The sequence below is a fragment of the Candidatus Bathyarchaeia archaeon genome (assembly GCA_038883335.1).
Taxonomy (GTDB): domain Archaea; phylum Thermoproteota; class Bathyarchaeia; order Hecatellales; family Hecatellaceae; genus JAVZMI01.
The window spans coordinates 57672-114445 of sequence record JAVZMI010000003.1 but is presented as its reverse complement, the minus strand read 5'-3'; the positions used below and the strand labels follow the sequence as shown (position 1 = coordinate 114445).

Annotated in this window: 63 protein-coding genes, 2 tRNA genes and 1 other RNA gene; 35 read left to right on the top strand and 31 right to left on the bottom strand. The window is 48.9% G+C overall.

The features are described from left to right. Position 1 precedes the first annotated feature (1 nt). Positions 2–523 (top strand): hypothetical protein, encoded by a 522-nt coding sequence (locus QXJ75_02710; protein ID MEM3736990.1) that lies wholly within the window; start codon positions 2–4, stop codon positions 521–523. Positions 524–551: 28 nt separating this feature from the next. Here QXJ75_02710 and QXJ75_02705 read toward each other — a convergent pair whose 3' ends face one another. Then, entirely contained in the window at positions 552–1415 is an 864-nt protein-coding gene (locus QXJ75_02705; GenBank protein ID MEM3736989.1) for a hypothetical protein, read from the bottom strand. Positions 1416–1585: 170 nt separating this feature from the next. Between QXJ75_02705 and aspS the strand changes: the two genes are divergently transcribed. From aspS to gatB, 4 genes are read left to right on the top strand one after another with little or no spacing between them, the layout of a single operon-like run. After that, positions 1586–2902: an aspartate--tRNA(Asn) ligase gene (gene aspS, locus QXJ75_02700; protein ID MEM3736988.1), complete on the top strand. Its 1317-nt coding sequence runs from the start codon at positions 1586–1588 to the stop codon at positions 2900–2902. 59 nt (positions 2903–2961) lie between these two features. Continuing rightward, positions 2962–3252: an Asp-tRNA(Asn)/Glu-tRNA(Gln) amidotransferase subunit GatC gene (gene gatC / locus QXJ75_02695; protein ID MEM3736987.1), complete on the top strand. Its 291-nt coding sequence runs from the start codon at positions 2962–2964 to the stop codon at positions 3250–3252. 10 nt (positions 3253–3262) lie between these two features. After that, entirely contained in the window at positions 3263–4717 is a 1455-nt protein-coding gene (gene gatA, locus QXJ75_02690; GenBank protein ID MEM3736986.1) for an Asp-tRNA(Asn)/Glu-tRNA(Gln) amidotransferase subunit GatA, read from the top strand. A 13-nt stretch (positions 4718–4730) separates the two neighbouring features. After that, a complete protein-coding gene (gatB, locus tag QXJ75_02685; GenBank protein MEM3736985.1) occupies positions 4731–6185 on the top strand; it encodes an Asp-tRNA(Asn)/Glu-tRNA(Gln) amidotransferase subunit GatB in 1455 nt (484 codons plus the stop codon). On the opposite strand, the gene pth2 is transcribed toward gatB, so the two are convergent. Continuing rightward, positions 6177–6548: a peptidyl-tRNA hydrolase Pth2 gene (pth2, locus tag QXJ75_02680; GenBank protein ID MEM3736984.1), complete on the bottom strand. Its 372-nt coding sequence runs from the start codon at positions 6546–6548 to the stop codon at positions 6177–6179. The two genes, gatB and pth2, sit on opposite strands and share 9 nt — an antisense overlap. A gap of 259 nt (positions 6549–6807) precedes the next feature. On the opposite strand from pth2, the gene QXJ75_02675 reads away from it, so the two are divergent. The 5 genes from QXJ75_02675 (at position 6808) to QXJ75_02655 (ending at position 11153) form a co-directional block, all read left to right on the top strand. After that, positions 6808–6993: a zinc finger domain-containing protein gene (locus QXJ75_02675; GenBank protein MEM3736983.1), complete on the top strand. Its 186-nt coding sequence runs from the start codon at positions 6808–6810 to the stop codon at positions 6991–6993. Between the two features lie 9 nt (positions 6994–7002). Beyond that, the gene (locus tag QXJ75_02670; GenBank protein ID MEM3736982.1) at positions 7003–7284 is read left to right on the top strand and encodes an elongation factor 1-beta; all 282 of its coding nucleotides are present in this window, start codon (positions 7003–7005) and stop codon (positions 7282–7284) included. Positions 7285–7425: 141 nt separating this feature from the next. Further along, entirely contained in the window at positions 7426–9603 is a 2178-nt protein-coding gene (locus tag QXJ75_02665; protein MEM3736981.1) for a CDC48 family AAA ATPase, read from the top strand. Between the two features lie 43 nt (positions 9604–9646). Beyond that, entirely contained in the window at positions 9647–9871 is a 225-nt protein-coding gene (locus QXJ75_02660) for an ArsR family transcriptional regulator (GenBank protein ID MEM3736980.1), read from the top strand. A 382-nt stretch (positions 9872–10253) separates the two neighbouring features. Continuing rightward, entirely contained in the window at positions 10254–11153 is a 900-nt protein-coding gene (locus QXJ75_02655; GenBank protein MEM3736979.1) for a tetrahydromethanopterin S-methyltransferase subunit H, read from the top strand. 105 nt (positions 11154–11258) lie between these two features. On the opposite strand, the gene QXJ75_02650 is transcribed toward QXJ75_02655, so the two are convergent. Further along, positions 11259–11894, bottom strand: a complete 636-nt coding sequence (locus QXJ75_02650) for a histidine phosphatase family protein (protein MEM3736978.1) — start codon at positions 11892–11894, stop codon at positions 11259–11261. Positions 11895–12009: 115 nt separating this feature from the next. Then, a tRNA-Lys gene (locus QXJ75_02645) sits at positions 12010–12179 on the bottom strand. A 74-nt stretch (positions 12180–12253) separates the two neighbouring features. Between QXJ75_02645 and QXJ75_02640 the strand changes: the two genes are divergently transcribed. Next, complete coding sequence (locus tag QXJ75_02640) at positions 12254–13312, top strand: class I SAM-dependent methyltransferase family protein (protein MEM3736977.1); 1059 nt, start codon at positions 12254–12256, stop codon at positions 13310–13312. Here the strand turns inward: QXJ75_02640 and QXJ75_02635 are convergent. Next, positions 13309–13740: a DUF371 domain-containing protein gene (locus QXJ75_02635; protein MEM3736976.1), complete on the bottom strand. Its 432-nt coding sequence runs from the start codon at positions 13738–13740 to the stop codon at positions 13309–13311. The genes QXJ75_02640 and QXJ75_02635 overlap by 4 nt on opposite strands. Before the next feature lie 51 nt (positions 13741–13791). Between QXJ75_02635 and QXJ75_02630 the strand changes: the two genes are divergently transcribed. Further along, complete coding sequence (locus tag QXJ75_02630; GenBank protein ID MEM3736975.1) at positions 13792–14481, top strand: protein-L-isoaspartate(D-aspartate) O-methyltransferase; 690 nt, start codon at positions 13792–13794, stop codon at positions 14479–14481. A 7-nt stretch (positions 14482–14488) separates the two neighbouring features. Here QXJ75_02630 and fen read toward each other — a convergent pair whose 3' ends face one another. Further along, the gene (gene fen, locus QXJ75_02625; protein ID MEM3736974.1) at positions 14489–15526 is read right to left on the bottom strand and encodes a flap endonuclease-1; all 1038 of its coding nucleotides are present in this window, start codon (positions 15524–15526) and stop codon (positions 14489–14491) included. Between the two features lie 295 nt (positions 15527–15821). On the opposite strand from fen, the gene albA reads away from it, so the two are divergent. The 3 genes from albA to QXJ75_02610 all read left to right on the top strand — a co-directional run bounded on the left by albA (position 15822) and on the right by QXJ75_02610 (position 18290). Next, positions 15822–16100: a DNA-binding protein Alba gene (gene albA, locus QXJ75_02620; protein ID MEM3736973.1), complete on the top strand. Its 279-nt coding sequence runs from the start codon at positions 15822–15824 to the stop codon at positions 16098–16100. Positions 16101–16494: 394 nt separating this feature from the next. After that, on the top strand, positions 16495–17139 hold the full coding sequence (locus QXJ75_02615; GenBank protein MEM3736972.1) for a Snf7 family protein: 645 nt from the start codon (positions 16495–16497) through the stop codon (positions 17137–17139). A gap of 110 nt (positions 17140–17249) precedes the next feature. Then, a complete protein-coding gene (locus QXJ75_02610; GenBank protein MEM3736971.1) occupies positions 17250–18290 on the top strand; it encodes a hypothetical protein in 1041 nt (346 codons plus the stop codon). A 6-nt stretch (positions 18291–18296) separates the two neighbouring features. Here QXJ75_02610 and ndk read toward each other — a convergent pair whose 3' ends face one another. The 5 genes from ndk to QXJ75_02585 form a co-directional block, all read right to left on the bottom strand. Continuing rightward, the gene (gene ndk / locus QXJ75_02605; protein ID MEM3736970.1) at positions 18297–18719 is read right to left on the bottom strand and encodes a nucleoside-diphosphate kinase; all 423 of its coding nucleotides are present in this window, start codon (positions 18717–18719) and stop codon (positions 18297–18299) included. Positions 18720–18807: 88 nt separating this feature from the next. Beyond that, entirely contained in the window at positions 18808–19005 is a 198-nt protein-coding gene (locus tag QXJ75_02600; GenBank protein ID MEM3736969.1) for a 50S ribosomal protein L24e, read from the bottom strand. Between the two features lie 11 nt (positions 19006–19016). Further along, positions 19017–19226: a 30S ribosomal protein S28e gene (locus QXJ75_02595; GenBank protein MEM3736968.1), complete on the bottom strand. Its 210-nt coding sequence runs from the start codon at positions 19224–19226 to the stop codon at positions 19017–19019. A 25-nt stretch (positions 19227–19251) separates the two neighbouring features. Further along, positions 19252–19626, bottom strand: coding sequence for a 50S ribosomal protein L7Ae (gene rpl7ae, locus QXJ75_02590; GenBank protein MEM3736967.1), 375 nt, complete (start codon positions 19624–19626; stop codon positions 19252–19254). 100 nt (positions 19627–19726) lie between these two features. After that, complete coding sequence (locus QXJ75_02585) at positions 19727–21493, bottom strand: glutamate--tRNA ligase (protein MEM3736966.1); 1767 nt, start codon at positions 21491–21493, stop codon at positions 19727–19729. A gap of 157 nt (positions 21494–21650) precedes the next feature. On the opposite strand from QXJ75_02585, the gene fni reads away from it, so the two are divergent. Beyond that, positions 21651–22757, top strand: coding sequence for a type 2 isopentenyl-diphosphate Delta-isomerase (fni, locus tag QXJ75_02580; GenBank protein MEM3736965.1), 1107 nt, complete (start codon positions 21651–21653; stop codon positions 22755–22757). A 2-nt stretch (positions 22758–22759) separates the two neighbouring features. Here the strand turns inward: fni and amrB are convergent, their stop codons facing one another. The 8 genes from amrB to QXJ75_02540 all read right to left on the bottom strand — a co-directional run bounded on the left by amrB (position 22760) and on the right by QXJ75_02540 (position 28106). After that, positions 22760–23623 (bottom strand): AmmeMemoRadiSam system protein B, encoded by an 864-nt coding sequence (gene amrB / locus QXJ75_02575; protein ID MEM3736964.1) that lies wholly within the window; start codon positions 23621–23623, stop codon positions 22760–22762. 40 nt (positions 23624–23663) lie between these two features. Next, complete coding sequence (rpsB, locus tag QXJ75_02570; protein MEM3736963.1) at positions 23664–24302, bottom strand: 30S ribosomal protein S2; 639 nt, start codon at positions 24300–24302, stop codon at positions 23664–23666. A gap of 64 nt (positions 24303–24366) precedes the next feature. Continuing rightward, positions 24367–25641: an enolase C-terminal domain-like protein gene (locus tag QXJ75_02565; protein ID MEM3736962.1), complete on the bottom strand. Its 1275-nt coding sequence runs from the start codon at positions 25639–25641 to the stop codon at positions 24367–24369. Between the two features lie 92 nt (positions 25642–25733). Next, positions 25734–25946 (bottom strand): DNA-directed RNA polymerase subunit N, encoded by a 213-nt coding sequence (locus tag QXJ75_02560; protein MEM3736961.1) that lies wholly within the window; start codon positions 25944–25946, stop codon positions 25734–25736. 106 nt (positions 25947–26052) lie between these two features. Next, on the bottom strand, positions 26053–26463 hold the full coding sequence (locus QXJ75_02555) for a 30S ribosomal protein S9 (protein MEM3736960.1): 411 nt from the start codon (positions 26461–26463) through the stop codon (positions 26053–26055). Next, positions 26454–26930, bottom strand: a complete 477-nt coding sequence (locus tag QXJ75_02550) for a 50S ribosomal protein L13 (protein MEM3736959.1) — start codon at positions 26928–26930, stop codon at positions 26454–26456. Before QXJ75_02550 ends, QXJ75_02555 begins: the two co-directional genes overlap by 10 nt. Next, positions 26927–27286, bottom strand: coding sequence for a 50S ribosomal protein L18e (locus QXJ75_02545; GenBank protein ID MEM3736958.1), 360 nt, complete (start codon positions 27284–27286; stop codon positions 26927–26929). Before QXJ75_02545 ends, QXJ75_02550 begins: the two co-directional genes overlap by 4 nt. Position 27287: 1 nt before the next feature. Continuing rightward, positions 27288–28106 carry a DNA-directed RNA polymerase subunit D gene (locus tag QXJ75_02540; GenBank protein ID MEM3736957.1) on the bottom strand — a complete coding sequence of 273 codons (819 nt, stop codon included), beginning with the start codon at positions 28104–28106 and terminating at the stop codon, positions 27288–27290. 180 nt (positions 28107–28286) lie between these two features. On the opposite strand from QXJ75_02540, the gene QXJ75_02535 reads away from it, so the two are divergent. Then, a tRNA-Pro gene (locus QXJ75_02535) sits at positions 28287–28433 on the top strand. A gap of 128 nt (positions 28434–28561) precedes the next feature. After that, positions 28562–28876 carry a hypothetical protein gene (locus tag QXJ75_02530; GenBank protein MEM3736956.1) on the top strand — a complete coding sequence of 105 codons (315 nt, stop codon included), beginning with the start codon at positions 28562–28564 and terminating at the stop codon, positions 28874–28876. A 70-nt stretch (positions 28877–28946) separates the two neighbouring features. On the opposite strand, the gene QXJ75_02525 is transcribed toward QXJ75_02530, so the two are convergent. From QXJ75_02525 to thpR, 6 genes are all read right to left on the bottom strand, one after another. Continuing rightward, complete coding sequence (locus tag QXJ75_02525) at positions 28947–29393, bottom strand: RDD family protein (protein ID MEM3736955.1); 447 nt, start codon at positions 29391–29393, stop codon at positions 28947–28949. A 231-nt stretch (positions 29394–29624) separates the two neighbouring features. Further along, entirely contained in the window at positions 29625–30707 is a 1083-nt protein-coding gene (speY, locus tag QXJ75_02520) for a deoxyhypusine synthase (GenBank protein ID MEM3736954.1), read from the bottom strand. 140 nt (positions 30708–30847) lie between these two features. Beyond that, the gene (locus QXJ75_02515; GenBank protein ID MEM3736953.1) at positions 30848–31183 is read right to left on the bottom strand and encodes a hypothetical protein; all 336 of its coding nucleotides are present in this window, start codon (positions 31181–31183) and stop codon (positions 30848–30850) included. A 52-nt stretch (positions 31184–31235) separates the two neighbouring features. Then, positions 31236–32003, bottom strand: coding sequence for a serine/threonine protein kinase (locus QXJ75_02510; GenBank protein MEM3736952.1), 768 nt, complete (start codon positions 32001–32003; stop codon positions 31236–31238). Further along, the gene (gene cca, locus QXJ75_02505; protein MEM3736951.1) at positions 31966–33411 is read right to left on the bottom strand and encodes a CCA tRNA nucleotidyltransferase; all 1446 of its coding nucleotides are present in this window, start codon (positions 33409–33411) and stop codon (positions 31966–31968) included. The genes QXJ75_02510 and cca overlap by 38 nt, the downstream gene beginning before the upstream one ends. Beyond that, positions 33404–33982: an RNA 2',3'-cyclic phosphodiesterase gene (thpR, locus tag QXJ75_02500; GenBank protein ID MEM3736950.1), complete on the bottom strand. Its 579-nt coding sequence runs from the start codon at positions 33980–33982 to the stop codon at positions 33404–33406. Before thpR ends, cca begins: the two co-directional genes overlap by 8 nt. Before the next feature lie 96 nt (positions 33983–34078). Here thpR and QXJ75_02495 point away from each other — a divergent pair, with 96 nt between their 5' ends. The 5 genes from QXJ75_02495 (at position 34079) to dnaG (ending at position 38381) form a co-directional block, all read left to right on the top strand. Beyond that, on the top strand, positions 34079–34687 hold the full coding sequence (locus tag QXJ75_02495; protein MEM3736949.1) for an AAA family ATPase: 609 nt from the start codon (positions 34079–34081) through the stop codon (positions 34685–34687). Then, positions 34626–35036: an RNA-binding domain-containing protein gene (locus QXJ75_02490; protein MEM3736948.1), complete on the top strand. Its 411-nt coding sequence runs from the start codon at positions 34626–34628 to the stop codon at positions 35034–35036. The genes QXJ75_02495 and QXJ75_02490 overlap by 62 nt, the downstream gene beginning before the upstream one ends. Before the next feature lie 493 nt (positions 35037–35529). Next, positions 35530–36618, top strand: a complete 1089-nt coding sequence (locus QXJ75_02485) for a tyrosine--tRNA ligase (protein ID MEM3736947.1) — start codon at positions 35530–35532, stop codon at positions 36616–36618. Between the two features lie 91 nt (positions 36619–36709). Next, entirely contained in the window at positions 36710–37171 is a 462-nt protein-coding gene (locus QXJ75_02480; protein ID MEM3736946.1) for a toprim domain-containing protein, read from the top strand. A gap of 70 nt (positions 37172–37241) precedes the next feature. Then, on the top strand, positions 37242–38381 hold the full coding sequence (gene dnaG, locus QXJ75_02475; protein MEM3736945.1) for a DNA primase DnaG: 1140 nt from the start codon (positions 37242–37244) through the stop codon (positions 38379–38381). A 45-nt stretch (positions 38382–38426) separates the two neighbouring features. Here dnaG and QXJ75_02470 read toward each other — a convergent pair whose 3' ends face one another. Next, on the bottom strand, positions 38427–40811 hold the full coding sequence (locus QXJ75_02470) for a DNA polymerase domain-containing protein (protein ID MEM3736944.1): 2385 nt from the start codon (positions 40809–40811) through the stop codon (positions 38427–38429). 139 nt (positions 40812–40950) lie between these two features. Between QXJ75_02470 and QXJ75_02465 the strand changes: the two genes are divergently transcribed. Further along, a complete protein-coding gene (locus tag QXJ75_02465) occupies positions 40951–41280 on the top strand; it encodes a hypothetical protein (protein ID MEM3736943.1) in 330 nt (109 codons plus the stop codon). 10 nt (positions 41281–41290) lie between these two features. Here the strand turns inward: QXJ75_02465 and rimI are convergent, their stop codons facing one another. Next, positions 41291–41731, bottom strand: a complete 441-nt coding sequence (gene rimI / locus QXJ75_02460; protein ID MEM3736942.1) for a ribosomal protein S18-alanine N-acetyltransferase — start codon at positions 41729–41731, stop codon at positions 41291–41293. Positions 41732–41772: 41 nt separating this feature from the next. Between rimI and QXJ75_02455 the strand changes: the two genes are divergently transcribed. From QXJ75_02455 to QXJ75_02435, 5 genes are read left to right on the top strand one after another with little or no spacing between them, the layout of a single operon-like run. Next, positions 41773–42888: an mRNA surveillance protein pelota gene (locus QXJ75_02455; GenBank protein MEM3736941.1), complete on the top strand. Its 1116-nt coding sequence runs from the start codon at positions 41773–41775 to the stop codon at positions 42886–42888. A 25-nt stretch (positions 42889–42913) separates the two neighbouring features. Then, positions 42914–43294, top strand: a complete 381-nt coding sequence (gene cutA / locus QXJ75_02450) for a divalent-cation tolerance protein CutA (protein ID MEM3736940.1) — start codon at positions 42914–42916, stop codon at positions 43292–43294. A 5-nt stretch (positions 43295–43299) separates the two neighbouring features. Then, a complete protein-coding gene (locus QXJ75_02445; GenBank protein MEM3736939.1) occupies positions 43300–44436 on the top strand; it encodes a site-2 protease family protein in 1137 nt (378 codons plus the stop codon). Positions 44437–44446: 10 nt separating this feature from the next. Further along, the gene (locus QXJ75_02440) at positions 44447–45412 is read left to right on the top strand and encodes a TIGR00269 family protein (GenBank protein MEM3736938.1); all 966 of its coding nucleotides are present in this window, start codon (positions 44447–44449) and stop codon (positions 45410–45412) included. Beyond that, positions 45397–47004: a GTP-binding protein gene (locus QXJ75_02435; GenBank protein ID MEM3736937.1), complete on the top strand. Its 1608-nt coding sequence runs from the start codon at positions 45397–45399 to the stop codon at positions 47002–47004. The genes QXJ75_02440 and QXJ75_02435 overlap by 16 nt, the downstream gene beginning before the upstream one ends. Positions 47005–47048: 44 nt before the next feature. Here QXJ75_02435 and ffs read toward each other — a convergent pair. Then, positions 47049–47375, bottom strand: an RNA gene (ffs, locus tag QXJ75_02430) — signal recognition particle sRNA. Between the two features lie 124 nt (positions 47376–47499). On the opposite strand from ffs, the gene QXJ75_02425 reads away from it, so the two are divergent. The 6 genes from QXJ75_02425 to QXJ75_02400 all read left to right on the top strand — a co-directional run bounded on the left by QXJ75_02425 (position 47500) and on the right by QXJ75_02400 (position 52923). Beyond that, on the top strand, positions 47500–47997 hold the full coding sequence (locus QXJ75_02425; GenBank protein MEM3736936.1) for a hypothetical protein: 498 nt from the start codon (positions 47500–47502) through the stop codon (positions 47995–47997). Between the two features lie 232 nt (positions 47998–48229). Next, positions 48230–49183, top strand: a complete 954-nt coding sequence (gene mvk / locus QXJ75_02420; protein MEM3736935.1) for a mevalonate kinase — start codon at positions 48230–48232, stop codon at positions 49181–49183. Positions 49184–49197: 14 nt separating this feature from the next. Next, entirely contained in the window at positions 49198–50481 is a 1284-nt protein-coding gene (locus QXJ75_02415; GenBank protein ID MEM3736934.1) for a UbiD family decarboxylase, read from the top strand. Between the two features lie 6 nt (positions 50482–50487). Further along, positions 50488–51663 carry an aconitase X catalytic domain-containing protein gene (locus QXJ75_02410; protein ID MEM3736933.1) on the top strand — a complete coding sequence of 392 codons (1176 nt, stop codon included), beginning with the start codon at positions 50488–50490 and terminating at the stop codon, positions 51661–51663. Continuing rightward, positions 51636–52088 carry a DUF126 domain-containing protein gene (locus tag QXJ75_02405; protein MEM3736932.1) on the top strand — a complete coding sequence of 151 codons (453 nt, stop codon included), beginning with the start codon at positions 51636–51638 and terminating at the stop codon, positions 52086–52088. The genes QXJ75_02410 and QXJ75_02405 overlap by 28 nt, the downstream gene beginning before the upstream one ends. 19 nt (positions 52089–52107) lie before the next feature. Then, complete coding sequence (locus tag QXJ75_02400; protein ID MEM3736931.1) at positions 52108–52923, top strand: isopentenyl phosphate kinase; 816 nt, start codon at positions 52108–52110, stop codon at positions 52921–52923. A 45-nt stretch (positions 52924–52968) separates the two neighbouring features. Here QXJ75_02400 and QXJ75_02395 read toward each other — a convergent pair whose 3' ends face one another. The 3 genes from QXJ75_02395 to QXJ75_02385 form a co-directional block, all read right to left on the bottom strand. Then, positions 52969–53316 carry an SCP2 sterol-binding domain-containing protein gene (locus QXJ75_02395; protein ID MEM3736930.1) on the bottom strand — a complete coding sequence of 116 codons (348 nt, stop codon included), beginning with the start codon at positions 53314–53316 and terminating at the stop codon, positions 52969–52971. 44 nt (positions 53317–53360) lie between these two features. Continuing rightward, positions 53361–54245: a radical SAM protein gene (locus QXJ75_02390; protein MEM3736929.1), complete on the bottom strand. Its 885-nt coding sequence runs from the start codon at positions 54243–54245 to the stop codon at positions 53361–53363. A gap of 193 nt (positions 54246–54438) precedes the next feature. Continuing rightward, a complete protein-coding gene (locus QXJ75_02385; GenBank protein MEM3736928.1) occupies positions 54439–56628 on the bottom strand; it encodes an elongation factor EF-2 in 2190 nt (729 codons plus the stop codon). Between the last annotated feature and the right edge of the window lie 146 nt (positions 56629–56774).

Sequence of the window (56774 nt, the reverse complement as noted above, 5' to 3'; positions counted from 1 at the left end):
GGTGCTTACTAGGATCTGTAGTGTAGACCTTAAGAGTGGGATACTTTGCCAGAGGTGCGAGGAGAAGGTTAGGTCTGGCGAGATTACAAAACTTGACTTAGAGGTAGCTAAAGTTCTACTGGAACTAGAAGCTAGGTATCCTGCGCTTCAGAGCGTCTACTTACATAAGGCGGTAGAAGCGGGAAATATACTGGCTATAATTGTAAATAAAAGTGATATTCCTCGTCTACGTGAGTGCGGCGGTCGGCTTCGGAAGGAGATCTCAGAGAGGATTGGGCGACAGAAAATATTGATAATGGCCCCCAACGAGGAGAACCGTCAATTCTTGGAGAACCTGTTTGCTCCCGCTTCGATTTTAACCGTCAATACTATATGGGTTCCCGATGGTTCCATCGAAACAAAAGTTGTGATCCCAAAAAGAGATCTTCCAAAAATTCCAGCTAAGATCGAGGATCTAAAAGAGTTAGCCAAGAAGGTTCAGAATCTGACTCTTCGTGTGGAGTTCGAGTCTGCTTCAGGTTGATCTCGTAACGCGGGAGTTTGGCTTAACCTTAACCAACTCCAGTCTCATACCGTTTGCTCTCTCCCAAACGTACCAATGTTTCATATGCGAGTCCGCGCCTGACTTGGGTGGGAGATTTGACCAGCTTTCGCTTCCTTTTCAAGGTAAGTAGAAAGTTTTCAACCTCTCCATAGTCCTTCTCATAGATGTGAAGATCATTAGAGAAATCAACATACTGGCCTATCTCGAATTTTATACCTTGCTGCTTAAATGCCTCGTTGAGAGGTGCCACTATCTTACGCCTACATAGCTCTATAATGGCGTTGGTGTTAGCTCCCCACGCATCGAAGAGGTCGCGAGATCTCCAGCAGCTCTGAAAGTTTAACCTATATGTAGTTCCAGGTTGCGGTTCAGGGTCTAGAGTAGGAACTGTGATCCACAACCTTTGAAAGCAGGGCGGGTTTTCAGATTTAAGGTCTTTCCAAACCTGCCATGTGACTGCTTGGAGCCTCCGTGAAAAGAGTCCTCCCCTACTCATCGCCTCAACTATGCGTTCTATCTGGTTCTCAGCTGCCAGCGTGGGAACTTTATAGCTGAAAATGCGTTCATGGTAAGTGTAGTCCCACTTCCCTTCCAAGATGAGGTTATCTCTAGTCCCCTCGACAACCTCCTCGACATAGCCGCCCATTATGGCCTGCTGCCCCATTACGTCCCCCGCGTGTATCCTCGGTTCTTTCAGGGGGGTTTTCACTATGATGAGGGCGGTTGCGCTCTTGCTCTCCTGGTTCACAAGTCTCCCACCTTTAGGTAGCGTGTACTGGGTAAGTTTCCTCACACCTTTCTCCCAAACCTTTATTACGGACTTTTCCCATGCTTCTGCAACGGTTTCAGCTGTAATCTTGAAAACTGGCATATCCACCTTTCCAGGGCAGCCTCCTAAGGGAGTCTCACTAACAGCTTAAGAGTAGCCGTATTAATTTAAGGGTAGTTAGCCGCGCCCCTTCGCGGGCAGATTTATCAATTTAACTGGTGTAACTGATTTATGGCGACTGAGTGTCATGTGGCTCATGGGGGTGTGAGACCTTGAAGCTGGATAAACTTGGGAACTGGCGTAGGACCCATTTCTCTCGCGAGTTAACTCCTGAGATGGACGGTCAAACGGTGATCTTATTCGGATGGGTGAGGGATATTCGGGATCTCGGCGGCATAAAATTCATCATACTAGGCGACAGGGAGGGGACCACTCAATTGACTATCAAGTCTACAGACGCAAAATTAGCTGAGAAAGTTGGTTCCATAAAGAAGGAGTATGTAATAGGTGTAAAGGGAGTCGTCAGACGGAATGCTAGATCCCCTAGAGGATTTGAAATTATGCCAGATGAGATCCGTATCCTTAACATTGCCCAGCATCCATTACCCCTCGACCCCACTGGGCGTATACCCGCAGATATAGACGTCCGGTTAGACGCAAGGATCTTGGATCTGAGGAGGCCGAGCAGCCATGCCATTTTTAAAGTGTTCCACCACACCACCCAAGCCATCAGAGAATTCCTACTAAAGGAGGGTTTTCTGGAGGTTCATACACCCAAGATTATCGCCACCGCAACAGAGGGTGGGGCGGCCCTCTTCCCCATCATATACTTCGAGAGGGAGGCTTTCTTAGCCCAGAGCCCCCAGCTTTACAAGGAGCAGTTGACAGCGGCGCTTGAAAAGGTCTTCGAGATAGCTCCATATTTCAGGGCGGAGGAGTCTCATACTACACGGCATATCAGTGAGTTTACATCAGTTGACATTGAAATGTCCTTCTCTACTATTGACGATGTTACCAATTTGCTAGAACGCATGATAGTTCACGTGGTGGGGGCGGTGAAGGATGCTTGCAAGGAAGAGTTAGCGATCCTGAATCACGAGATTAAGCCTCCCAGCACTCCTATAAGGAGGTATACATACGACGAGATCCTTGAAGAGTTAAGAAGGAAAGATATAGTAATTCCGTGGGGGGAGGACATACCAACGCCAGCTCTTAGGGCTGTGGGCGAGAATCATCCGGATGAGTTCTACTTCATAGTGGATTGGCCCACGAAATCTAAGGCTTTCTACATAAAGCCTAGAGAGGATCGGCCTGAGATTAGTGAGGGGTTCGACCTGATGTATAGTTGGGTTGAGGTCGCCTCTGGAGGATCTCGCATACACGATAAGGATCTCCTAATACAGAGAATGAGAGAGCAGCAACTGAATCCTGAAAGCTTCGAGTATCACCTCAAAGTGTTCGATGCCGGGATGCCACCTCACGCGGGTTGGGGCCTAGGCTTGAACCGTTTAGTTATGGTGTTAACCGGGAAAGATAACATACGTGAATGTGTCCTCTTCCCCAGAGACAGGTTCAGGCTTACACCTTAACGTGATATCCTATGTGTAGTCTGAGAGCGGCGTATAGTGGAGAAAGTGAGTCCTAGTCTATGGATAAGCTGGTAACCAAAGATCAAGTTGAGCATATCGCTTGGTTGGCGAGAATTGAACTCTCTGAAGAGGATAAAGAACTCTTCGCTAGGCAACTCAATGAAATACTTGAGTATTTTCAGAAGATAGACCAGATCGACACGGAGGGTATCCCTCCAACTATCCATGTGCTGGATATTTTTAACATATTTAGAAGCGACGAAGTGTCGCCTTCTCTGAGTGTGGAGGCAGCCTTAAGCAACGCCTCTCAAAGCAAAGGAGGCTACTTCAAAGCGCCGAGGATCGTATAGGTGAGATCTCATGAAACTTTCCAGTCTAAATGCCTGCGGTCTACTGCGGCTAATCCTATCACGTGAAGTCTCTGCCGAAGAGGTTGTAGCATCCGTTTATGAGAGGATAGAGGAGGTAGAGAAGAGAATTCGCGCTTTCATAACCCTGCCCAAAGAGGCAGCCTTCCAGCGGGCGCGTGAAATTGACGAGAAGATTAAAAAGGGTGAGAAAATAGGCCGCCTAGCAGGATTGCCCATAGCGGTAAAGGATAACATCTGCACGAGAGGTATCAAGACTACTTGCGCCTCCAAGATGCTTGAGAGTTTCATCCCCCCTTACGATGCCACCGTCGTAGAAAAGATAACAGCTGAGGATGGAATCATAATCGGAAAGACGAATATGGACGAGTTCGCCATGGGCACCTCCACGGAGACCAGCTACTTCGGCCCAACATGCAACCCATGGGATACTACCCGCGTTCCAGGGGGATCTTCCGGAGGGAGCGCCGCCGCCGTAGCCAGCGGAGAGGCAGCTCTTGCGTTGGGAAGCGACACCGGCGGCTCCATAAGATGCCCTGCAAGCTTCTGCGGTACCGTCGGGCTCAAGCCCACCTACGGACTAGTCAGCCGTTACGGTCTTATCGCTTATGCTAACAGCCTTGAGCAGATCGGCCCCCTCGGTAGGACTGTAGCTGACTGTGCGCTTTTACTCGAAGTGATCGCCGGCCGCGACTTTAGAGACTCCACCTCTGTAGAGAGCAAGGGAGGATACCTTGGTGCTCTATCGGTCGATATTGCCGGTTTAAAAGTGGGCATCCTAAAGCAACTCCTAGGCGATGGTGTTCATCCTAGTGTGAAGAGATGTGTCCTGGCAGCTGTGGAGGTTCTTATGAGCTTAGGTGTCTTATGCGAAGAGGTTTCGCTGCCCACGCTCGATTACTCGCTGCCAGCTTACTACCTCTTAGCAATGTCTGAGGCAAGTTCAAATCTGGCAAGGTATGATGGGCTGAGATATGGCTTTAGGATTGATGAGGAAAGGGATTGGAACGCCGTTTACTCGCGAAGTAGGAAGTTGGGGTTCGGCGAAGAGGTTAGGCGGCGGATAATTCTGGGAACCTACGCTCTCTCCGCAGGATACTTCGATCGCTACTTCTTAAAGTCCCTTAAGGTAGCTACCCTAGTTAGGCGGGACTTCGATCGCGCCTTTAAACAATTTGACCTATTGATTGGACCCACTATGCCCATCCCTCCTTTTAGGCTTGGAGAGAAGATCCGAGACCCCTTATCCCTTTACATGTGTGATATTAACACGGTCTCCGTCAACTTGGCCGGGTTGCCAGCCATATCCCTCCCCTGCGGTTTCACTGAGGGGTTGCCGGTAGGTGCCCAACTTATAGCGCCCCCCTACCGGGAGGATTTAGCCTTCAAGGTTGCATACGCTTTCGAGAAGAACACATCCTATCATGAGCTCATGCCTCCTTTGTGAGTGGTGTACGGCGATGGACGAGGTTAAGATCGGTTTAGAGGTTCACTGTCAGCTCACAGCCTTAAAGTCGAAACTCTTCTGCGGGTGCTCCGCAGACTATAGGGGTGCTCCTCCAAACTCTCATGTCTGTCCAGTATGCCTCGGGCTGCCAGGCTCTCTCCCGGTGCTTAACTCTAAAGCCATCGACTTGGCGGTAATGGTAGCTATTGCTCTCAACTGTAAGATTGCTGAGACAACTCTCTTTTTTAGGAAGAACTACTATTACCCCGACCTCCCAAAGAACTTTCAGATATCACAATACGATAGAGCTGGGGGCGTCCCGATTGCTTCGGAAGGGTATGTAACCTTCAGGGTGGACAGGGAGAAGAAGACGGTAAGGGTGCGGAGGGTTCACTTGGAGGAGGACCCAGGGAAACTTCATTACCCTGGCACTATAGAGACTGCCCCATACGTCCTCGTCGACTACAACCGGTCTGGGGTGGCTTTATTAGAGATAGTCACCGAACCTGAGTTAACATCCCCAAGAGACGCGCGAGTCTTCCTTCAGAAGCTTAGATCTATACTCGAACATTTGGGTGTGTCAGATGGAAGCCTCGAGGGGGCGATGCGCTGTGACGCCAATATATCATTCGGCGGCGGAGGGCGGGTTGAAGTGAAGAACATATCCTCCTTCAAAGAGGTAGAGCGGGCTTTAGGCTTCGAGATAGTTCGCCAGAGAGACCTCGTGAAGCGGGGTGCCTATGTGAAGATGGAGACCCGTCACTGGGATGATGTGAGGCGAGTGACAATCTCGTTGAGGACTAAGGAAGAGGAACAAGACTACCGTTACTTCCCAGAACCAGACCTAGTTCCCGTCAGGATATCAGCCGAGAAGATTGAAAGGCTATCGAGAGATATGCCTGAGCTTCCTGAAGCTAGGCGCGAGCGGCTCATGAGAGAGTACGGTCTACCTGAATATGATGCTGACGTCTTAACTAGCGACCGTGCGATGGCTAACTTCTTTGAGAGGTGTGTAGCGGTCTATGGCAAACCTAAACCGGTTGCCAACTGGCTTATGGGGGATGTTCTTCAATGTCTCCATACTCTCGATGTGGACATAGACCAAGCTAAGATTACGCCTGAACATCTTGCTGAGATGTTGAAGCTGATGGATGACGGTGTCATCAGTATAAAGATAGCTAAGAAGCTATTATGGGATATGATGAAAACCGGGGTGACGCCCGCGCGGATAGTCGAGGATAAGGGCCTCATCCGCATCACAGACTGGCCAACTCTAGAAAACCTTGCCGAGAAGGTTTTCATCGAGTACCCTCAAGCTGTCAAGGACGCCATGATCGACGATAAGGCAGTCCACTACCTTGTTGGGCAATTGATGGCATTGACGAAAGGTAGGGCAGATCCTGAAGTTGCAAATCAGGTTATTAGAAAAAAACTCGAAAGCTTGAAGGCCGGCTGCCCGTCAGAATAGGGGCAACTTATGGGTGATTTGATCTACTAACGGCACAGGTGCCGGGCCGACGCCTAAGCAGGTTACAGTGCCTGGGGGGAGTTCTGTGAGGCCTCTGTCCTCGATTAGCGCCGAAGGGATTTGGAGAAACTCCGCGCGCCTCTTCAAGATCATCAACTCTTCTAGGGAGTTTACCTTAAGGATGATTTTGCGCTGCCCCTCTTCAATCCAACGGTGCCACCACTCAGGACGCCTCTTTCTAGCCTCCTCTGCAGCTGCGACTGCAGCATGTGCGATCTGACCGCAGATCTTACCTTTTGACATCTTCAAGTCGGTTCTCACTATAATATTCTGAGTGAACTCGAACTCGGTGTTAGTGTACATGTTGCGGCATTCACATTTTTAGAGCTGTGAGGTTAATAACTCTTCACTATACGCCGTGAAATATTGTAAAATAACTCTTCGCCTCGAATGTTCTCCACGCTTAGGGGGTCTCTAGATTTTTAGCAGCTGGAAACCGGCGGCCTTCAATGTCGTGGTCTATCTTAACACCTCAAACGTCTAGAACAGGCATCCAAAATAGATAAATAGAGGGTTTAACTCCATCACTTTCTACTTCCCAATAAAATGTCGGTGTATACGAGTGAGCGAGCAAGTAAAGGTCAAGATGCCGGTCTGCATTTGGTGCGAGAAAATGGTCGTTCCAACCGAGTTCTTTGTGAAGTTTCCCTGCCCAAATTGTGGCGAGGTTACGATAACTAGGTGCCAAAGGTGTCGGGCTCTTAGCAGGCCCTATCGGTGCCCTAAATGTGGCTTCACCGGACCATAGGCGGTTAGTATGGGTCTAATAGTTTCTTCCTTCAAAGTGTTCCCTTCCGGACCGGAGATAGACTTAAACTTGTTAAGGGAGGGGATAAAAAGGGCTATGCCTGAGGGGGTAACCGTCCAACGTTTCGGTGAGGAGCCAATAGCCTTCGGCCTCGTCGCGTTGCATGTCGATATCGTGATGCCCGAAGATTCTGCTGGAATGATGGAGAAGATTGAGGAGATATTGCGCAGCATAGACGGTGTGAGTCAAATAGATACTCTGATGGTTAGAAGATTATCTGTGTTCAGGTAAGTAAACTTTATATCTGAACGAATAAAAATTACCGTCAGCAAATAGCTGCTAATTAATAAGCTTACAGCCTTGTCCGATAGGTCCTACTTGGCTCTAAAGCTGGTACCAATGTGTCTTCATGTTAGAAGGTGAAGCTGAAAGTTGGCAACTGAGATTCAACTACGCGTTTCCGAAGCCAAACAGCGGGATGTGGGTAGAGGAAAGGCTAGAATCAGCCAGAAGGCCATGGATCAACTTAACGTTGTAGCTGGAGATGTTCTGGAGATAAGAAGTAAAAAGGTTACTGCTGCTATCGCTTGGCCTGCCTACCCAGAGGATCAAGGCTTGGACATAATTAGGATAGACGGTTTAATCAGGAGGAATAGTGGGGCTTCTCTGAACGAATATGTAACGGTTTCAAAGGCGAATGCCCAGACTGCTCAGTCTGTAACTCTGGCGCCAGTAGACGTGAGAATCGAATTCGACCCTGACTTCGCAAACTTTGTGAAATCACGTCTCTTAGAGATGCCCTTAGTTGAGGGTGATGTAGTTTTACTTTCAGTCTTTGGGAACGCCATGCCTTTCTCCGTGGTGAGGGCGCGACCTAGTGGAATCGTTAAAGTTACACCTTCTACAAACCTCCAAGTCCTCAGCGAACCCAGCCCTGAGAAGAAGGGAATTCCCCGTGTTACCTATGAGGACATTGGCGGGCTTCACACTGAGGTTCAACGGATCAGGGAGATGGTGGAACTTCCTCTGAGACACCCGGAGCTCTTCCAGAGGCTCGGAATAGACCCTCCTAAAGGAGTTCTGCTTCACGGTCCTCCTGGGTGTGGTAAGACGCTCCTAGCAAAAGCTGTAGCGAACGAGTCACATGCATACTTCATAAACATAAATGGCCCTGAGATCATGAGCAAGTTTTATGGCGAGTCGGAGGCTAGGTTGAGGGAGATCTTCCAGAAGGCACAGGAGAACGTCCCCTCCATTATCTTCATTGATGAACTAGATTCCATAGCGCCAAAGAGGGAGGAAGTTGTAGGGGAGGTCGAGAAGAGGGTTGTGGCTCAACTTCTCTCGCTCCTCGACGGTCTTCAAAGTCGAGGGGACATAATAGTCATTGGCGCAACTAATGTGCCTAATGCTCTCGATCCAGCCTTGAGGAGGCCCGGTAGGTTTGACAGGGAGATTGAGATAGGAGTTCCGGACAAAGATGGAAGGTATGAGATTCTATTGATACATACGAGAGGCATGCCGCTGAGTGAGGATGTGGATCTCAAGAGGCTCAGCGAGATAACCCACGGCTATACTGGGGCTGATATTGCAGCCCTATGTCGAGAGGCAGCCATGAAGGCTCTGAGACGGTATCTCCCCGACATAGACCTCGAAGAGAAGATTCCCTCCTCTACGCTTCAGTCTATGGAGATAAAGATGGAGGACTTTATGTCGGCTTACAGAGAAGTAACTCCAACAGCCATGAGGGAGGTCTACATCGAAGTTCCAAATGTACACTGGGATGATATTGGCGGACTCGAGAAGGTGAAGTCAGCACTCATCGAGGCTGTAGAGTGGCCAATAAAATATCCATCCGCCTTCTCAAGGATCGGAATAAAGCCTCCAAAAGGGATACTCCTTTACGGTCCTCCTGGGTGTGGTAAGACGCTCCTAGCGAAAGCTGTGGCTACTGAGAGCGAATCAAACTTCATCTCCATAAAAGGTCCTGAAGTGTTCAGTAAGTGGGTAGGCGAGTCGGAGAAAGCCATTAGGGAAGTATTCAGGAAGGCAAGAATGGCAGCTCCAGCGCTCATCTTCTTTGATGAGTTTGACGCTATCGTGCCGAGGAGGGGCATGGGTTACGCAGATCAAGGTGTGTCTGAACGAGTTATAAGTCAACTGTTGACCGAGATGGACGGTATAATTTCACTGGAGAACATAGTTGTTCTGGCTGCTACTAATCGGCCCGATATACTTGATCCAGCGGTACTTCGTCCCGGCAGATTTGATAGGCTAGTATATGTTCCACCACCAGACGATAAGTCGAGGCTTCAAATCCTCAAAATCTACGTCAAAAATATGCCCTTAGCCAAAGATGTGAACCTTGAAGAGCTAGCGTCCATGATTAAAGGCTACAGTGGCGCTGACATTCAAGCTCTTTGCAGAGAGGCTGGGCTTACTGCTTTAAGAAGAAACATTAACGCAAAAGAGGTTACTAGGGATGACTTTATGGAGGCTTTGAGTAAAGTTGGGCCTAGTTTGACTCCAGATGTTGAGAAGTTCTACGAACTATTCGCCCAGAGCTTTAAGAGGGCGGAGAAGGCACTTATGCCCTCACCCATCGCGTAAACTCCCCTTTTAAGGCGTACAGAAGGTCTTGGTGGCGCAAAAAATGGCGAAGTCTTGGAGGTCAACCCCCCTACCGGTACTGGTAATAGAGACCCTAAAGAGGTTGGGGTCTTCCTCAGACGAGGAGCTGCTGAGGAATCTGAAGAAGGATGTGGGCGACATCTCTAGCTCAGCTCTTAACCAGATCTTGTTAAAGCTTGAGATTCGCGGTGTCATTAGAGCCTCAAACTTGACTAAAGGTAGAAAGAAGATTGAACTGGTCAGCTAAACTTCGCCCAAGCAATAACAGCAGCCCTAACCTTAACGCCTGAACAATTAGAAACCCCAGGACCTCAAAGGTTCGGCAGTATATCGGTATACCCTACACCTTTATTTTCCAGAGTTTTTACAGCTAAAGAACCGAGTTTTAACTCGGTACTACTATGCAAGCTAACCGGCCTAGCAGCTACTATTTTTCTATTATTTTTTAAATATTATCAATTACAATGAAAAGAAAGGGAGTTGCCGCTGCATATAATAGAGAGGGCTGGTTACTATTTGATCGGCCAAGTTAAGCGGGTGGTCGCCGTACACCATTCACTACTACAATTTAAATCGACCTCTCTCGGCTATCACCCTCTACGTCTTAAACCTTGAGGAGTTAACCTGAAATGTGGAAGTTTGAAGTTACTCAAAAGAGGTTTGAGATAGGGAAAGTGGGAGTTGGAGGTCATCCCGGTGAGTACCCCACGGTCCTTATCGGAAGCATTTTTTACCGTAGGCACAAAATCGTGACTGATGAGTGGACGGGTGAATTTGACAGGTCAATGGCGGAACATGCGATCAATGTTCAGGATGATTTCTCAGATCGGACTGGGAATCCCTGCATGGTGGATGTTGTCGCCTCCACACCTGAAGCTATGATAAAATATCTGGATTTCGCGGCTAAGGTAAGCGACTCACCACTACTTATAGGAGGTGCTACACCTGAAGCTAGATTAGCCGGTTTAAATTACGCATTAAAGAGCGGTTTAGCCGACAGGGTCATCTATAACTCATTAACACCTTCGTCCTCAAAGGACGAGTTGGAAAAGATTAAGGCGGCTGGTCTAAAGAACGCTGTGCTCCTAGCTGCCAACCTAAAAAACTTCACAAGCGAGGGGAGAATCAGAGCTGTCGAGGAGCTTTTACCTGCACTCAGCGCGGCTGGAGTTGAAAGACTCCTTGTGGACACCTTCGTCCTTGATATACCAAGTCTAGGCCAAGCTTTCAAAGCTATTTACGAGGTGAAAAATAAATTTGGGCTGCCAGCTGGCTGTGGCGCACACAACGCCGTCGCCACGTGGAAAGGATTAAAGATGAAGATGGGAAAGCAAGCTAGCAAACCTGCGCTGGCTTCCGCCTCTGCAACCGTGGCTACTGGAGGTGCCGACTTCATACTCTATGGACCCATAGAAGACGCCCCAATAGTTTTCCCTGTCGTGGCTATGGTGAATGTCGCACTCGGGCAGCTTCTAGTTGAGAAAGGAGTGAGATTACCGAAAGTTCATCCCCGATATAAAGTAGGCTGAAAATATTCAGCTTTGCTGCATGGTCGCCCGTAAATTGTTTGTATTGCTGTGTCTAAGTTTCACATTTATCTTCGCCAAGGTCTAAAGACTGTTTGAGGCTAGTGCTCAGAAGTCTTCTAGGCTGTGTTGCTGCATCTCTCGTAGGTGGGATGTATCGTTATGTTTAAAGAGTATGAAACGGTTTGCCTCATAGCTGAAGATGGTGATTCCAGCATTATCCTGCCTTATATTCCAGAAGTGGGAGTTATCCAACCCTAAAAGGGCGCATATCAAGACTTTATTTACCACTCTATGGGCGACTAATGCTACGCTACCTCTATGTTTAGATGTTATCGTGTCTATAACACTGATAACTCTCTTCCTTACATCATCCAAACTCTCCCCACCAGGTATTCTAACCTGATGAGGCGCTAAACGCCACATCTCATATGTATCCCCGTACAAGCCTGCAACTTCCCGCTCAGACTTGCCCTCCCACTCTCCATAATCCATATCGATCAAGCTCTTCGAGACTTCAACTTGTTTTACCGGTTGATACTCCGCGATTCGGGCCGCGGTTGCAAGAGCGCGTTTCAATGGGCTACTGTAGATCGCTTCAAGCTTCACTGCACTAAGGCGTCTACCCAAAAGTTCAGCCTGCCTAATACCTACTTCACTTAAAGTTACATCCTTTCTACCTCTAAATATCCCTCTAGCATTCCACTCAGTCTCACCATGTCTCACAATGATGATCTCAGTCATCTAACCACAACCTGAATGCCGCGGTGGCTGTGGCTCATATAACTCTATTACCCTCAGAAAAGCCCTTCGCAGCGCCGAGTGCATGCCGCATTTGTCTGCCCACTCTTTTGGGAGATGGCGGGCCCGGAGGGATTTGAACCCACGACCAGTCCCCGGGTAGGCATACACCTACCCAACGGGTGTCTCCTCAGCGGCTAAGAGCTACAGCCTGACTGCAGGCAGTCCGCCGCTCCACCTCTCCATGACTCTCGGTCTACCCGACGAGTCTGACTGAGCTACGGGCCCTAGAGCAGAGAAAGTTCCATTTGGTTTATAAGGTTTATTTTTCAAATCTGACGTTTAGGAGTAAGGGCGCCCTTATGGTCGAAGGTTTAAGGGTACCGCGGGATAAGGGTGAGTTGGCTCTGGCGGTCTTAAAGGAGCTACGGTTGCTTGAAGCAACCTATAGGGTCGCTCAGTCAGAAGACTATATTATTATTCCCCTTAAGCGTGGCCTCAAGGCTGAAGATAGAGTGCAACTGATGCCGCGCATCGGCCCCTTCTCTGAGGTTTCTTTTCAACCAACAACCCGCCCCAGGCGGAGATGCCTCCTAGAGATACTGAATGAGCTCCTCCCCCCTCACCTCGTAGCATTAGCTCCACGTTCTCTTGACATAATAGGTCACATCGCTATCGTGGAGTTGCCTCCAGAGCTTGCGGGGCATGAGTCGGCAGTGGGTAAGGCTATCCTGAAAGCTAACCCACAGGTAAAAACCGTCTTGGCGAAGGTAGGTAAAGTGGAGGGGGAGTATAGGCTGAGGGGATATAAGCTGATTGCAGGGGAGGATAGAACCGAAACGCTACATAGAGAGTATGGATGTCAGTTGGCCGTTGATCCTTGTAAGGTCTACTTCAGCCCTAGACTGGCCGGGGAACATTGGCGAGTTGCAAGTCAAGTTCGGGAGGGCGAGGTGGTGGTGGACATGTTCGCTGGAGTAGGCGCCTTCTCAATCTTGACAGCCAAAACTCACAATGAGATCAAAGTCTACGCGATAGATGTAAACCCCTATGCTATATCATATCTGGAAAAGAATATTCATCTCAACCATGTGGAGGGAAAAGTTATACCAATAAAGGGAGAGGCAAGTAAAGTTATCGAAGAGACACTCAAAGGTGTAGCTGACCGAATCATAATGAACCTCCCTGAGAGGGCAGTTGAGTTCGTTGGAGCCGCCTGCGAAGCTCTGAAACCGAGAGGTGGAGTAGTTCATTTCTATAAGTTCGCTGCTGAGCCTAACCCCACCGATAAAGCAATTCAAGATCTAGCTAAAGCCGTCGAGAAAGCGGGTAGGCAGATTTTACGTCTCCAACTGTCAAAGGTTGTGAAGGAAATAGCACCACGGGAGTGGCAAGTAGCCGTGGACGCCTTTATAATCTAAGTTTTTGTCTCAACCATCAGCCTGACTAAGACTAGCGCACCCGGTATTCTAAGTTTCTCAACTATGCTCCTAGGCAGATCTGCAGCCGCTTTATCAGCCTCAACCATCAACGTCCTAGGGCACGTGTAATTGCTCCTCCTCACCACCAAGTCAGTGGCGTGAGTGAAAGTTAACCCTTGATTCCCCCGACCAGTGATGCGGACAGTTTGGTTGCCGACGAAAAGGGTCATGACAATCTGAGCCTCTTGTTGGGCGGCTAACCTCTTGAAGGCTGGGCTCAAGTCTAACGCGGCCTTTGATGCGCCGGTGGCGATGATACAATTGCCTCTAGAAGTAACATGCTTCTCCTTCGTGACCTCCAAGGTTGTAGGGTGTGTCGCCAAGATTTGGGGGTGCCCATAAGCGGTTATGAGCTCGAAAACCTTCATATAGGCTTCATTCCACTAAGGAACCATCGCCCATATAAGCTGATTATTGTTATGAAATATGATGGGTTGGACTTCACAAGTCAACGGAAGAGCCTCGTAGCTAGGCTGGTGGCTGAGGGAGTACTTCGAAGTCCAAAAGTAATAAGGGCTATGGAGACTGTGCCACGAGAGGAATTTCTTCCACCTGATAAGAAGGCTGCCGCCTATTATGATACTCCGCTATCCATCGGCTTCGGGCAGACGATCTCTGCACCTCACATGGTCGCTATGATGTGTGAAGCATTAGAGTTAGTTGAAGGTCAGAAGGTTCTCGAGGTCGGTGCCGGAAGTGGATACCACGCTGCGGTGATAGCCGAGATTGTCGCCCCATTTGGGGCTGAAAGAGCTGGGCGTGTATATTCGGTTGAGATCCATAAATCGTTAGTCGAGTTCGCCAGAGAGAATCTCGAGAGAGTAGGTTATGGTGGTCGTGTCTTCGTTGTTGAGGGGGATGGCTCCCAGGGGCTACCTCAAGAGGCCCCCTTTGATAGAATTTCTGTCACAGCTTCAGCGCCTTCAATTCCTAAACCTCTAATAGACCAGTTGAAGCCAGGTGGTGTTATGGTTATCCCGGTGGGTAGTCCTTACTCCTTCCAGGAACTTCTCTGGGCGAGGAAGGGGATGGACGGCCGCCTTGACATAAGAGGGATCTGCGGAGTAGCTTTTGTCCCGTTAACTGGCAAATATGGGTGGAAAGGCTAACCCACACCTACTTGAACCAGGCGTCTAGAGTCCCTTTGCTCTGAATCTTCTGGAAGCCTATAGCAGCCTTATTGAGGGCGTTCCTCACCCGCTCCTCGTCGAAGTCCCTTTCCTCGCACAGAAAACCGATTATGCCTTCGCTATCTGGTGGCTTCCACTCGAGTTTATAGTTGTCTGAAACTTCGGGTTTTAGAAATATGTCCCTAATTAGTGGAAGTAGGTCTCTAAGTCCTTCCGCGCCCTTAAGTGATGGTAGCGCCTTCTCTAAACTACCATACTCCTTCAAGATTTTGAGGGCGGTTTTGGGACCTATGCTCCGGACGCCCTCAGGGTTGAAGTCAGTCCCAACTAGTATGCCTATATCTACCAGCTGCTCCCGAGTCACACCCAACTCGCTTAGAACCATGTCAAGCTCAACAAGCTCCGGGGAAACTTCGACGTAAACATTCTTTCTTGGAAGTTTCCTTTTCCCCACCAACGCAAGGTTCCTCACTAGACGTTTGGAGCCGAAGAGGAGCGAATCATAATCTTGACTTGCGGTGGCCCAAGCGTCGCCCTTCATTACCATATAAGCGGCTTGGGCTTCTCCTTCTGAGGGGGCTTGAACTGAAGGTATTCCCATGAGATCCAGCAGCTTCCTCGCGTCATCCAACATTTCGTCCTTTATGTGTGAGGTCATCTGCGCGTAGCTTTTAGCCGCGGTGAGATCGCCCCTCTTGAGGGCATCCTCGTATTTTGCTAGAGCTTCCTCCTTGATCTTCATGCGCCTTCTTATCTCTAAATCCTTGAGTAAGGGGGGGTTGCCGTCGAAGACGTAGACTAATCTTACGCCCTTCTCCATTAGGTTTGCGTTCCTGTAGAGGAGGCCGCTTAGATGACTGGTTACTCGTCCGTCTCTATCCTTCAGCGGCTCTCCAGTAGGCTGCCTAATTATTGCCAAAAACTGGTAGAGTGTGTTATATGCGTCGACGGCGATACATCTCCCTGTAAGATCTTCAAGGGTTATCTCTCTTCTCGAGACTAGATCCTTTAGATCAACCCCCAACTAAATCAGCAACCTGTCAGAGATCGATATCTGCTATCTAAACGCCCAGTTATTAAGCTTCATCGATAAGAAGCCGGGTACGGCTGATGTTTGGAAAATAGACTACATGAGACCCCCTCCACCACATTAATGGGAACATTGAGACCAGCAGTCTGCCGACGCTCAGCTAACCTAAAAAGCTTCTACTAATACGCGTTAAATGGCATAGCGAGCGTTCGGATCTTGCACGCTTAGCCGAAAGCTATATATAATTTTCAGACGCAAATATCTGCGTGACTATATAGGAGGATCCGAGATGTCCAAAGAAGCGAATACCGTCTTTATCGGTAAAAAGCCACCGATGAGCTATGTTCTCGCCGTGATAACATCCTTCAACTCCGGTGAAACAAAAGAGGTTACTTTGAAAGCTAGAGGTCGCGCCATAACGACCGCTGTAGACGTGGTCGAAATAATCCGGCGTAGGTTCCTCAAGAACATAAATATAAGCAAAATCACGACGGGAACAGAGGAGATCGCTGTAGAGGAAGGCGGAAAACGGTCTGTATCAACAATTGAAATAGTCCTAAATATTTAAAACGTTTTCCGACCTCTCAGAGGTCCTATGGCAGTATATACGGCGCATGGAGACTCAAATCTGACAAGCAGCCTGAAAAACCTAGGCTGACCCCCTAACTCCCCATTTTAATGCGTATGTATTTGTATCGTAGATATGATACGAGTGGTGTGATGCTTCGTGCAAGCTCGACTTTTTTCGTCGAGCTTGGCTTTGAACACTGTTTTTAGGTTTGTTCTTGACTCAATTTGTCAGTAATTCAGTCTAAAATCCATCATAGGCGCTCCGCTTTTTACAATATTTTTGGTTAAATTAGGGCTGTAGCCCAACAGTTTCTTCGCAAATGAATCATAGTTCTCCTTCCAAAAATTTATGATCACTTCGACGGAGCTTATAGTGACGGAGGTCTACGGTGTTGAAGTTTGTCAAGGACTGGGATATAGTGAAGAAAGAGTCTATCTTGGATAAGATAGGAGAGAGGATCCATAACAGGCCTCCTCTGAAGGAGCGGCTTTCGAACTCAATATACAGGATTAAAGTAATCCAGTCTAAGCTAGAGCAGTTCAGCAATAGGCTGGAAAGCAAGAATAGAGAACTCTTCGAACACTGCACTACTGCTATCTCAGAGGCTGATGAGGGGCGAGCAGCGATATACGCCAATGAGTGCGCGGAGGTCAGAAAGATAGCTAAAGTGGTCCTTCGTAGTCAGTTGGCTTTGGAGCAGGTTGGTCTTAGACTAGAGACGATACGGGAGTTTGGCGATGTAGCAGCTGAGATGAGCCCGTTGACCCATGTAATTCAATCTTTGAAAGGTCATCTTGCAGGGATCATCCCAGAAGTTTCGTATGAGTTAGGTGTTATAGGCGATACTCTGAACGGGTTGGTAGTAGAGGCGGGGGAGGCTACAGGCTCGGGGTTTGACTTCGAGGCATCAAGCAGCGAGGCTCAGAAAATACTCCATGACGCCAATGTTGTGGCTGAACAGAGGATGAAAGACCACTTCCCTGCACTTCCAGTTCCAGGAGGGGCAACCTCAGAGAGTACACCGGAATCACGCTGAAGCTTCCTCTCAGCCAACTTCCTATAGGTTCGCCACCAAAATGGCAATTAGACTGTAGAGGCGCTGCCTTCATGGTTTAAGGCCGCGGTTGAAATAGAGAGGCTTCCGGTTTGGAGGGTGAGAGGCCAAATCACATTTCCTGTATATGCGGGCTTGTCTTGGTGTTAGCATCGACTGTGGCATGGATATATGCAGCCTCATACTTGATGCCCTTTATGGGTTTGGAGCCCGCTTCAGTGAGGCTCTCTTTCTTCGCCGCCCTACTTGGAGCCTCAGCCGCATTCCTATCAGGCAAGAGCAGGGGTCGACTTAGGAAGATATTCTACGAACCATATTTTGCCAGCTATCTTGACCTCCTGCTGGTCTTCATCCCATTGGCAGCCATATACATTTTCGTAATCCAAGTTTTCGTTGGGGAGCTTCCTCAAGCAAAGTATGTTATCGACCAGATAACAGCACATCCTCTCCCGTTGCTCTCTTCGTGGATATTTGCTTTTACGGTTTTTAAGACTCTAAATATGCTCTATGAGAAAACATGCAAACTTTTATCCCAAAACGTGCCCAATTTTTGCGCTTGCCTTGGTGGGTGGCTAAGACCAACAAGTTTACTGGCTGACTTAGATGTAATCTTAGATAAGTTAAAGATGCAACGAGAGCGGATAGCTCAAGCCTCAGCTAAAGCTCAGAGTCGGAGTGCGTTTCTCTTCGAGAAGTGTAGCCGGGCTCGTGCGGCTGGGGATGATGACACGGCTAAGGTCTACGCTGAAGAATGTTCCGAGAGCCGTAAGATAGCAGAGATTCTCCTCTCAAGTCAGATGACCTTAGACGCTATTGTGTTGCGGCTTGAAACGGTGAAGGAGCTTGGAGGCGTCGCGGATTTATTTCACCCGATCTCCGGGGCAATTGCTGGTTTAGCGAAGCAGCTGGCCAATGTCATGCCGGAAGTGTCGGAAGAACTTAGAAAGATGGTAGAGGAGACTGGATGTTTCATTGGAGTAACTGACCTCCCAACATGTACGAGCTTGGGGGAATTTGAGCTTAAGGGCGATACTCAGAAGATTCTCGCCCAAGCCGCCTCCACTGCCAGGCGGAAAGCGCAGAGTATCTTACCTGAAACTCCCACCAAAAATGTGGACCACTGGTCCTCTTGAGGAGGGTTAATACTTCATAATCTCATCATTCTCGAAGAATATTTTTATCTCTCTCTCAGCACTTTCGGAGCTGTCAGCTGCGTGTATTACGTTCATGGTGACAGATATACCGTAGTCTCGCCGGATGGTTCCAACTTCAGCCTTTGACGGCTCTGTGGCGCCTACCAAACGCCGCATCCTTTCTACAGCGTTTTCCCCTTCGACCACCATCGGGACAATCGGCCCTGAGGTCAGGTGGGCAACAAGGTCTTTATAGAACGGTTTACCTTTATGCATCTCGTAAAGTCGAGCGATATGCCGTTCCGGGTCAGCACGTATCATCTTCAAGGCGCAAACGGAGAGCCCATAACTCTCTATCCGCCTAATTATCTCGCCTACTAGTCTTCGTGTAACAGCTGAGGGCTTTAACAGAACAAAAGTTCTCTCTATCAACCTGATTACCCACACCCACGCATTGAAATGGAGGTCGCCTTAAACGGTGTCACGATCAACTGGCGCGCCTCGCAATATGGTGAGTTTAGCCACGGCCTTTTTCTTTTTTCCCATAATAAGCGGTCCACTTCAATTTACGTGAGTCACGTCCCATCTGTAGCGAGCTTTTGCGGCATTTGCTCGAACAATACCAGAGGACGCTTCCATCGTTCCTGACATACATTAATCCGAAGCCTGGGGGGAAGTCTTTCCCACAGAAGGAGCATCGGCGTAGTCTTGGCAAGGGTCCTCCTCCTAAGAGATTTTCTTTGCTTCCCTCTCAGTATCTCTCAACATGAGGATGTCGCCCATCCGAACTGGGCCTCGGACGTTCCTCGTAATAATCCTCCCGCGATCCTTTCCTTCAAGAACTTTTACCCTAACCTGGGTGACCTCCCCAGTTACACCAGTTCTACCTACAACCTGTACCACTTCTGCCGGAGTAGATTGTCGCACCGCACTCATTTAGGGGCGGATCCTCCTAGAAGGTCTAAGCCTTCTTCAACGCTTCAACTTTCTTGGTGATCTCCTTCAATATCTCCGCAGCATTTCCTGCCTCAATAATGGAAACTGCCGCAGCTTTGACATCAAGCCCGGACGCCTGACCTAACCTCTCCTTACTAGGTACGTATATGTAGGGGATCTTCCGCTCCTCGCAGAGGAGAGGGAGGTGGGCGACTATCTCTGGTGGTTCGACATCTTCAGCTATGGCTACGATCTTTGCGATCCCTCTCTCTATAGCCTTGGTCGACTCGTTTGTCCCACGCCTGATCTTTCCAGTATCACGTGCTAACTGTATGGCTTCGTAAGCTGCTTCTGCGAGTTCTTTTGGAACGTCAAATTTCACATAGAAAGCTTTCTGCATTACCTTCCACCTCAACCTAAGTTTTCATCGGCTTTCTTATGGCGTGTCAAGCAGTATTAGAAGCCTTAAATATAAATCTTAGGGTAAGTTTGGCTCCAGCTCACTTGTGTGTGAAGTATACTGTAATCTTTCCATTCAGTTTGTCTACTCTAACGAAGCCGAAACGCTCGAACTGGAGCACCTGCCCAACACGGAGTTCCCTGCACGCCTCTTCAGCTAGCCCTCTACGGATGGTAGCGTCAGGCATAACGACTTCGGTCTCAATTCCTGTGCCTGAGGGCAGGAAATGTATCAAGGGGGCTCCAAGCTTCTTAGCCTCTTCATAGGATTCGCTGTGGTAAACTGCCTCTACGGCTCCCTCCTTAAGATCCGTAACTTCGACATTAAAGAGGCCCATCAACCTGACAACAGTCTTCCTCTTCAGAAGCCCCATATCGTTGCCTGCGATGTTGAGAGTGAGAATCTCACCCTCAGGGTGTAATTGGAACTCTCTGAAGCCCCACTCCGGATGGTCTGGGTGGAGATGCAACCCCACAGAGTAAGGTCGTCCTATACCTTTCACTCTTAGAGGTGTTGGGTTCTCTACGAAGAAGTAACGTGGAGCGGATGGATCTATGATTCGACGGTTGTAGGTGTAAAGGGTCTCCCAGCTCAGGGTGATGTCCACAGGCTTAACTCCGATTTCTAATATCATTCGCCGTATGGCATCAGGCTGTATTCCCCTCCGCCGCAAAGCTGCGAAGGTAGCTAGCCGTGGATCATCATACCCACTATATGCGCCACTCTCCACACCCCTCTTTATCTCCGATTTGCTCAAGGATGCCCCTGTGATCTTGAGTCGCCCGTAGTGGATCGTCTCAGGGTACTCCCACCCAAAGTGTTCATATAGGAACCGCTGTCTCACCTCGTTGGTAAGATGCTCCTTCCCTCTAATGATATGTGTAACCTCGAGCAGGTGGTCGTCCAAGCCGCAGGAGAGGTTATATAGAGGCCAGACTCGGAAACTGTCTGCCGTAATGGGGTGTGGAGTTTTTCTAGTGTCAATTATCCTCATCGCCGGCCAGTCTCTAACCGCTGGGTTCGGATGTTGAAGGTCGGTCTTAACCCTGACTACAGCTTTTCCCTCCGCATATTCGCCTTTAAGCATCTTATCCCACCTCTCCAAGTTCTCCCCCCCGCTCAGTATTCTGCACGGGCAAGCTCTCCCAGCGACAACTAACCTGTGAAACTTTTGAGGCTCGCAGACGCAGACGTAAGCCTTCTCCATTTCTAAGAGCTTCTTTACATAATCATAGTATATCTCAAGTCTCTGGCTCTGGATAAACTCGCCACTCCACCGGCAACCCAGCCACCTAAGATCCTCCCGAATGCCCTCATAGAACTCAAGCTTAGGTCTCTTCAACCTTGGGTCAGTATCCTCGAAGCGAAGATAGAACTTCCCCTTATACTCCTCCGCATACTCATAGGACAACACTATCGCTCTGGCAGAGCCCATGTGAAGGACGCAGTCCGGATTAGGCGAGAAACGCGTAACGATAACGCTGTAGCGCCCAGCATTAGGTAAGGGTGGAAGCGGACGCTCCTCGGGTCTTCTCTCCCTCTCAGTTAAGGATTCAGGCCACCTCTCTTCTAGCATGCGCCTCTGCTCAACTGGCGTAAGTTTGTTAACAGCTTCAACAATCACAATTGCAATATCAGAAACCTCTTTATGCCGGCTCCGATACTGAGGCTCTTCCGCTAGTATCCGCCTAACAACAGCTTGAACTTGGGCTCTCCCACCGTGAGTGTAAGCGTTATACAGTGCAGCTTTCTCGATGAGCGCTCTAAGCCTTTCCTCATCTTGGATGCTGGGCGGATTAGTCACCATGGTCAGGAATCTAATCTAGCCTAGAGATTATTAATAGTTGTCAAGGACCGAGGGCGCTAAAGGTAAGCGTGCCCGGGGTATTAGGTTGTTGACGTTTTAACGTAGGCACCTACATATACTTGTCACGATACTATCTATTTGAGCCCGGGGTGTTTATTTGTCTCCGAATACAAGAACCGAGCGTAGAAAACTGGATCACATAAAGATCTGCCTTGAAAGGGGTGTTCAGTTTAAGACCGTTACCGCCGGGTTCGAGGATGTCCACCTAATCCACAGGGCTCTCCCAGAGGTCAATCTTAGAGAAGTAGACACTACCTCCAAGCTTCTAGGTCACCCTCTAACGGCGCCAATAATAATTGAAGCAATGACTGGAGGTACCCCAGAGGCGGAGAAGTTAAACGCTACACTGGCTGAGGCGGCAGAGAAGTTCTCTATTGGGATGGGGGTTGGAAGCCAGCGTGCTGCACTTGAGAATCCGCATCTAACCCAAACTTACGCGATTGTTAGAGATAAAGCGCCTAACGCTTTCATAATGGCAAATCTAGGCTGTTCTCAGCTACTCAAAGGCAACTGTCTCGAACAGGCTGAGAAAGCCGTAGAAATGATCAAAGCCGACGCGTTGGCGGTACACCTCAACCCCCTCCAAGAAGCAGTAATGGTTGAAGGCCAGACTGATTTTAAAGGCAGCTTGGGCGTTATCAAAGAGATAGCCCAAACACTGAAGAGTCCGGTGGTAGCGAAGGAGACGGGAGCGGGAGTAGCCGCTGAGGAGGCGAGGCTGCTTGAGGGAGCGGGAGTTAAGGCGATCGATGTGGGCGGCGCAGGTGGGACAAGCTGGTCTGCAGTAGAATACTACAGAGCTAGGAGCTCCGGCAACGAACGCGGTGAACAGTTAGGTTCTACTTTCTGGGATTGGGGTATACCTACGGTGCCGAGCCTAATAGAGGTAAGATCTTCCACCAATCTAACTGTGATCGCAAGCGGCGGCATCAGGAGCGGCATAGAGGCAGCCAAGGCATTAGCCCTCGGAGCTGACGCAGTCGGCATTGCACTTCCTCTTCTAAAGGCTGCGGTAAGAGGACGGAAACAAACTTTTAAAGCTATTCAACGCATCGTTGAGGAGTTAAAGGTAGCGATGTTTTTGGCCGGTGCCGCATCTGTCAAGGAGCTTACAGAGAAACCTGTTGTTATTACTGGTAAGACTGCGGAGTGGCTGAAAGCTAGAGGTTTCAGCGTTGAGTCATCTAGAAGGATAGGCAGGTAACTTTAACACTTCGAGAATGCCATAGCACAATAGCCGACCACAGCGGATTTATCGCCCGTTACATCTCCTGACGTAGCATATTTAAGCAAAACGGCTTTCTCCGCTGCTAGTAGCTTAGAGGCAGTGATCATCGCTGCCACCGGTCCGACGCCGCACATTGAGATGTTGAGGCTATTTACAACCCTATAGAGTTCATCCACGTTTAGGCGGCTCATGGCATCTATAGCGGCATGATCTTTCTTCTCAGCTGAGGTTTGGCGTTCGTAGTGGGTCATGTCGCTCGAGGCTATAATAACGGCGTCTACACCTAGAAGGGCTGAAGCTATTGCCCTTCCGACATCCACCGCTACATCCAGATCTTGTAGAAGCATACAGATGGGAACAAAGTTGAACCTCGACTGTAAGATATACTGAAGGAATGGGAGCTGGAGTTCTATTGAGTGCTCATAAGCGTGAGCCTTCTCATCTATGTCAATGTATGAGGATGCCTTCTGAATTCTCCCAGCAATCTCAGAGTCGATTGCAGTTTCGCCTAGCGGGGTTCTCCACAAACCCTCTAACATTATGGACACACCGCTACCCATGCCGGTGTGATTCGGGCCTATAACCACAACCGTCCTAGGTGTGCCATCCTCAGCGAGAGCACCATAGGAGTGGGCTGCTACGGGTCCCGAGTACATGTACCCAGCATGCGGGCAGAGCAACCCAACTATTCTCCGCGGCCCCTTTGGGTTTAAGTTGGGGATTACTCTTGGGCCTAGGGTGTGCAAGAAGCACTCCTCCTCAAGTTGCCTCTTGAGCGTAGTCTCGGTGCCTGCATACCAAGATCCCGCGACACTAGCATGCCTGACTTTCACTATACTCACCCGAGGGATTATAACCGTGCGCCTGCAGCACTTCAGCATCCTACTCAGATCTGTACTCTAGCTTTTCCTCCGTAAGTTTAGTCTCAAAGTCTTCTACGGTGATGGGGGGGTTCTCCTCAGGGGAGAGCAGTTTCCTCTCCCTAAGATACTGCCTAGCCAAAAGCCAGTAGACCATCGCGAGGGCTTTTCTTCCTTTATTGTTGGTTGGGATGACGAGGTCGATATTTTTGAACGTGTTGTCCGTATCACAGAGAGCAACCACAGGTAGGCCTATCATTGAAGCCTCTGTTACGGCCTGGCTATCTGCGGAGGGGTCGGTTACTATTACAACTTCTGGCTCCATGTAGCTGGGGCATATCGGATTAGTGAATGCTCCTGGCGGGAATCTGCCGACTATCGGTGTCGCTCTTGTTAACTCGCAGAACTTCAAGACCGAATGTTGCCCGTAGAGTCTGGAGGAAACGACAGCTATCCTCTCGGGTGTAAAGTTAGCGAGGAACTTCGCAGCGATCCTGATTCGTTCATCAGTCTTTCTCGTGTCCAGAATGAATAACCCATCTGGCCTAACTCGGTAAATGAATGGCTTCATATCTTTCGTCTTAACTCTGGTGCCTATCTGAATTCCAGAAGGCATCAGTACGTCCAACGGAAGTAGGTATGTGTAAACTTCAGTTGTCAAATGTGTGCCTCCTACCCTTTTAACGCTCTCATCCTGATAGCATGTTAGGCGTGGTGGAATCCTTTTAACTCAAGTTTATTAATGTTGTCTTTCCAGTTCCACCATCCGGGCTTCTGCCCTTCAAAGTCTCCTCAATCCTCAACAATTCGTTAAGTTTTGCGACCCGTTCTCCTCCCACGATGCCAGTCTTGATGATAGGGCAACCGAAGGCTACAGTTAAGTGTGCCAGATGTTCATCGCAAGTGTCGCCTGACCGATGGGATGTGACTGCCTTATAACCGTGTTTATCGGCTAATTCTACAGCTTTATAGGCGTCTGAGATTGTTCCTATCTGGTTCGGTTTTATAATTATGGCGTTGGCGGCGCCCTCTTCTATACCCTTCCTCAGCCTGTTCACGTTTGTAACGAAGAGATCATCCCCGCAGATTAAGCAACCCTTGGCGCTCCGTGTTAACTCCGCAAACCCTCCGAAGTCGTCCTCGTGAACAGGGTCTTCCACGTAAACTAACTTGAACTTTTCGATAAGACTTTTAATATAATCTACTTGCTCTCCTTCATCCCTTGTAACTCCTTCGCCCACATAGTTGTAGACTCTCCTCTCTTCTACCCACAATGTAGAAGCTGCGACATCCAGGCCGACTCGCACATCGACGCCGCTCTCTGACGAAACCCTCTCAGCCGCTTCAACTAACACGTCTAGAGCGGCGTGATTATGTATTCTGGGGGCCCAAGCACCTTCGTCGCCCTTCCCTCGAGTAAAAGTCAGGTCGACTTTCTCAAGCCGTTCTCCCACAGCCCTGTGCACTTTCACCATGGCCTTGTAGGCGTCGCTAAAGGTCTCAGCACGCCATGGCAAGACTAAGAACTCTTGAATGTCCGGGGCCCCCCTCCCTGCATGCTTACCCCCTCCAATGACATTTCCTAGAGGGTGAGGCAGAAGGGGCTGTGTCTTGATCAGAGAACGAAATAAAGGTATCCCATGTGAGGAAGCGGCAGCTGCAGCTGCAGCGACGGAGACAGCATAAGACGCATTGCCACCGATCCTCCTAAAGTCTTCGGTGCCATCAACTTCGTGGAGGGCGTTATCCACAGCCTCTTGGCTGTCGGAATTTACGCCTAAAAGGCGCGGCGCGACAACTTTCTCAATTATATCTATTGACTTATCAACTCCTCCTTCTGGGTAATATGCAACTTCATGTTTACCTCTGCTCGCTCCAGTTGGGGCGGCGGCTCTGCCTTTGCCGCTGAGGGTTTCCACCTCCACCTCCACTGTCTCCTCGCCTCTGCTGTTGAAGATCTTTCTAGCATGGACGGCTTTTATCATGGAGACTGAACCCAAATTCGTCACCATGTTCAATTTGAGTCTACTTAGAGATATTTAATCTGTGGATAAATCTGGCCAGCATGGAAGATTCATCGAAGCATCATATGCTATTTCTCTTCATACTTCTTCTCATAAAACTTCAGGACCTCATCCAAAATATCGATGTGTGTGAGGAGCATTCTACGACAGCAATACCGACGCACCCCCAACCTATCAATAACCTCGGCTGGGTTTTTGCCGCTTTTGACTTCAAAGGCGAAATTCTCCCATTTATCGCCTATAACCGCCCCACAAGTAAAACAGCGGACTGGAATCTGAATATCCGACACCCCTCTAATTTCTGACGCAGATGCCCTACACCAGCTCCTGATATATAACCTTTAACGCCATGAGATATTTGCTACCAACAGCCGCCTTTTAGCGTCCTCATCGGTATGATTTCTGCCGTCGCCTTCGCGCCCCCCACCCGCCAGCCTTCTTCATTTCCTTCCGTCTGGGATCTCCAACTAACATCGCGCGATCGTAATCTGTCATAAGCCGCTTGAGCTTAGTGGATTTAAACCAATTGATAAGTCCGCGGGCGATACTTGTACGCACCGCTTCAGCCTGACCCATAAAGCCGCCGCCATTCACAGTCACATCAATGTCTACCTGCCTTCTCAGATCTCCAGCTAAGATCAAGGGCTCAAGAATCTTGGAGCGGGCAACCTCATTGGGATATAACTCAACAGGTGTCTGATTCACATGGATTATACCGGCGCCTGGCCTAATTACGGCGCGCGCAACGGCACTTTTTCTTTTACCTATCACGACAAGGGATTGTTTCCTTACCGGCATTTAACATCTCCTCTCCAACCGACTTCGCTAGCTAGTGTGCCTAGAGTCAAAGATGCACACCTTAACTTTGAAGCTGAAGCGCTTGGGATAGTTTGAGCCTTTACGCCCTCAATCTCAGAAGGCACTGAAATGTACACTTTAAGTGCGGCTAGAGCTTTAATTCCCTTCTCCTTATCCATCGGGAGCATCCCCCGAACCACCCGTCTCAGCATCGTGTCAGGTCTGCGGGGGTGGCGAGGCCCATGTTTCGGATTAGCCCTACCTACTATTTCGAGGAACTTGCGAAGTTCGTTAATACGCCTAGATCTTTTCCCCGCGAGCACAGCATTCTCGGCGTTGACTATAATTATCTTCTCCCCGGATAGAAGTCTCTTAGCTACCACGCTAGCGAGTCTACCTACCACTAGGCCTGTGGCGTCAATGACTGTTTGATCTACTACTGGGTGTAGGTTCACCTGTATACTCACCCGATTAGCTTCACATTTGAACCATTGGGAATCTGAGCGACTATTTCGTTAATTGTTAGGCAACTCCCTCCGGCTCTCTCTATTTTCTCTTTAGCCTTTGCGGAAAAATCAAAGGCCGCAATCGAGACGGGGTGGTTTATATTCCCCGAACCTAAAGTCTTACCCGGTATTATGACGACGTCACCACCTCGTGTATGGCGGTTTACCCGGCTTAGGTTCACCGTCACTCTCCTCCTTCTGGGTTGCATTATATACTCAGCCAGCACACGCCAAATCCTAACCTTTCCTCCCTGCGACGCTTTACGCAGCGCCCTAATGAGCTCTAGTCTCTCAGGGTTAGTGGTTCTTGCCTTCAACTTAGCCCCCACACACGCTCTTGACCTCTTTAACGAATTTCTCAGCTCCTTCTATAAGAATTTTAACTGCGTGGTATATAATCTTCTCAACAGGCAGGGCGCCTGTGGTCTCAACGTAAAACACGAAGGAGGTATCATCCCCATAAACCTCGATTGCGGGGGGTTTCATAGGGCATTTTTTAACGCACTCCATACACAGCGTGCAGGCAAGGAGGTCTATCACCATAATCTTATTGTCCCTGAAGCCAAGGACCCTCTTCGGGCAAGCCTCTACACACTTTCCACACGCATCACATGTTGACTTATTGATCTCTATAACGGGGAGATATTTGTAGGCGCAAGCTGATGTAGGTTGCCACTTAGCATGCTGTTTACCTGTACCCAATCTTGAGTAGGCCTCAAGTTTGATCTTCTGCCCAGAGGCGAGCTTAACTATTGGAATTCGGGGTGAAACTGGGGTTACGTCTGGATCCTCGGACTTCAGATCACCTGAGTAGACAGTCTTCATCGAACCTTCAGCCTCAGCCTCCAAAGTTATAAGTGTTCGACAACGGTTACACCCAGTCTCACTCTTACACTCACACGCTTCTGGGAGCACATAGGTGTCGAGGTCTGTTTTCAGCGGAATTAAACCCAGCCTGTGAGCTATTGTTTCATCATCCAAGGCGGATTTGTTATCGTAGAAGAATACATCATCTATCGCCATAGATGGGACTTCGCTTATCATTATGCGTCGGAGGGCGTTGGCGAAGGCTGGTGTTGAACCAGCTAAAATGAAGCGGATTGAATTCTCAGTCTTCTCTATGATCTTAACTTCCATATTCCTCTTCCAACCTTGGAATGAACCGATGAAGGTAATCCCAACAATTTAAGTTTATGGTTTGCTTATACTCTCCATGGCTTTGCCACATTAAAACTCTACGCCCCAGCGAAGTCTGCAATTAGAGAAATAGTGATAAAGAAGTGGAGAACAATACCGTGCTCGTGTTAGAAAATTCAAGGGGCAGTCGTCTAGCTTGGTCTAATCCCTTCTAGGGTATGCCAAGAAGATCCCAGAGCACCGCGAAGCAGAGGTGTGGGGAACCTGGGGAGCCCTAGCCAGGGTGCAGAACGCTGGAGCTCAGGGGTTCAAATCCCCTCTGCCCCACTACTAAATTTATAGAATTTAAGCGCTTTTTGGGGTTATTTTTGAGAAAGAAGTTCTCTAAATCTTCTTTTGATTTTCTCCGCAAAATGCATTTTGGATTTTCGTTCAAACTATGAATGTTTATATCGTTGATTGAGAATGATGTTGTAGGGATGTTTGTGGCTGGTTCGCGTCATCCTTCTTGGGACAAGATGTTCGCTGTTCTGGGTGATGGTAAGCCTAAGACGCATAGGCAGATTGTTAGGGCGACGGGTCTCGGTGAGTCGGCTGTTTGGGCCGTGTTAAACTACTATTGGAAGAAAGGCGTTATTCTACGCACGGACAAGCCCATCCGCGAGTATGAGCGCTTCTTTAAGGGCAGAGCAGGCTTCAAAGGAGCGATGAGATCTTATTACCTCAAGGTGCAACATCTAAAATATTCGTCTCTTGTATCGATTGACTAAAATTACCACCTTAAATCTATCCGTCCGTAAAAATATTTAGCCTTTCTATAAGGTGATATTTCTCCCTCAATTAAGCCTGTACGACTAAAGTTCGCGCAGCAATGTCTCCTAACCTCTGCCTCTTACCACTTAAAGCCACTAGAACAACCCCTATAATGTAGAATGCTGGTAGTAAGTCAACTATCCTAAGGACATTGCGAATTAACGCCGCGCCATAGTCAACACTTGAACCATCTTCCCTGACAACCTTTATCCTCAACCACCTCTTCGCAGGCGTTTGACCTTGAGATCCTTCAAAGTAAGTAAAGTATATAACCCATAAAACCCAGTTCAAACCGAAGAGATCAAAAAACGCCATAAAATTGAAAGCCCAGTGAAAGGGGAACATCAAAGCAGACACAACTAATCTAAACAATAATGCCGCAAAAATTATCGCTATGTGGTCTACGACTGCTGCAACCGCTCTGGAGCCGAGATCAGCTAGCTTCAGGCTTGAGCCTTTTCTTGTAGTTGCCACCAACTGCTCTCCACAGCTGGGACAGAAAGTCGCGTTAGCAGGTAGCTCTTTACCGCACTTTTGACAGGAAGCCGTATGATCACCAACCACCTAGTTAACTGTGAAACTAATAAAACTGTTGATTCAGTTAGTGGCCGATTCGCACAGGCTAAACATGGTCGTGAACACATGACGCTATCTCTGTAGACTTTGGCAAAACTGCTTTTTCAACTATCTCAAAAAAAGGCTTCTTTAATGGCCAGAAGTTTCTTCCACACTTCCACAAACTTTTCGCAAAGCATCCAAGAACTCACCCCTCCTGAGATATAACTGTCTCAATCGACGCCTACCAACTGTGTCCAACGCGTAGGAGAATATAATTGGAACAGCGATAGTAGCATCGCAGTAGACTACAACGTGGTTTCTAACCTCATTTGGGTTGACTTTGCCCCAGGAGATAGCCTCTTGCGGTGTTGCTCCTGAGAGGCCGCCCCAGTGAGGGGCGTCTGTTGTTACCTGCACGAAATAGTCATGCCCACCCTTATTCACATTCAAGATCTGCCAAAGCATAGGCTGAGTTTGCATGTAGAAGTTCTTAGAAGCCCCGCCGCCAACTTCGATAACCCCATTAAGCTCGCTATTCAGGACTATTGCTGTAGTCTCGAGTACGTCTAGGTCTGGATCAACCGTTAATGAGCTGCCTAATAGCTTGGTTACAGCTGTGTTCATACCTATCGAGGAGTCGCCTGGGGAGGGGCAGTAGACTGGGACGTTATACTTTGCGGCTTGCGCCAGCAGGGACTTTTCAGGGTATCTGGCTCTCGCCAGAACAGCTTCGCCGATTATGTGGTGGAGTTCCGCTGTGGAGATAGGGGCGTCAAATTTTCTGTCTCTTAGGATACTCTGTATAAAGGTGTCTGTCGCACGTAAGAGGTCGTCCGTTATGAAGACGTCATATATCCGTTCAATGCCTGCTCTATATAGGACGCGGTCGTCTACGTGGGGGTCGCCTTGGTGGACTGGCAAGTCTAAGGCAAAGTGGAGATCGTGGTATAGGTTTGCACCTGTAGAGATGATGAAGTCTATCAGTCCTCTCTCAACCATCGTAATTATCATGCCGCCCATCCCTGTGGGTGTCATTGCGCCAGATAGTGTTAGACATACTGTCGCGTTCTCCTGAAGCATCCTCTCATAGATCCTACAGGCTTCAGAGAGGTGCCCCGCGTTGAAAACTCCTGACCTAGCATAGTTTTCCACAAGTTCTTTAACAGTCATGTTCTCTCGAAGTTTTATAGGTTCTATCCTCGGCTTTGTGAGGAATTCTCGCTTATCCACCTGGCACTCCTCCATCCTAGGGGTGAACGTATGATTCATACCGCCAAATAAGCGTGGATTCAAGCCCCAGGCAAGTTTCTCTGCAACTAAACAAAGGATCTGCCACCTTAAAGGGTCATTTAGCTTCTATCCTTTAGGTCTTAAGTTTGGGTGGCAGGGAATATATTGGTCTTCTCAACGTGGAGGATAGGGATGTACACCGCTTGCGGGTCTGTCCCAAGCTGATCGCTGTAGGTTATTTTATCTTGGTATCTGTTGAATACTATATACTTCCTTGGTATCTTATCCTCAGTCTTCACATAATATAATGTTGACGGGCCGAAGATAGCTATCGTCTGTACAAAATACGTGGGTTTACCCTCAATGTCCATGTAGAGAAGGTGCGGCGATGGTGAAGAGGCTACAAGGTGGACTAGATCCTCTAACCTCTTCAATTGTACATAATTTGCCGCCTCGGTCATCTTCTCAGCCACCATACCATAACTTACTACCCTGCTTGCATATGAAATTTATTCCGCTGTTGCAACATCAAACTAGCTCTATTGTGGCGAGTAATTCCTCGAAGTTTCCATCACTAGGTTCATTCTTATATCTTCGTAGCGCATCAATTACTTCGTCTCTACTCACGATTCGGAGTCTCTTGCATATTTCGCGGGATAAACTGCTACTAACTAGGAGATATTGAGCTAGAGCAGTCACATTCGATCTTCTTCTTACAACGCTAGCGCTCTCAAAGTCTATTATGCGTGGCTGGTCAATGTGGTCTATAATTACATGTTTGGGCGCCCTGCTGAGTTCGCCGTGGTCTAATCCTATAGAGTCTAGTAGACGACACTGCTTAAGAGCCTCCACAACTACAAGCTTTAGCCGCCTGCTGCTCCCCCTACCTCTCAAGTCTTTAATCCACTGAGGTAAAGGCTTCCCTTCGATAAGCTCCATAGTTATGAAGTTTCGGGTGTACCCGCGAAGTTTAGGGCCTATGCCTACAGCGTTAGCCTTCTCCAGCATCTCAGCCTCATGGGAGGTGTCAACTCTGCTAGCATCTAAGCGTCGAATCTTCAGAGCACATCGATCGCCGCCCTTCAAAATGGATGCAGCCACTATACTATCGCAGCCCTTCCCAAGAACTTGGAAGTTAAAGATCTTCGTGGGGCCTGATAACTCTATGGCCTCCACGTTGAGTGATTCCAACTCCTTCAGTCGGCTTAAGAACTCTGCCTCATCCCATCGAGGGTAGCAGAGGAGGGGTCTGAGGGCTTCAGCGAGAGGCTCCTTTAACGGTATCAGCCTGTTCAAGCCATCCCGGTCTCCCATCCAAGAATTTTACTAATACCACATTAAACTCGGTTTGCTTCCTATAGAATTTTTCAATTTCTTCATTTAATAGGATCTCTACCCCTTCCTTGGCAGCCTTCGCAACTCTGCTAGGTATACCGGTAACTGTAACTCCTTCAGTCAGCCCGTAGGTTAATAACGCCTCAGCCTCTGAGAATTTGCGCTCTTTCAGGACAGCCCACCTATCAGCCTCAATCCATGGCCCTGCCCCAGTAGCTGCTGTGGCGTTGTGTTTCGCCAGGAACTTTTCCTCATCCGCTGAGGATACAGGCGGCCCTAGATGTTTCTTTAGACGGCTTAGGCGGTTACTCTCAACCTCGAAGATTAAGATGCTATATTTTCGCTCGTCACTCCACGCAGTCGATCTCAGGAGTTTAAAGTCATGCTGTCTTAACAGTCTACCTAGAGATTTTAACGTTTTATAAAGTTGCCCCCAAAGGATGTCCGGCACTGCCTCGATGTTTTCCAATATAACAAAGATTAAATCGGCTCCCCTATCAATTAGAATCCTACGCAGCTCCTCTTGGGTTAAGGGTTTTGGCTGTGGCGGATAGAAGAAAGCTAGGTTGGGAGCTTTAAGGAAGTATTTGGAGGCCGCCCTGAAGGTGTTAAAACACTCTTTTTTAAGGGCTGAAGCCACATTTCTACGCCAATCTACAGGATCTACGACTATGAGAGGGTCGTCAAAGAGTCTTTTGGCATCCTCGACTCTGTCTTTATAGTGTCCCTCGATGTCGATGAGTTCACCCTCCCTCCACATGCTTGCAGCCTTTAAAGTTGTGACGAAATCTCCGGAGTTGAGAATTAGGAGCTCTGCGAGGTATCCGCTGAAGCCACCCGTCTTTATGTCTGCTCCGTACACTCCGACCCCTTTCATAAATCTCTTGAGAAGCCTCACCTCCGTTTTCTGCTCCGCGGATCTCAGCCTCGCTTTAATGTACTCAGTGTGGAAGGGTGTTCTGTCGGTGGAGCTCTTCCAACGTCCCAATTCAACCTTGTAGCATGGGACTATGTTTACCTTCAAGTCTCCAACTCGGCTCTCTATGTATGGATGTTCCGCGTAGCGTTTAACCCCTCCATACTCTCTTACGCTGGCTTCGGCAATCTTGAGGCCAAGCGTGCTTAACTTTTCTCTCTCAAGACTGGGGTGGAATAGAAGGAAGATGTCAACATCTTTATCGCTCCTCAACCAAGTGTCTTTGGCTATTGAGCCTTCAACTCGACTCTCCACATCTATTTGGTGTTTCTGTGCTTCCTCTTCTACTCTAGCCTGTAACATCTCAGCCAGTTTTAGGACTTCTTCCCTCTCTTCAAGTGTAGGTACTTCTCTTTTTTTAACTTCACTTATCACGTCATCCAAGTTAGTCATCTTGGACGTTAGGCTCCTTCTGGCAGATGGTTGAATATTGAGGGCCCTTTGAGGTTAGTGTGCTCATCTTCAGCTTCAGCGGTCCACTTGAAACTTCCCCCACCTCACAATCAGATAGGCTTTGGACGACCTCAACCAGTCTTTCCCTATTCTTCCCAGTCTTTACGCGAGCTATAGTAAGGTGTGGGCTGAAGCCTTTTTGGTCTGGGCGAAGGCCAAGTTTCCGCAGCTTCGGCTCGATCTGGTTGAAGAGGGCTTGCATCTCTTCAGCTCCTTCACGGACACCTACCCAGACCACGTTTATGTGATGGAAGTTGGGGAAGACTCCTAGACCGCGAAAGTGGATTGTAAACGGCTTGAAGGTGACTGTTTGCACCACAGCAGTGACAGCTTGAGTGACGTCAGGCGGTAGTTCGCCGAGGAAGCGGAGGGTTAGGTGGAGGTTCTCTCTCTCCACTAGTTTGAGGTCGGCTCCTGTATCGAGAAGGGTTCTCTGCAGTTCAACGAGTCTGTCGAGTAGCTTCTCATCGGAGAGGTCGAAGGCTATGAAACTTCTTATTCGCTCCAGCAACTTTCACGCCACCCAAAGCCATTGGGCGTGTTCTAAAAGAAATAAAGTTTATTACCCATATAAAACCCAGTTACCTTCACCTGCCAGGTGTGAAAGTTGAGTTGCGATGACAAAATCGTCATAGGTATTACAGGGATGCCCGCCGCTGGAAAGTCTACGGCGGCGGAACATCTAAGGGCCCAGTCCTGTGCAGTAGTAGTCATGGGGGATCTGATCAGAATGGAGGCGAAGCGGAGGGGGATCGAGCCTACAGCTCAAGGGTTAGGTAAGTTAATGTTCCAGTTGCGTGAGGAGGGGGGGCCTCAAGTTGTGGCACGGTGGGCAATAGAGGCTGTGAAAAGAGAGAAAGAGCCAGTGGTGGTGGTGGACGGCATCAGAAGCCCCGACGAGGTTGTGGCGTTCAGGCAGGCTTTCCCCCATTTTTGGTTGCTCGCCATCGACACACCTCACATGGTCAGGTTTAGGAGAACACTCGGACGTGGACGTAGCGATGATGTTGGAGGTATCGAAGCTTTCCTTGAGAGGGAGCGGAACGAGATAGAGGTGGGAACACCTGCAGCCATCCAAATGGCGGATAAAATCATTGAGGGGGAAAGTGAAGAATTGGAGCGTAATGTTAAGGAATTTCTAAAGGAGGTTCTACGTGAGAGTTCAACTCAGAGGCGCAGTAAGGGTTTACCCCACAGAAGATTGCGAGAAAGTTAGGAAAGCACTCGAGAACCTTTTCCCGCTGGCGAAGGTCGAGCTTGTAGAAGGGGGGCTCTTCCAGACGTTGACCTTCCAGGGAGAAGGCATTGAGAGCCTATCGAGGGTCCAAGCACTGCTTAGGCAGGAGCGCATCAGAGATGCAGTGCGGCGGTTTCTTCACGAGAGGGTCGAGGGTGACCGAATCAAGTTCTATCTGAACAAGCAGGTAGCTTATGTTGGGCGTTTCTCTCTATGTGAGCCCTCAGGAGAGTCTCCTCTCGGACCTATCGAGGTTGAGCTAGAGTCTGATGATCTCCGAAGACTAATTGACTGGCTCTCCCCCGCCAGTACCAACGAATACGAATAGGCGGCTAAACATAGGGTTAGAGTATCGCAGGAAAAATTAGAAGGGGTATGTCAACCGCTAGATCCTGCTCTTGAGACCATTCAGCCTGAACGTAGACCAAAGACGGCTCTCACAGTATTTTAACAAACCGCGGGGTCTTCGATAGGGTCCTGCTTTAAAAGTATATAGCTTCCCCCTTGCCCTATTTTATTTGGGGCGGTGCCGAGTCTGTCGACCGTACATCCGCGTGCACGGATCCGACAGAGTAAGTGTCCCTCAGGCACTATCAATGAGGGAGGATGAACCCAGCCACGGGACAGGTCGACGGCGGCGGAGGATCACATGCCCGAAACGAGAGAGCCCACCTGAGCTGAGCGTTCGGCTCGACAGTGAGGTTGGGTGTTAGTTATTCGGGCGACAAACCTTCGAGACCTAGCAATCTCACCGCCCCTCCATACAACCTTTTCTATTAGGTCTCTCCCATGGAGTAGTGGAATATGGTGAGGGTAGTGTCATGAACATTGAAGAGCGAGTAGAACTCGTTAGAAGGAACACTGTGGAGATAATAACGCCCACCGAACTCCGCGAACTACTGGAGAAGAAGAATCGTCCCACTGCATACTGGGGGTTCGAGCCCTCAGGCTTGATGCACTTGGGTACGGGTCTCCTCTGCGGCTACAAGATTCTAGACCTAGTAGAGGCGGGCTTCGACTTCACGGTTCTATTGGCAGACTGGCATGCTTGGATTAACAACAAGTTCGGAGGTGACCTCAAGGCAATAAGGCTCTGTGGGGAATACTTTATTCAGTGCTTCACCGCCCTCGGCCTCACCTCAGATCGTGTCCGGTACATCTGGGTTTCAGATCTGGTTAAGGATGCAGATTACTGGGAGATGGTTATAACTGTAGCTAAGAACTCCTCGGTTTCACGGCTTACCCGATGTCTCCCAATTATGGGTAGAAGTCTAGACGCAAAGGAGTTAGAAGTTGCGTCCTTAATCTACCCTTGCATGCAGGCTGCTGACATCTTCAAACTTCGTATCGACTGTGCTTGTGCAGGCATAGACCAGAGAAAGGCGCATATGTTGGCTAGGGACGTGTCGCGAAAGCTTGGCTACGAGAAACCAATGAGCGTTCATACACCTCTCCTCCTAGGCCTTCAAGGTTCTAAGGGAAGGATTGATGCTCGTTTCGACGAGGATGAAGCTCTTAACCTCCAGATCAGCGCAAAAATGTCGAAGAGTCTGCCCGAAGGCTGCGTCTATATACATGACTCTCCAGAGGAGATACGTGCCAAGCTTAAGAAAGCATACTGCCCACCGCGTCAAGTAGAGGGCAACCCAGTCCTCGAGATAGCGAAGTATATAATCTTCGCTAGGGGGCATAGCCTTCAAATTGAACGCGCCCAGAGGTATGGAGGTTATCTACGGTTCACTAGCTACAGTGAACTGGAGAGAGCATACGTTGAAGGGCATCTCCATCCACTTGACCTCAAAAATAGCGTTGCAGAGGCTCTTATCACTATATTGGAGCCAGTGCGTGAGTACTTCGCTAAGAGGTCTGAAATACTCGAGGCGATTAAAAAACTAGAGATCACCCGGTAGTATTTTGGGTATTAACATGCTAACCTCCCCAAGATTTTGGGGCAAAGTTTAAGACTTTGGGAGTAGAAAAAAATGATATAATGGGTCTGAAATGCGGAAAAGCCGGTCGCTGAACAGATCACTCCAAGAACGCGATGAGTTGCTTGAAATATACCTTGAGCAGCTGATACAGAAAAGCCGTGACGGTGCAGTTACGGTAGTAGAAGGACTTAGAGATGCCGAAGCCCTTAGGGGTATTGGTGTAACAGGAACTATAATCTGTGCCAAATCTGGGTGTGAGTCTGTCTCCGACTCGATGGAGAGGCTTGCAAACGTGAAGAGTGAACTCATCCTATTAACAGACTTTGACAGAAGTGGTAGGGAACTGCTCTGGAGGATGGCTAGAAAACTTGAGCAGATGGGTAAAATCCCAAACCTCCACTTCTGGCTTAAGTTTAATGGGTTAATCTCCAACTGCGCCAAAGATATTGAGGGGATGATTTCCTACCTCCAGAATGGGAGGAGGGTTATCGGCGGCATACAGATCGAGAGCAACTCCACTATTGGGCTTTAACGGCTGCTTGCAGAAGCCTCTCCCCCTAAAGAACGTTTTCAGACCCCAAAAAACCAGAGGTGAAACTTAAATGACAAGCACAACAGTAATTCCAACTGCAAAGTATCTAGTCAACGCCAGATTTGAGGTCAATGGCGTTGTAGAGAAGCCCGACGTTATTGGGGCTATTTTCGGTCAGACAGAAGGCCTTTTCGGTCCTGAACTAGATTTAAGGGAGCTCCAGAAAGGCGGTCGAATAGGCCGTATCGAGGTGGAAATGAAGGTTGACCGCAACCGGACAGTTGGCACAATCATCCTCTCCTCAAGCCTAGACAAGGCTTCAACTTCTATACTTGCCGCCGCTGTGGAGAGTGTCGACAGAGTTGGTCCTTACGAGTCTAAGGTTACCATAGAGAAGATAGAGGATGTTAGAGATACAAAGAGGAGGCAGATCATCAAGAGGGCGAAGGAGATACTCAAGAGGTGGAGCGTTGAAACAACCCCCGAAACTGAGGACTTGCTCAGGGAGGTGATGGAGGTTCTCAAACCTATCGAAGTGTCCACTTATGGGCCAGAACAGTTACCTGCCGGCCCAGATGTCTCGCTATCCCCAACCATAATCGTTGTTGAGGGAAGGGCTGACGTGATCAATCTTCTACGTTGTGGAATCAGGAATGTTATAGCCATAAACGGTGCCAAAGTTCCTGAAACCATAATAAAACTGAGCAAAGAAAAGGAAGTGACTGTGTTCTTGGACGGAGACCGTGCTGGCGATCTCATCCTCAAGGATCTGGCTCAGGTTGTGGATGTTAAATATGTTGCAAGAGCGCCACCAGGTAAGGAGGTCGAAGAATTATCCGCCCGTGAAGTTGCCCAGGCATTGAAAGATAAGACTCCTCTCTCTGCCCTAAGGGGTAGGCCAGCTAGGGTGACTGTCCCCCACCAAATGTTGGAAGCCGTAAACCAGCTTAGGGGAACATTCGAAGCAGTCCTCTTAAATGATAGATTAGAGCCTATCGGTAGGCTTCCTGTTAGTGAGTTGGCGGAGAAACTCCCAAGTTTCGATAATATTAGTGCTGCAATATTCGACGGAGTTATCACGCAGAGATTGGTAGAGTTGGCGGCAGAAAAAGGCGTAAAATACCTCATAGGTGGAAGGGTCTCCGATGTTGTGAGGCGGCCCCCTAACCTGAGGATCCTCACGTTTGACGAAGTAGCCCCCACCTCTTGAGTGAGAGCCTCTATGCACATCATGTTGTTCATATCTTTTTGTTTCCTAAAATGAAGAGTTAAGTGTGGTTTTCTTTCCACGTCCAGCCGCAGCTGGTTCTCCGCCTATAAGCTCTTCCTTTGTAACTTTGAAGGTCTCTAAAATCCTAAGCACCGAAGGGAGTATCTGGTTCTCCACATAATAATCATAGTCTACCTCGTCTGGTTTGACTAAAATGTGTGGTTTTGCTCGCTCATATAGTTTACCAGTGCCTTTAGTTATAATATATCCAACCTTACTCCCGGGGGGTAGTCTCCATCCTCTCTCTTCAAGTCTCTTAGCCGCCTCAACGTGAGGGGCCCTGACTGCATACTCGTCGACCGACTTGGTTAACGTCTTCCATATTACTAGGTCTTGGAGTGGCACTTTACCTCTTCTTAGGTTATCTACATATTCACGGATGAAGTTCGCAGCCTCCGTATGTCTTTTCCCTCTCAGTAATATCTCCAGAACTTTCTCTTGCACCTTCTTTGCTATCTCGCACCAGTCTCCTCTAGCCACCTCAAGACCCACTATCTCAATGCGTCCATCTGAGAGTAACCCCGCGTAACGTTTCTTAGCTTCGGTGAAGAGGATCCTCGAATATATTACAGCTGGTTTCACAGTCAACCCAACCTCTGCCTCAACCTCCTTAATTAACCTCTCAACCTTTGCAACATCGTAATTCACGAATAGACTATCGGTGTCACCGTAGATTACCTCGAGGCCTTGCCTCTTGGCTGCCTCCACAGCGGCGAGGATTGTGTGGCGACCCCATGCAGCTGTAGCTTCAGCTACCTCCCGCATATACCATCTTGCACCAGTCCAGCCGCAGTACCCATACGTGGCGTTGGTGATAGTTTTTATTCCCCTCTGTCTTGCCTCTAGTAGCCTATAACGGGTGCTTTCGGGATCAAGTTTCTCCATCTCTGATTGGATGCTCTTCCGTGCCTGAATGAGGTTTGTCAGGACCTGCTTGTAAAAGCCAGGGGGCTCCTTACGGAAGGCATGGCCTACCTCTGGTGCTATGTTAACGTTGCCTTTAGTCTTCCCCTCAGATTTGACATAGGTGTCCGGGGAGAGGTTGTATTTGATCATCAGGTTTGGATACATAGCACTAAAGTCTAGAACAGCCACATTCTCATGCATTCCAGGCTTCGGCGCCAGAACTATAGCTCCCTTATAAGGGTAGTAAGGCTGCTCAGTTCTTTTTGGTATTAGCTCATTGAATCGGGCTGCTTGGCGAATGAGGTATGAGTCGACCTTGAAACCTGTAGCCGCGGCGCCAACATGGTCGAGGGGTAGACCTACGAGCCTTGAGAGCTGGATTGCATACTCTAAAAGAGTCTCCGACAAACCCCAGACTACCTTCACGTTCTGTCTACAAGCTTCTTCCAGTATAAGTCTACTTTCAGCGTTCTCCCAGTAACGGTGGATCTCGGTTTCCGGTATGACCTTCAGTTTCTCTTTGCCGGGTACGTTGAAGAACCAGGCAGCGTTTTCAAGGGTCTTCACTTTAACTTCTGGTATATCCGTTACAAAGTCGAGGAGATCTATGTTAGCCCTCCCAACAACAGAGATGTGACCGTGGATGCTCTGATGAGGCTCACCCCCCATCCTATCCAACGCAAAGGCTATCTCTTGAACTCTTGCCCTCCCTAAAAGATATGGAAGATCGACGTGGCTAGTCCCGAAGCCGACGAGTATGTCGGGGTCATAACTCTTAACATATTCAGAAAAGGCTTGAAGCATGCCGCGGTCATCATGATCCTCAGCTTTGAAGACCTCAGCCTTGCCTTCGCTGGTTAGAGTCGCAATTATTAGTACCGGGTCTCTCTCAAAGTTTGGTGATCCTATCTCGGCATGGATCAGCGTTGAGAAGGCTAGAATGCGTAATTGGGGGGGTGTCTCTTCTTCAACCATCCTCGGACTTGACTTGGCAGCATAGGCACCGTCAACACTTAACTTCTGTGGAAGAGTTAACTTTTCGACCTCGACCTCAAGCCAGTCTGAAGGGTAGAGGTTAAGATCTGTGAGGTAGAGGTTTGTGTAACGTAGATCGTCAAGGAGGGTCATCTCTACCCGTGGATCCTTCGCTAACCTCTTCGCGTAAGACTCGACATCCTCTGGTAAGACACATGTAACCTTGACAACCTTGACAGGTGATCCAAAATAGAGCTTCTCCTCCAACTCAACGGAGGTGTCCCCTTTCACATATTTACCATCGACCGCTAGCTTCTTCAGTCCCTCAGCGTCCTCTGCCCTCTTAGGAATTAGATAAAAGTAAGGGAGGAAACCCCTATCGGCGACCATAACCCTGTTACCATGGCTATCCAGACCCCACAGCCTAACCTCAGGTCTACCCTCCACTACTTCATGATTTATGTCCAGAAGCCAAAATCTGATCTTCAAGAAGGCACCTCAGATAATTTTGCCTCTTAATGTTATGGGAGATAACTGGCTTTATATGTATGTTACCGCTTTGCTGAGGCGTTAGAATGCGATTTATTAAACCGTAGAGCCTAATATCTCAGACAGGAGAGGTGTCCACATGGAGATCTGCCTCAACTGCCAAAAGCCGTCGAAGGAGCCGGCCGCCTACCTAACCTCCCACAGACTTCCGGTATGTGCAGAATGTCTACCAGAGCTATGTGAGAGGTACAGCTGGGACAGAGATAGTCGAAAGTTGAGGAGGGCTAAGAGGGAGAGTTTGGAGCGGCTAAACCCCATCTCGCCAGAAGAGAGAGAATGGAGGATCGAGGTGAACCTCTCATCCTTGCTGCCGCTCTATGAAGGGGAGATTGAGTTGAGTGCAGATCTCATAAATAAAGTCGGCAGCATCTTAGAGGCTCGTGGCATACTTGCCTTGGAGGCTATGTAGATTAGAGCTACTAAAGATGGAGGGTCATCGTAAAAGCATCCTCCCCATCTTCATAATAGTTCTTTACTCGGTCGCGGTATTTGAAACCTAAGGATTTGTATAGAGTCTGAGCGGCGAGGTTGCTCTCTCGCACCTCCAGTTGAACATGCGTTACACCTCGCCTCTTCAAGACTGCCAGCAAGCTTTCAATAAGTTGTTTAGCGACACCCTGCCCCCTATGTTCAGGGTCGACTGCGACGGAGACCATGTGAGCCGAACCTCCACCTCCAACGATTGCGGAAGCGTAGCCGACCACACTCCCATTCAAAGTAGCCACTAGGAAGGTTGAAGGATCTGAAATGGCTAGGGCCATTAACAGACTCATAGGGTAAGGGTCTGTGAAGGAACTCTTCTCAACCTGCTCTACAAAGGGAATATCAGAGATGGTAACCTCTCGAACCTCAAACTTCATAGTTGGTTTGAGGTTGAACGCTTACATAAACTTTAGATGGCATGGCAGTAAAGTTACACTCGAGAGGGCGAGCGGTGAAACTGCTGAGTTTCAATAGTAAGAGGGGAGAGGTGGAGGTTGTTTTAGAGAATCAAGATGACCTTTGGCACTTATACAACATTGTGGACAAGGGGGACCTCGCCTACGCCAAAACTACCCGTGAGATCAAGGGCACGGCTGAAGGTAGCCGCCCCTCCGCAGGTCGAAGAGTGAGTCTCCTGTTGGGTATAAGAGTGGAAGAGGTATTTTTTGACAGAAACGTTGATCGACTGAGAATTCGGGGGATTGTCGTTGAGGGGCCGGAGTGTTACGGCGGCTTACTGAACTCGTATCATACCTTATCCCTCAAAGTAGGCAGTAGGCTCAGATTGGTGAAGGAGGCGTGGCATAATCATCAACTTCGCCGTCTTAAGGAAGCTACAGAAGTCAAGGCTTGCCCTGTAATCATCTTGGCGATAGACGACGAGGATGCATGCGTATCGGTTCTAGGCCGTTTCGGCGTGGATGTCAGATTTGAAAGTAGAGTACGTCTTCCCAGCAAATTGGAGCCTGAGAAAAGGGGAGGAGAACTTGTTCGCTACTTCAGTGAGGTAGCTCAAGCTCTCTCTCAAATACACGCAAACCTTAGAGCGCCAGTCGCCGTGGTAGGCCCAGGCTACATAAAGAACGAGTTCACCAATTACCTTAGAACAAACTACCCTGCGGTAGCCAAAGATGTAACTTGTGTGTGTTCAGTAGGTTCGGCTGGGTCAGCTGGGGTTGGAGAAGCTCTGAGAAGTGGCATTCTCACCAAAGTGATTGAGCAGTGCAGGGTGTTGCAAGAGATGGATCTTGTTGAGAGCTTATTAGCCAGGTTGGCTGATGGGAATAAAAAAGTAGCCTATGGACTTGAAGATGTAAGTGCCGCAGCCAACTATGGTGCAGTGGAGACACTTCTTGTTGTAGATAGATACCTTCGAGAACTTCCAGATGAAGAGAGGCGGAGACTAGAGGATCTGATGCGCGGCGTGGAGCATATGAGAGGCCGCGTGGTTGTTTTAAGCAGCAGACATGAGGGCGGAGAGAAGATTCTATCCCTTGGCGGCGTGGCAGCGATACTCCGATTTACGGTAAATTAGCGCCCACAAAACGAAAGGTATAGATATGTTCCCTCAAAGAGTATCCACACGGCCGAGTTATGGGGAGGAGGTTACAAGCTTGGAGTATGTGACGATCTTCACAACTGCACCTACATTAGAGGACTGTGAGAGGATCGCTTGCGCCCTCGTAGAAGAGCGGTTGGCTGCGTGTGTCTCCATAATCCCAAACGTGAAATCAGTCTACTGGTGGGAGGGTAAAGTGGATAGGATGTCTGAGCACATTGTGATGATAAAGACGGTGCGTGATCTCTTCGTAGCGGTGAAAGATAGAATACGTCAACTTCACCCTTATAGGGTTCCAGAAGTTATAGCGGTCCCCGTGGCGACTGGTAGCGAAGAATATCTCGAGTGGTTGGAGAGTGAGGTCTCCCCGTCCAGAGATTGATAATGATGAGTAGTTTAGACGTTGTGATCGACGGTTTTGCCATATTTCTACTATTCTGGCTTATGGTATACTATGTAGGGAAAAGTTACAAGCTAAGCTCCAGAGGAATAGATATCAAACCGTTAGTGTTGATTTTCAGAACAAAGAGAGCTAACAAGTTTCTAGAATTAGGGGCCCGGAAGTTTCGTCGTGTTATCCCAATCTACTCAGATATCTCTATAGCTTTGGCGGTTGGGATGATGGCGTATGGTGCCTACGCTCTAATCAGCAATATCGCCTCATTCTTCATACAGCAGACCATATCACCAGTCTTCCCTGCCATCCCCTTCATAACCATAAAACTGGAATCCCTGCCATATTTTATCCTCTCCCTAGCCTTAATAGTAGTACTCCATGAGTGTGCTCATGGAATCACCGCCCATCACGAGGGCATTCAGGTCAAATCCACCGGCGTCATCCTAGTAGGAGTTATTCCTGGAGCTTTCGTCGAGCCCGATGAGAGTAATTTTAATCGTGCAACGAGGAGGAAGAGATTGAGGGTACTTGCTGTAGGTTCCTCCATCAACTTGATATCCGGTTTACTGGCAAGTTTGATCCTTACTTCCATCCTCATCGCCAATCCACTCCAACCAAACGGTGTCCTCATCGAGGAGGTAAAGGAGGGCAGCCCAGCCGATTTGGCTGGCCTCAAGCCTGAGAATGTTATAAAAGCGGTGGACGGTGTTGTTATCTCAGATCTGAAGGCTTTTGGGGATTATATGAGCCGTATCCAAGCTGGAGCATCCATCTTGCTGAGAGTTGAGTTCGCAGATAATACAGTCAGGGATCTCACCGTAACGACAACCTCTCACCCAGAGGAGTCTGAGAGGGCTGTTATAGGTGTCGTGGTAAGGGATAATATAGAAGTTCCACCCCTTTATCTGGCTTTGTTCTGGTTCCAGTACTGGTCGATAAACATTGCAGTCGTGAATATGCTCCCGATTAGGCCTTTAGACGGCGGCTCCGTACTCCAGAACCTCATAGAGAGATACCTCCCCAAGAAAACTAAGCAGGTCACCAACGCCTCCACTGCCTTCTTCGTGGTATTATTGCTAGTGAACCTCACCTTAACTCTGACCGGCCCAGGCTTCCCCATGATATAGGCGACTAAACTTGGATTGCTCGGTCTGCGGTTTGAAGGAGGCAATCTACAGCCGCCCCTATTCGGGGGAGAGGTTTTGCGGGAAATGCTTCAGCGCCGCCATAGAAAAACAGACCCGCAGAACCATCTCCCGATATAACATGCTGGAGAGGAACGATCGGATAGCGGTAGCTGTGTCCGGAGGGAAGGACAGTCTCTCACTACTTTACATACTACGAGAGGTTGAGAAGGAGTTTCCGTCCGCTCATCTTCACGCTATAGCAGTGGATGAAGGCATAGCTGGATATAGAGAAGAGGCTCTATCCCTCGCTGAAGAAAATTGCAAGGCACTCGGGGTGCCGTTAACACGAGTTTCCTTCCAAGAACTCTACGGCATAACACTCGACGAAATAGCGCGTAGGATTAGAGGTGTAGATGGCGAGTTGACTCCTTGCTCATACTGTGGCGTCATGCGGCGGAGGGCTCTTAACGAGGCTGCGCGGCGTGTGGGCGCAACCAAGCAAGCTACAGCCCACAACCTCGACGATGAGGTTCAGACAATTCTTCTTAATATAATACATGGGGGGGCGCTACGCGCCTTCAGGGTAGTGCCTGTGATGGCGCCCAGCCACTACAAATTCATCCCACGGGTAAAGCCTTTCTGTGAGACGCTTGAGTGCGAGCTAGCTCTCTACGCCTACCTAAGGGAGATTCGATTCCAGACTGTACGCTGCCCGTATGCCTCGATGGCACTTAGGACGGAGGTCAGAAACTTCTTGAACAGTTTGGAACTCCGGCATCCAGGGTCAAAATATACGATATATCGTTCCATAGAGCGTTTGAGGTCAATGCTTAGAACCTCTGTTATAGCAGAGTTAGGAGAATGTCGTGAGTGTGGAGAGCCAACTACAGGTGAGGTCTGCGAGGTTTGCAGAATGTTGGAGAGGCTCCGAACTCCGAGAGAACCTATATCTGAGACGAGTTGGGTAGGTGGTTAGTAGAGGAAGCAGACAAAATGGAAAGGGAGAACCCCCAAGGTAACACGGAGTATAAGCTACGGTTGGTAAAGGTCACTCCAAACCGCCTCGAGGAGATAGCTACTCAACTCAAGTACCGCGTCGAGGAAGGCCTAGGTGAGGCTATTTACGAGATAGGCGTGACTGATGAGGGGGAGATCCTAGGACTGCAGGAGGCCGACGTTAAGGAGTCTCTACTTACACTAGAGGCAGCCTCTGAGAAGATCGGAGCCAAATGCACACTCATACGGGCGGTGGAGGGTAAGGCTGGGAAAGCATTAGAGGTTTTAATCCGTAGGACTAAAGAAAGTGGGAGCTTCCCCGTCTGGCTCTATCTACCAGTCTTGGGAAACGTAGACTCTGGGAAGTCTACTCTGGTGGGGGTTCTATCTACAGGTAAACTTGACGATGGAAACGGCTATGCGATGGCTAGAGTTGCACGTTATCTTCACGAGATCAAGATGCGTAGGACTTCGTCTGTATGCTCTCGTCCACTTGGCTTCGACGAGTCAGGTAACATAGTAAACTACACGGTCTCTTCACCCTTGGATGAGGCTGAGGTTTTCCTCAACTCGGCGAAGATCATAGACTTCGTAGACCTAGGCGGCCATGAGCGATACTTCAAGACGACACTTCGCGGCATCACCGGCCATAGCCCCGACTATTGTCTAATCACGGTGGCTGCAAACGCTGGAATTATGCCGATGACAGTTGAGCATCTTAAGGTAGTTCTAGGGTTGAGGCTTCCCATGATCTTCGTAGTGACTAAGATAGACCTTGCCCCTCATCTTGTTTCTAAGACAGTCGAGGACATCCAACGTTTAGTCAAACTTCCAAAGGTCAACGCGGTCCCATTCCTAGTCAAGACCATTGAGGATGCAATTGTTGCGGCAAAAGTTATGCCCTGCGGGCGGGTAGCGCCAATCTTCACCGTATCAAATGTGACCGGTGAAGGGCTCAATCTTCTTCGTACATTCTTAAACCTCCTACCTCAAAGAATCCGGTGGAACGAGTTCTACAATAAAGAATTCATGATATACGTCGACGAGATATTCAACGTGAAGGGGGTTGGGCCTGTGGTTTCCGGTGTCATCAGACAGGGCGCTGTAGCCGAGGGAGAATCCGTCCTACTCGGGCCTTTCCACGATGGGACCTTCCGAAATGTTCGAGTTAAGTCAATCCATATAAACAGGGTCTTTGTGGAGCGGGCTGTAGCTGGGAACGATGCCTGCTTTGCTCTAGCGGGTGTGTCGTTTGGGGAGATCAGAAAGGGTATGGCTCTTCTCGGTATGGATGTCAAACCCCGCGCTGTAGGGGAGTTTGAGGCTGACGTCTTCATCCTTCATCACCCAACAACCATACGGATAGGCTATCAGGCAGTAGTTCACGCTCAAACGGTTCGCCAAGCGGCGGAGTTCGTGGAGATCGTTGGCAATAAAGTTCTTCGCACAGGGGACTATGGAAGGGTAAAGTTAGCGTTTCTTTATAATCCTGAGTTCCTAATAGAAGGGCAGAACTTCGTATTTCGTGAAGCCAGCGCAAAGGGGATAGGCGTCATAACAAAGATCAGATAGATTCCATCTTATCTTAAGGAGAGACACAGCTACTCAATTTTGTATGGCGGGTCCTGTGGCTTGACACTCATACCGCACCCCTAGCCACCCACCTTGCTCCTGCCCGAACTCTCCTGAGCGTCCAACGTCCGAGTTTAGGTTGCTCCCTCCCGGGCCTAGCCAGGTTAACTCGGCAATGCATCCACCCCACCTCTACAGGTAGGACAGAGGCAGCCGCCGACCCCAGGAGACGAGCAGTCACGGCGCGATTGGGTGGGTTGGAGTAGCGGCTGGGGGGTGCCTCACCACAGCCTTCAGCCCGCCCTATAGAGGATTTGCGGTCGGCCCTCATGGGCCTCAGGGAACCCCTACCTCCCCGCCTAGACCCGCCGAATAGAAAGTTGGGAGCAGCATAAAATAAACATTGCCGAATGTGGGGGGGAAAATTTAAAGGTTAGAAGTGCGTGTTATACCTTGACTTAGTAACTTAGAGTGAGTAACATGTCTGTTAAAGAAATGAAAAGTTGCGACAGCGAAGTCTCAGATTACACCAGAGCCCTGGAAACCTGTAAGGACTTCAGAGATGTCTTCAAGTTAGTGAAAAGTTCGGTAGAGGTGACCCTACACAAAAGGAGGGCTGGGCTGATGCTATGCTTGGCGGACTTGCCTCCGACTGTAGCAGCATACCATGAAGTGGGGTCGAACACGCTCGTCGTAAACAGGCTCCTCCTCAAGGCAGTCAAGGATAGTAAATCTCGAGGCGAGTTCAACGCCTACCTATACGCTATACTGCTTCATGAATATCTTCATGCCGTGGGCTATCTTGACGAGGCAGAGGTAAGAAGGCTAGTTCACTTGATTGCTGAGGCGGTGATGGGCCCAAGGCATCCTGCAACCAAGATTGCCGCCGATCCGATGGCAATAATCTTTCATACGCCTCTAAAATATTACAGACCTACAGGCGCTGTAGAACTAATAGCTGATTTCGGGCTGGAACATCAATACGTCATCTGACCTTTTGCCACTAGGGCTCAACCTATAAGAACATTAACCAGGAACCCTAAGGTTTAGTTGTTAGTTCCATGTACGGGGGTAGTCTTCAGTTAAGCCTCTCAGAAGGTTGAGTAAAGGTGTAGCCTTATCAGCGCGTAAACGTTGAGGCTCTCACAAGTTTTAAGCATGGTCGCAACTGATAATCATGTAAATATCTTCGTCCTCTCCGCACTCCGTGGTCTGAGGTGATTTAATGGCTCAGGGTTATGGTTTCGGGAAAGTAATATTGTTTAATGAGCATTTCGTAGTATACGGGGTTCCTGCAATCGCCTCGGCGTTGGATCAGAAGATTGTTGCAACTGTCAAAGCATCTGATGGTGAAGGTGTAATCCTAAACGACGAGAGGAAAGTTACAACGGGTCGCAAGTTAGACCAGCAGAAAGAGTCACTGGACAGAATAATAAAAGCCATCGGAATCGACCCTAACCGAAACCCTATCAAAATCACCCTTGGGGGAGACCTGACTGTAGCTGGTGGAGTCGGTGCGAGTGCAGCCTCGTGTGTAGCTATAACTAGGGCTCTATCCGAGTACTTCGCCCTGAAACTTTCAGATGAGGATATAAACAATATAGCTTACGAGGGCGAGAAAGGATACCATGGAACACCCTCAGGAATCGACAACACTGTGGCGACATACGGAGGTCTGATCTGGTTTAAACGTGGAACTCCAAACATCTTCGAACCCATAAGGATAAAGGAACCTTTCGAGCTAGTTATAGGAAATACAGGCATCACCACCGATACAAAAGCAGCTGTGGAAGGTGTTAGAAAGAGAAGGGAAGAGAACCCTGAAAAATATGCTACAATATTCAGAGCGGCTGAAAAGGTGGTGTATGAGGCGAGGAAGGCGCTTGAAGCTGCTGATCTGAGACTTTTAGGGAGGCTTATGTGTGAGAACCACAAGCTTCTGCAGGCGGCTGAGGTCTCTTGTAAAGAGCTAGACTTTTTGGTGGACTTAGCGTTGGAGCATGGAGCTTTCGGCGCAAAACTAACAGGCAGTGGTCTCGGGGGGAGCATGATCGCGCTAACGCCGGGTAATGCGTTGCAGGAGAGGGTTGCACATGCGATTAAAAGGGCAGGCTTTGAGGTGCTTAAAACGAGAGTCGGCGTGAAAAGTTGGCCTCAACAGAGGGTTGAGTCTGTGTGAGTTTCCGGGGTTTTTTGGAAAAACTAGAGAAAAGTGGACGTTTAGTCCGCGTTAAGAAACCAGTCTCGAAGACTTTGGAAGCATCAGGCATCCTAAATAAGCTTGGCGATAAGCCTGTTTTATTCGAGAAGATTAAGGAGAGCAACTTCAAGGTTGCTGGGAACATCTGTACATCTAAGGAGGTAGTGTCCAGCTACTTCGGCATCAAACCGAGCGAACTGGTTAGAAGAATGATCAAAGCGATCGACTCGCCAAGCAAACCTGAAATAGTAAAAGCAGGCGAATGCCAAGAGGTCGTTGAGGAGTCCGTCGACTTAGACAAGTTACCAATACTCTTCCATTGCTCGAAGGATGGCGGCAATTACATCAGCTCAGGTGTCTTCGTCGCAAGGGATCCTGAGTATGGGCAGAACCTAAGCTTTCACAGAGCGATGCAGTTAAGCAAGAATAAGCTCGCCATAAGGGTAGTTCCCCGCCGCCACTTCGACGAGTTTCTCAAGAGAAACAAAGGTGAGATGGATGTTGCCGTTTGCATAGGCAACCCGGTTGGTGTATTACTTGCAGGCGCTACATCTGTAGAGATCGGGCGGGACGAGTTAGAGATAGCGAACTCTATGGAACCATTAAAGGTTGTTAAAGCTAAGACTGTTGACCTTTTAGTTCCTGCCACCTGCGAATTCATCTTAGAGGGTCGGGTAATAAAAGAGACTCATGCAGAGGGCCCTTTTGTTGATTTAACTGAGACTTATGATATCGTAAGGGAACAACCGGTTCTTGAGGTGAAAAAGATAACCCACAGGAGAGATGCGATCTGGCATGCTCTCCTGCCAGGGAAGCTAGAGCATAAGTTTCTGATGGGCATCCCTCGAGAACCGACAATATTTAAAGAGGTCAGCAAAGTCTGCAAGTGTTTAGATGTTTACGTTAGTCCTGGGGGTTGCAGTTGGTTGCATGCCATTGTGCAAATCGACAAGCAGAGTGAGGATGACGGTAAGAAGGCTATTGAGGCAGCTTTCTCGGGGCACAAGTCATTAAAACACGTGTTTATAGTCGACGGGGATATAGATGTCTGCAACCCATTGGAAGTCGAATGGGCGATGGCCACAAGATTCCAAGGCGATAAAGGTCTAGTTATAAAAGCGAAGGAGACAGGTTCATCTCTTGACCCGAGTGCTGATCCAGAAACAAGCGAGACAACGAAGGTTGGGTTCGACCTGACCAAGCCTTTAGCAGCTAAAGGGAAAGCCTTCACGAAAGCGGAGTTTCCAGATGTTGATTTGCAAAAGTATCTAGGTTGATTGGGGATGGAGCTAACCAAGGAAGAGGAAGAGATGCTGAATGGGAAACAAGGCAACGCTGTAAAGAAGTCGATGGAGATTCTGTGTGCTTTAGGCGAAATTTTCGGCGCCAAGAGACTTATCCCTGTAACGAGCGTCCAGATCTCAGGTGTCAGCTACGCCAACCTCGGCGAAGCTGGTCTAGAGTTTCTCGTCGAAATGGCTGAAGACGGTAGAGTTAAGGTCAAGACAACTCTAAACCCGGCGGGAATAGATACGAAAAACTGGCAAGCTTTGGGGATAGACAGTGAATTCGCTGAGAAACAGAGAAGAGTGATCGAAGCGTTCGAGAAAATGGGTGTAGCGGCAACTTGCACTTGTACCCCCTACCTTGTGGGTAATAGGCCCAATATTGGTGAGCATATTGCTTGGGGTGAGAGCAGTGCAGTCACCTACGCCAACTCAGTGCTTGGGGCGAAGACCAATAAAGAAGGCGGCCCAAGCACGATCGCCTCAGCCTTAACTGGAAGGACGGCTGAGTATGGGTTACACCTAGACGAGAACAGGCAAGCTCAGTTCGTCGCTGAGGTGAAGGCAAATGTAAAGGGCGTTATGCTCTTCGGGGCGTTAGGGTATGTTCTTGGGAAAGCGGCGGGAGGTAGGATTCCTTTGATAAGGGGAATAAGTAAGGCGTCGTTGGAGGAGCTGAAAGCTTTAAGTGCCTCGTTCGTCACTTATGGTGGCGCCCCGATGTTTCATATCGAAGGAATAACTCCAAATGAGACAATCGTACCCTCCGAGAAATTTATCGTCCAACAGGAAGACATCAATAGGGCGATAGCTGAGATGAACGATGCTGATGATGCAGATTTTGTCTTCATAGGTTGCCCTCACTGTTCAATTGAGGAGTTGAGAGAACTATCTGAACTATTGAAAGGTAAAAAGGTTAAGAAAGAGTTCTGGGTAGGTGTCGCGAGACCGTTAAAGGTGTTAGCTGACGAGATGGGCTACTCAAGTGTGATTGAAGAGTCTGGCGCTAAATTCGCCTGCGATACATGCCACGCGATTGCTCCATTGAAAGGGAGGTTTAAAGCGATCGCAACTAACTCCGCCAAAGGAGTCTACTACGGCAGAGGACAGAACAGGTTTAGAACGATCTTCAGAGATCTAGCGGAGTGTGTAAGTTTGGCGGTGGGAACGTGATCGAGTTGAAGGGTAGGAAGATCAGCCCAGGAAAGGTTGAGGGCACCGCGCTGGTAAGCAGAGAAGGTGTCTCTTTTTATGGCGGTGTAGACCCAGATACAGGGGTTATCATCGAGAAAGGTCACCCTTTAGAAGGTAAATGTATAGCCGGGGCAATTTTAGTATTCTCTCAAGGTAAGGGGTCGAGTGTAGGTTCTTACACATTATACAGACTTAAAAAGAATGGAAAGGCACCAGCCGCCATAGTTAACAAAGAATGTGAGACAGTTGTGGCCGTGGGAGCGATAATCTCCGAGATACCTTGCATCGATAAAATCGACATAGAAAAAATTAGCGACGGGGACAGGTTATTTTTAGATGCAGACAAAGGCATAATAGAATTGTATAAAGCACACTCTAGTAGCACTGAGTATGCTTATTCATGAAGGCTAGAAGGCTGGGTGAATGGAGGATCTCATTCTATTAAAACTTGGCGGCTCCTTAATAACCGATAAAACGAAACCTTTCACAGCAAGGCTGGACGTAATGAAAAGGCTAGCTGAAGAGATCCATTACGCGAGAGGGAACAGTAGTATCAAGTTGATCGTCAGCCACGGTGGCGGGTCATTTCCTCACACGCCAGCAAGAGAGTACCAACTGCACAAAGGTGTTATAGGCTCTAGAAGTTATAGAGGAGTTGCGGAGGTTCAAGATGCTGCCGCTAGGTTAAATAGAATGGTTGTCCGTGCCCTAATCGACGCGGGCGAGAACGCCTTATCCATAAACCCATCAAACTGTTGTGTGGCAGAATCTGGTCTCATCCAGTACATGTATCTTGAACCGATTAGGAGATCGCTCCACTACAACATGATACCCGTGCCCTACGGCGACATTGGATTTGATTCGGCACGGAATTTCTCAATAATCTCTACCGAAGAGATCTTAAGTTATATTACAAGAAAATTCTCCGATGAAGGAGAATTTAAACCTAAAAAAATAATTATGTGCGGTGTAGTTGATGGCGTATATGCCGGCGACCCGTCGAGTGCTTCCGCGAAGATTATCCCCGAGATAACTCCCCGCAATATAGATGAGATCGAAAAATATTTGGCAGGCTCTTCGGGGATCGATGTTACAGGTGGCATGGCGCTCAAAGTCAAGAAATTACTCCAAATAGCCAAGATAGGTGTCACTTCTGAGATCATAAACGCAGCTAACCCTGGAATGCTGAAGAGGGCGTTGCTCGGTGAGGAAGGGCTTGGAACTGTGATAAGATGCTAGACAAAATGCATGGCTGAGCGGAAGTCGGCTTGTTTTTAGGTGGATTTAGATCTTCAGCAACTTTTTAATTACAGAGACTTCTTTGAGAGTTATGTTTTTAACTTTGATCCTTCCCATCAATAGGTCCATTGCGTCTACCTTTCTCTCATTAATCATTTTGTCCATGATGCTTTTTGAGGTCTGGAGGACCATATCCTCCTTCGAATTTTGAGGGGAGACCGTTAAACTCGAGCCTTCCATGGATATAGAGATCACATAGGTGGTGTCATCTTCTATCTGAAAGCTAACAGTCCTTCCATTGTACTCTCGCAAAACTTCTTGGTAGTCAGGGTTCGTCTTGGCGCGGTCGTTAAATTTCACTATGGCATCCTCAAAGAGATCTCTGAAAGCCATAGAACTAAGACCGCGAGTAGAGCCTTAAAACCTTTCCGTCCCACCTATCGTGTGATTAAGGGGTACTCAGGTCTGCAATAAGATGAGCCGTCGCAAGTTGACGTGTTAAAATGTGGTAACCCCTCTCTACAACTGGAGAAGCTCAAACCGTAACCGAGCACTACCCCCCTCACCTCCTCAACCATCCTCTGCCTTATGGGGGCGGGGAGATACAAGTAACCTAACCTTAGCTCCCCAGCGGAGTAGATCCTCCTCAGAACATCGGCAAGTTCTCGATCTGCACGCTCTAGGCGATTGAAGAAGCCGCGGACTGGTTTAAGAGTCGAGACTGTGATGTGCCTTGCACCAGCATCCTTCAAGGCGGCAACAAGCTCTCTAATCTCCTTAAGATCATCATTGAATGTGGGGATCAGGGGGTCTATCCTTGCGGCAGTGTATACCCCGGATTCCGCGACGCTTTTTAAGGCGGCGATCCGTCTGGACGGTGTTGGCGCGCCCGGCTCAACAAGACTGGCTAGGTCTTTGCGAAGGGTCGTAATAGTGAATGCCACAACAGCCCTCGATTTTCGGAGTAGATCCAGATCTCGAACTACAAGGTCTGATTTCGTAACTATCAGAAGTGGGAAGCCCTGCGTCACCAGAGCATCCACACAAACGCGAGTTATCTTATATCGAGCCTCTAGTGGTTGATATGGGTCGGTGCAGTCGCTTAACATAACCGGCAACTTAGGTCTCGTAGACGCAGCTGCGTCCGCTATTAGATGGAGAAGGTTCAGCCTAGGTCTCGGCGGACCGTTAAAACTGGGGAACTTGACTGCATAGCAGTAGAGGCAACGGTGGCCGCAACGGCCTAGGTAAGTGTTTAGATTATATTTTGGGGGGCAGGTGCAGAAGGTTTCTCTTAGGGAACTGAAGCGGCTAAGTCTCAACTAGCTCCCCCATCGATAAGCGCCCTTCACCGCTAGGGGCATACTTGAGTTTTCAATAGTTTCCACTTAACCCAGCCACCCTAGAGTTGGAGGGGTAGTTGGGTCATCACCACGGCGTCAATTACTGTGCTCCGCGGGTCTTGACAACGATAGCCGAGAGGTGGTGGGGGTTCCCATGAGTGAATCTGCTGAGTTAGGCTTCAGCGAAATCACTTATCTTGGGTGGCTCTGGAGACAACCCCTTACGTTTCCTTATATCTTGAATTAGCCCACCTATCAGAGAGGTGGGTACGAACTCCCATCTGAAGAACTCAGTCCCCCAGAAGGCTTTCCCTGCTGTAGCGCTTCTCATAGCCTCTGATAGATCAAATGTCTCCGGTGTCGGGAGCTCCCCGATCACGTACATCAAGTGCTCTTTCTGCTCCATCGAGATTATCTTGCCTCTCTTACCGACTATGATCCTAGTAACATTACCCACCTGATCGGCTGGAACTTTTACGGTGATCTTTAGAATAGGCTCCATGAGGGTTGGGTCAGCTGAGAGGAAGCTAGCGTAGATGGATCTGCGTGTCGCAGGTATTATCTGTGCTGGGCCTGTATGAACTGGGTCTTCATGGATCTGAGCGTCTAGTAACCTAACCTTTACACCTCTGACCAGCTCGTGAGCTAGAGGGCCCTCCTCAATGCTCCAGTTGAAAGCGGAGACTATAGAGTCTTTCACTACATCAAGCCTCTGAATTCCTTTAGTAACATCCACGAGGATGTTGGCACGCTCGTCTATCCGCCAGACCCCCTTCGCCTCGTCAGCCTCCCAGCCTACCTCCCGTAAGGCTTTTGCAAGTTTGCTCCGGTCGGTGTAGTCGGAGATCTCTCCCTTCCTAATCATTTCTACAACTTCAGGCTCCAGGGGGGAGACTTCTGCGAAGATTCTGTTATGTTTATTGGGTGACTTACCTTCGAAGACCTGGCCTCTCTTCCGTACTGTCTCTCGGTATAATACTATCGGCTTTGAGGTTGTTATCTCCAAGCCTGCCTTCTGTATCCAAGTAGTAGCTATCTCTAGGTGGAGTTGCCCCATCCCCGAGATCAGATACTCCCCGGTCTCCTCGTTAATCTTAGTGACAAGGTTCGGGTCCTCTATAGAGAGTTTCGTGAGAAAATCGACGAGGCGGGGCAGATCTTTGCTATGTTTCGGCTCCACAGCCACAGTGACTACAGGTTCACTTACATATTGAAGTTGCTCGAATGGGACTATGCCCTTAACGGATGAGATAGTCTCCCCCGCCTTTGCACTCTCCAACCCAAGCAAAGCAGGTATGTTCCCACATGGAAGACCGCCGACCACCTCACGGAATTGTCCCATATAAATACATACCTGTTGAACCCTCTGAGCGGTTCTCGCGCCGATTAGATGGAGGGTATCTCCGCTATTTATCTCCCCTGAGAAGAGTCTACCTGTGGCCACAACACCGGCTTGGGGGTCTACGACTATGTTAGTTACACACATAACTGCTGGGCCCTGCCTGTCACAATTGATCATGGCTTGTCCTACATCACTGTTGGGGTCTCCCTGCCAGATCTTAGGTATCCTGTACTTCTGGGCTGTAGGGGGGTCTGGCATGTGGTCTATGATCATGCTCAGGATTGCTTCGTGGAGTGGCGCCTTCTCAACTAACTCCCTAATATCACCGTCCTGGTACATGGCTACAATATCCGAGAACTTTATCCCTTTCTTCTGGGCAATATCGGTCGTGATACCCCAACGGTCCTTCGCAGAACCAAAGGCAACAGTACCCCCTGTGGGGCTGACCTTCCACCGCCCACGGAAATCTGCCTCTCCATAGAGCTCTATAAGATTATTAAAGTCGCGGATTATTCTAAGGAGCTTCTCTTCCACCTGCTTCGGCGTTAACTTGAGCTCCTTAATTAGACGGTCGATCTTGTTAATGTAAAGAGTCGGTCGCACCCTCTCCTCAAGTGCCTGCCGTGTGACTGTTTCGGTTTGAACCATCACCTCTTCTACCGCGTCGACCACCACCACGCAGCCGTCGATGGCGCGGAGCGATCTAGTAACCCTACCAGTGAAGTCCACGTGGCCTGGCGTGTCAATCAGGTTAATTACGTATGGAGCCCCACCGCGTTCATAGTATAAGCTGATGTTCGCCGCTTTGATGGTCATCTGCCGTTTCTGCTCCTCCTCCAGATAGTCTAGGGCTAAAGCCTGCCCAGCTACGCTGGGTGAGAGGAGACCTGCGGCTGAAAGGAGAGAGTCTGTAAGGGTAGTCTTCCCATGGTCTACGTGGGCAATTATTCCGGCGTTTCTAACATACTTGAGGTTCTGAACTATCTTATGGATCTCTGCAGCTGTCTTGAATTTAGGCATGGATAGTCCTCCCAGATGGGGACTGGAGCAACCATCTATTTCACGGCCCTTTAAAAAAACTTGCGGTCATAACCCTCTAGTTCAGGCTGTTAGAGCCCTGATGTGTGGCCGCTGATCCCAATATGGGATACTGTAAAATGAAGTTG

Bases quoted from the DNA above. Each gene is read 5' to 3' on its own strand.
- QXJ75_02705 (MEM3736989.1), bottom strand. From the start codon at position 1,415: ATGCCAGTTTTCAAGATTACAGCTGAAACCGTTGCAGAAGCATGGGAA.
- gatC (MEM3736987.1), top strand. From the start codon at position 2,962: ATGGATAAGCTGGTAACCAAAGATCAAGTTGAGCATATCGCTTGGTTG.
- gatA (MEM3736986.1), top strand. From the start codon at position 3,263: ATGAAACTTTCCAGTCTAAATGCCTGCGGTCTACTGCGGCTAATCCTA.
- gatB (MEM3736985.1), top strand. From the start codon at position 4,731: ATGGACGAGGTTAAGATCGGTTTAGAGGTTCACTGTCAGCTCACAGCC.
- pth2 (MEM3736984.1), bottom strand. From the start codon at position 6,548: ATGTACACTAACACCGAGTTCGAGTTCACTCAGAATATTATAGTGAGA.
- QXJ75_02670 (MEM3736982.1), top strand. From the start codon at position 7,003: ATGGGTCTAATAGTTTCTTCCTTCAAAGTGTTCCCTTCCGGACCGGAG.
- QXJ75_02660 (MEM3736980.1), top strand. From the start codon at position 9,647: ATGGCGAAGTCTTGGAGGTCAACCCCCCTACCGGTACTGGTAATAGAG.
- QXJ75_02655 (MEM3736979.1), top strand. From the start codon at position 10,254: ATGTGGAAGTTTGAAGTTACTCAAAAGAGGTTTGAGATAGGGAAAGTG.
- QXJ75_02650 (MEM3736978.1), bottom strand. From the start codon at position 11,894: ATGACTGAGATCATCATTGTGAGACATGGTGAGACTGAGTGGAATGCT.
- QXJ75_02640 (MEM3736977.1), top strand. From the start codon at position 12,254: ATGGTCGAAGGTTTAAGGGTACCGCGGGATAAGGGTGAGTTGGCTCTG.
- QXJ75_02635 (MEM3736976.1), bottom strand. From the start codon at position 13,740: ATGAAGGTTTTCGAGCTCATAACCGCTTATGGGCACCCCCAAATCTTG.
- QXJ75_02630 (MEM3736975.1), top strand. From the start codon at position 13,792: ATGAAATATGATGGGTTGGACTTCACAAGTCAACGGAAGAGCCTCGTA.
- albA (MEM3736973.1), top strand. From the start codon at position 15,822: ATGTCCAAAGAAGCGAATACCGTCTTTATCGGTAAAAAGCCACCGATG.
- QXJ75_02595 (MEM3736968.1), bottom strand. From the start codon at position 19,226: ATGAGTGCGGTGCGACAATCTACTCCGGCAGAAGTGGTACAGGTTGTA.
- rpl7ae (MEM3736967.1), bottom strand. From the start codon at position 19,626: ATGCAGAAAGCTTTCTATGTGAAATTTGACGTTCCAAAAGAACTCGCA.
- QXJ75_02585 (MEM3736966.1), bottom strand. From the start codon at position 21,493: ATGGTGACTAATCCGCCCAGCATCCAAGATGAGGAAAGGCTTAGAGCG.
- QXJ75_02555 (MEM3736960.1), bottom strand. From the start codon at position 26,463: ATGCCGGTAAGGAAACAATCCCTTGTCGTGATAGGTAAAAGAAAAAGT.
- QXJ75_02540 (MEM3736957.1), bottom strand. From the start codon at position 28,106: ATGGAAGTTAAGATCATAGAGAAGACTGAGAATTCAATCCGCTTCATT.
- QXJ75_02515 (MEM3736953.1), bottom strand. From the start codon at position 31,183: ATGGTGGCTGAGAAGATGACCGAGGCGGCAAATTATGTACAATTGAAG.
- cca (MEM3736951.1), bottom strand. From the start codon at position 33,411: ATGACTAACTTGGATGACGTGATAAGTGAAGTTAAAAAAAGAGAAGTA.
- QXJ75_02485 (MEM3736947.1), top strand. From the start codon at position 35,530: ATGAACATTGAAGAGCGAGTAGAACTCGTTAGAAGGAACACTGTGGAG.
- QXJ75_02480 (MEM3736946.1), top strand. From the start codon at position 36,710: ATGCGGAAAAGCCGGTCGCTGAACAGATCACTCCAAGAACGCGATGAG.
- dnaG (MEM3736945.1), top strand. From the start codon at position 37,242: ATGACAAGCACAACAGTAATTCCAACTGCAAAGTATCTAGTCAACGCC.
- QXJ75_02465 (MEM3736943.1), top strand. From the start codon at position 40,951: ATGGAGATCTGCCTCAACTGCCAAAAGCCGTCGAAGGAGCCGGCCGCC.
- rimI (MEM3736942.1), bottom strand. From the start codon at position 41,731: ATGAAGTTTGAGGTTCGAGAGGTTACCATCTCTGATATTCCCTTTGTA.
- QXJ75_02455 (MEM3736941.1), top strand. From the start codon at position 41,773: ATGGCAGTAAAGTTACACTCGAGAGGGCGAGCGGTGAAACTGCTGAGT.
- cutA (MEM3736940.1), top strand. From the start codon at position 42,914: ATGTTCCCTCAAAGAGTATCCACACGGCCGAGTTATGGGGAGGAGGTT.
- QXJ75_02445 (MEM3736939.1), top strand. From the start codon at position 43,300: ATGAGTAGTTTAGACGTTGTGATCGACGGTTTTGCCATATTTCTACTA.
- QXJ75_02425 (MEM3736936.1), top strand. From the start codon at position 47,500: ATGAAAAGTTGCGACAGCGAAGTCTCAGATTACACCAGAGCCCTGGAA.
- mvk (MEM3736935.1), top strand. From the start codon at position 48,230: ATGGCTCAGGGTTATGGTTTCGGGAAAGTAATATTGTTTAATGAGCAT.
- QXJ75_02410 (MEM3736933.1), top strand. From the start codon at position 50,488: ATGGAGCTAACCAAGGAAGAGGAAGAGATGCTGAATGGGAAACAAGGC.
- QXJ75_02400 (MEM3736931.1), top strand. From the start codon at position 52,108: ATGGAGGATCTCATTCTATTAAAACTTGGCGGCTCCTTAATAACCGAT.
- QXJ75_02395 (MEM3736930.1), bottom strand. From the start codon at position 53,316: ATGGCTTTCAGAGATCTCTTTGAGGATGCCATAGTGAAATTTAACGAC.
- QXJ75_02385 (MEM3736928.1), bottom strand. From the start codon at position 56,628: ATGCCTAAATTCAAGACAGCTGCAGAGATCCATAAGATAGTTCAGAAC.